This window comes from Ancylobacter dichloromethanicus, from assembly GCF_018390645.1.
In the GTDB taxonomy this organism is placed as follows: domain Bacteria; phylum Pseudomonadota; class Alphaproteobacteria; order Rhizobiales; family Xanthobacteraceae; genus Ancylobacter; species Ancylobacter dichloromethanicus.
Genome location: NZ_JAHBGC010000052.1, coordinates 194,543 through 243,860, shown reverse-complemented (window position 1 = coordinate 243,860; position 49,318 = coordinate 194,543). Strand labels below are relative to the sequence as shown.

Sequence of the window (49,318 nt, the reverse complement as noted above, 5' to 3'; positions counted from 1 at the left end):
AGGAAATATAATGGTCAGGACAGCGAAATCAGCGCCTTACTTGGGAAATGTGGGATTATCTCGACGAGGACCGCTACCTGCCGTTCTGGGAGCGTGTCGAGGTGCTGGATGTCCCGGTCTATCTGCATCCCGGCGCCATGGCCGACCATCCCGCCATGTTCGCCCATCGCCCCGAACTGGGCGGCCCGATCTGGGCCTGGACCGCGGAAACGGCGGCCCATGCGCTGCGTCTCGTCTTCGGCGGCACGCTCACGCGCTTTCCCGGGGTGAAGATCATTCTCGGCCATATGGGCGAGACGCTGCCCTTCCTGCTCTGGCGCCTCGACAGCCGGAGGCAGTTCGACCTCGGCGAGACGCTCGCGCCGGACGCGCTTCCGTCGGCGATCATCAAGCGCAACATCGCCGTCACCACCTCGGGCGTCTGCGACCCGGGCGCGCTCGTCGCGACCCTCCAGGCGCTGGGCGAGGACAATGTGATGTTCTCGGTCGACTATCCCTATGAGGACCCGCAGGTCGCCGCCGACTTCATCGAGGCCGCGCCGATCGGCGAGGACGTGCGCGCGAAGGTCTGCCACGGCAACGCCGAAAGGCTGCTGCGCCTGTAGCCTCGCCGGCCGTCACGGACGGCGCCGGAAACGGAAAAGGCGCGGGCCCTGCGGCCCGCGCCTTCCGCTGCCGGGAATGCGGCATGCTCACCGGGTAGAGCGGGCGTTCTGCTCGATGGAGCGCTGGATGTAGGGCTCGACATTCTGGGTCGAGGGCTGCTGGACATAGGCGTTGCGGCCCTCGATCAGCGGGGCGCCGGTCCGGCCATTGGCATTCGCCTCGCTGGCGCTGCGGATGGTGGCCTCATAACCGGCCTTCTCCACCGGGTCGCGCCCTTCCGCCAGCGCGGTGTTGGCGAAGCCGGCGGCGGACAGGGAAAGGACGGTGGCGGCGAAGATCATCTTCCAGTTGATGGCACGCATGGGGGGCTCCTGTTGTTGATGTCTCATATGCCAAGGCGTGTCCGTGTAGACTTACACGTAGTTCCTATGGCAATAATTGCGTCTACTTACTTGCCTAAAGGCTGAATGCCTTCTCCGTCATCGGATGAAAACAACATAGGGTGGAGTTGTCGCAAGTTTTCTTCAGAAATGGGTACCAATTGTCTCGACCTGTCGCAGCCCATGCGCGCTCTACGGTTTGTTACAATTTTTCCCAGCGGGTAAAAGGCGATGGCGATATGTAAAGGACGTGGAGCTCTGAAATGGACGCCGTACCGCACATCGCCATCGTCGACGACCATCGCGACATTCGCGATCTGGTGGGCAAATATCTGCACCGGCACGGCTACCGCACCTCGCTGGCGGAGAACGCCGCGGCGTTCCGCCGGCTGATGGAGCGCAACGCCTTCGACCTCGTCGTGCTCGACGTGATGATGCCGGGCGAGGACGGGCTGTCGCTCTGCCGCTACCTGCGCGAATCCACAAGTCTTCCGGTCATCATGCTCACCGCGATGGCGGAGGAGACCGACCGTATCGTCGGGCTGGAACTCGGCGCCGACGATTACCTGTCCAAGCCGTTCAACCCGCGCGAATTGCTGGCGCGGATCAAGGCGGTGCTGCGGCGGGTGCAGAGCCTGCCGCCGCAGCGTGGGCAGCTGAAGGCCAAGGAACTGCGCTTCGACCGCTGGGCGCTCAATGTCGGCCGGCGCGAACTGATCGACCCGGATGGGCTCACCGTGCCGCTGAGCACCGCCGAGTTCCGGCTGCTGAGCGTGTTTCTCGACCATGCCGGGCTGGTGCTCAGCCGCGACCAGTTGCTCGACCTGACGGTCGGGCGCAGCGCCGAGCCGTTCGACCGGGCGATCGACAACCAGGTCAGCCGGCTGCGCAAGAAGATCGAGATCGACCCCAAATCGCCGGCGCTGATCAAGACCCACTGGGGCGGCGGCTACAGCTTCTCGGCCGAGGTGGAAGGCCAATGACCGGGGTGTGGAACCGCAGCCTGACCGCCCGCTTCGTCGCCGTGATGCTGCTGGCGCTGGCGCTCTCGCAGGGCATCAGCTTCCTTCTGTTCACCGACGAGATGGGCGGCGCGCTGGTGCGGGCGGCCAAGACCGAATTCCTCAGCCGCAGCGCCTCGGTGGCGCAGGTGCTGGAAACCACGCCGCCGACGGTCCAGCAGGACATATTGCAGTCCAGCGGCACCAGCTATACCCGCTTCTGGGTAACGCCGACCTTCCCCGGCGATGTCGAGAGCTGGCGGCAGGAGGCCAAGAGGCGCCTCGCCGAGCCGCTGCCGACGCTGGCCAACCTCGCCGGCACCGAACAGGCGGTGCGCCAGGCGGCATCGGCGGCGGCGATGCCCGCGCCGCAGCCCGCCAGCGCGACCATGGCCTCGCCCGCCGCCTCGAACGGGCCGCCCTATTCGAGCTGGCTCGACCTGCCGGCCCATGCCTGGCCGCTGTCGCGTGCCGCCAAGTTCCTCTATTGGGGCGATGCCGGCGGGATGGGTCTCGCGGTGCAGCTTAAGGACGGGTCCTGGCTCAACAGCGCGTTCTCCAAGAAGATGGCGAACAGCATGCTGACCGCCCGTTCGCTGATCTCGCTGGCGGTGACGGCGATTGTCCTTTCCCTGTGCGCGGCCTTCATCGCCCGCACCATGACCAAGCCGATGCGGCGCCTGGCGGCGGCGGCGGAAGCGCTGGGCCGGGGCGAGAGCGTGGCGCCGTTGCAGGAAAAGGGGCCGGACGACCTGCGCCATACCGCCGTGGCGTTCAACCTCATGCAGTCGCGGCTCCAGCGCTTCGTGGAGGACCGCACCCGCATGCTGGCGGCGATCGGGCACGATCTGCGCACGCCGATCACCTCGCTGCGGCTGCGGGCCGAATTCGTCGCCGACGACGAGACCCGCGAGAAGATGCTCGACACGCTGGACGAGCTGCGCGCCATGACCGAGGCGACGCTGGCCTTCTCGCGCGAGCAGGCGACCGAGGAGGTCACGCGCAATGTTGACCTCACCGCGCTGGTGGGGAGCCTGTGCGACGACCTGGTCGAGCTGGGCCATGAAATCACCTGCACCGAAGGGCCGAAGATCAGCTATCGCTGCCGGCCCGACGCGCTGAAGCGGGCGGTGCGCAATCTGGTGGAGAACGCGGTGCGCTATGGCGAGCGTGCCCGCGTCTCGCTGCGCACCACGCCGCAGGCGATCGAGATCGTGATCGAGGATGACGGGCCGGGCATTCCCCCCGAGATCGTCGAGAGGGCGTTCGAGCCGTTCTTCCGCATCGAGCATTCGCGCAATCGCACGACCGGCGGGATCGGCCTCGGCCTGTCGATCTCGCGCAACATGGTGCGCCACCATGGTGGCGACATCATCCTCGCCAATACCGGGCACGGGCTGCGCGCCACCATCAGCCTGCCCTATGCCGAAACGCCGGCGACGGAGGCAAAGGGCGCGGCGCGCTCGATGCGGAGGGCCAGCCCGCCCGTCGGCGCACCGCGACGCACGCCGGCGGAATGAGCCGTTCAGGCCGACCGCCGGTTCAGGGGCGGACGCCGGGCGTCTCGATCGCCATGCCGGCGGCGCGCTGCATGAGATACAGCTCCAGCGCGATGAACGCGTCGGACCCGGCGGCGAAGGGTTCGGCGCGCACGCCGATCATGCAGTTGCGCATGCGCCGTTGCAGCGAACCGACGCCCTGCCATTCCAGGCGATACAGCGGATAACCGGTCGGATGCGCCTGGGTGACGGCGCTGCCGGCGAGGCGCCCGCGCCAGTTGTCGTCGTGGCAGTTGGCGCAGGAAAGGTCGAGCTGGCCCATGCGCGTGGTGAACAGTTCCCGCCCGGCGGCGCGATACGCGTCGAGGCCCGGGTCGCTCGGCGGCGAAATCGGCATGCCGCGCGACTGGTGCGCCACGAAGGTGGTAAGCGCCAGCAATTCGTTGCTCTCGCGCACCAGCGCCGACGCGCCCTGCCGTACGGTCCGGCATTGATTGATGCGCCCGGTCAGGTCGACGGGTTTTCCGCTGGCAGCGTCAAGGGCGGGATAGCGCGCCGCGACGCCGCGCATGCTGTCCGCCGCCGCGCCATGGCAGCCGGCGCAGGACAGGCCCGATGCGCCTGCCCCCTGCTCCCACAGGCCGGCACCCTGCACCACCCAGAGCATGCCGGGATTGCTGGTGTCGTCCGCCTGCATCGCCTGCGTTTCCGGCGCCATGAAGTCGCTGCCGGAACGCCGCTCGCCGGCGGCGATGCCGTCCGCCGCCGCCGGGGCGCCCGCCAGCAGCGCCAGCACGATCAGGCCATGGGCCGGCCGGCGCATCAGCTCACCACGATCTCGGCGCTGGCGGTCTCGGTCTGTCCCTCGTCGTCGGTCCAGGCAAAACCGACCGTCCCGCTCTCGGTGGCAACGAGGCTGAACGAGACGAAGGGATTGGCGGAGACGGCGGGGAAGAACGCGGCGGCGAACACCTCCTCGCCGCCATAGGTGCAGACGAAGCGGGTGATGATGCGGCGGGGAATCGCGACCCCGTTCGGCCCCATCCGGTAGCCGGTTTCCATCGGGTGGGCGATCATCGCCCTGACGTCGACGATGTCGCCGCGTCGGGCGGTCCCGGGAACGCTGACGAGAGACCTGGTCATGACAAATCCTCGATGCAGGCGGCGAGCGTGACGATCACATTGGCCTCGCTCGACCAGTAGGTGCCGTCGCTCAGCTCGGCGACCGCGAGGAGGGTCTGCGAGGTCGCCAGCCGGATGCGGGTGGCGATGCGCGCCCGGCCGTTGCGCGGGCCGAGCCGGAAGACCGCGACGTCCGCCTGCGGGTTCTTCTCGTTGAACAGGCCGATGCGGCGCACATGAGAGGCCTCGCTCATCGGGCTTTCGACCTCGACGGTGACGCCGACGGCGTTGCCGTTCTCCACCAGCGGGGGAACGGTCAGCTTCACCCGCCCCGCATTGACCGGGGCGCCGCCGGTGAAGCCGGCGACCGCCTCCTGCAGCGAGGGTCGCGCCAGCGCCCGCAGCGGCAGCGCCATCACGATGATGCCGACGCCGCCGGCGAGCACGGCGCGCCGGCCGAGCGAGGGGCCGCCGGCCGGCTCGAGTCCGGCGGGATGGCGGGTGGTGGGCGCCTTCATGGGCTCACTCCTTCAACGTCACGAGATAGGCCACCAGATGCTCGATCTCGGCGGCACCGAGCACCGGCCGGCCCTGCCAGGCCGGCGCGGTCCGCGCGCCCGCCCGCCGCGAATGGTAAGCCGGCATGATGCTCGCCGGATTGAGCCGCTTCATGTCGACGATGCGCAGTCTTATCTGGCCCTCGCCGAGCCGGCCCCCGACGCCCTTGAGGCTCGGCGCCAGCGTGCCCTGAAGCGGCGTCGCGCCGGCAGGCAGCGCGTGGCACAGGATGCACAGGCTCCGGTGCCGCTCCCCGATCAGCGCCTCCCCGAGCGCCGCATCGCCGCGCCGTCCGGCCAGAGGCTCCGGAATCGCGTCTCCGATGACGACATAGGGCACAAGCTGCTGCCCGGCCATCTCGTCGGCCCGCGCCGTGGCCGTCGCCGCGCCGGCGAGCGCGAAGGCGGTCCACGCGCCCGCCGCGGCGCGCCTCACCCGAAGGCTTCCGTGGTGATGGTGTCGAACCACGCCGCGCCGAAGGTCGCCTCCTCGGCACGCTCGGCCCCTGTCGCGTCGAGCGGCGAGGTGCCGCCGGCGCCCTCCACCTCGGCCAGCAGGCCGTCGCGAGGACTGTACACGCCGGCGATGGAGATGCCGTAATCGGGCGCCAGCAGGCTGTAGCAGGTGTTGATCAGCTTCGGCTCGCCCGGGTTCCGCCCGTGCAGCAGCGCGACCACGGCGCTGGCGCAGGCCTTGGCCTGGGCGTTGGCGGTGAAGGCGGATTTCGGCATGGCCCCGCCAATCGCCGCGTCGCCGATGACGTGGACATTCGGCACCAGACGGGATTCGAAGCTCACCGGGTCGATCGGGCACCAGCCGGTGCGGTCGGCGACGCCGGCGATATCCGCGATGGCGCCGGCGCGCTGCGGCGGGATGACGTTGGCCACCGCCGCCCGGTGCTCGCCGAATTCGGTGCGCACCGTCCGGGTCGCCGGGTCCACCCCGGTCACGCCGCCGCCGAAGGACAGCCCGACCCATTCGATCATGCCGGGATAGAGCGCCGCCCAGCCGGCCTCGAACAGGCGCTGCTTGGAGAAGGCGTCCTTGGCGTCGAGGATGAGGATCTTGGAGCGCGGCTTGTGCGCCTGGAGATAGTGCGCGATCAGGCTCGCCCGCTCATAGGGGCCGGGCGGGCAGCGGAACGGGTTGGCCGGCGCCGAGATGACGACGAGCCCGCCATCCGCCATCGCCTCCAATTGGCGGCGCAGCAGCAGGGTCTGCTCGCCCGCCTTCCAGGCGTGGGGCATCTGCTCGACCGCCGCCGCGTCATAGCCGGGGATGGCGTCGAAGCGCAGGTCGATGCCCGGCGCGACGATCAGCCGGTCATAGCTCAGCCGCACCTCGTCGGCGAGCACCACGCGCCGCTGGTCGGCCTCCACCCGCACCGCCTTCTGCGGCACATGGACGATGCCGTCCGCCTCGATCCCGGCATAGCCGAAATGCTGGGCGCTCATGTCGCGCATCCCGGCAATGACCGCGTTGCTGAGCGGGCAGGCGGTGTAATGCGTGCGGGGCTCGACCAGCGCGACGGCGATGCCGGGGTCTTCCCGCTTGACCGCGCGGGCGAAGCTGGCGCCGGCGAAGCCGCCGCCGATCACCACCACCCTCGATGCCACCTGGGCGCGCACGGCCGGGCTCGCCAGAACCGCGCAGGCACCGGCGGCGAAGCCCAGGACGCGCCTACGGCTGAGCCGGAGCGTTGCCCCCGGCGGCGAAATAATCGGCGATCGCGCGCGTTTCCTCATCGGTGAAACCCTTGGCAATGCGCGTCATGACGGTCGAGCGGCGCTCGCCCGAACGGAAGGCGGCCATCTGCGCCACGATCTGCTCCGCCGGCTGCCCGTTCAGGCTCGGCACCGGACCGTTGGTCGCGGCGCGCGGATGACAACCCGAGCAGGACGTCGCCCCGCGCGGCGGCGCGGCATCCGCCGGAGCCATGGACATCAACATCCACAGCGCCGGCAGCATGAAATGAAACAGGCGCATCAGGCAAGCTCGTGGTTCTTCAGCGGCATGATGCGGTAACGCGTGCCGGTGGCGGCGAACAGCGCGTTGAGCACCGCCGGCGCCGCGACCGCGATGGTCGGCTCGCCCACCCCGCCCCAGAAGCCGCCGGAAGGCAGCATGATGGTCTCCACCGCCGGCATCTGCGCCATGCGCAGCACCTCGTAGGTGTCGAAGTTCTCCTGCTCCATCCGCCCGCCGGCCACCGTGCATTCGCCATAGAGGCAGGCGGAGAGGCCATAGACGAAGGAGCCCTCGACCTGCCGCTCGACCTGCGCCGGGTTGACCACATGGCCGGGATCGGTGGCGGCGACGATGCGGTGGATCTTCAACTCGCCATCCTCCACCGACACTTCGGCGGCGGCGGCGACATAGGAGCCGAAGCCCATGATCTGGCCGAGACCACGAAAGCGCCCTTCCGCCGGCGGCGTCTCCCAGCCGATGCCCTCGGCCGCCGCCTCCAGCACCGCGAGGTGCTTGGGATGGTCCGCCATCAGCTTGCGGCGGAACGCCAGCGGCTCGGCGCCGGCGGCGTGCGCCAGCTCGTCGATGAAGCACTCCATGTAGATGGCGTTCTGGTTGAGGTTCACCCCGCGCCAGAAGCCCGGCGGCACCGGCGGGTTGCGCATGGCGTGGTCGATCAAAAGGTTCGGCACGGTATAGGCGAGATGGCCCTCCGGCAGGCTCGCGGTCAGCCCCTGGAACACCACCGGGTCCATGCCGCCCTGCATGCCCTGCGGGCGCACGGCGGCGAGAATCGACTGGCCGGAAATGCGCATGTGCAGAGCGGTGAGATTGCCGTCCGCGTCCAGCGCCCCAGTGAGCTTGGCCTGCGTGGTCGGGTGATAGGCGCCGTGGAGCATGTCCTCCTCGCGCGTCCACAGCAGCTTCACCGGGGTGCCCGGCATCTGCTTCGCGATGCTCACCGACTGGCGGACATAGTCCTGGAAATTGCCGCGCCGGCCGAAGCCGCCGCCGAGATGGATCTTGTAGACCTCGCACTGGCCGACCGGCAGCCCGGCCGCCTCGGCGACCACGGCGAGGCTCGCCTCGCCATTCTGCGTCGGCACCCACACCTCGCATTTGTCCGGCGTGTAGAGCGCGGTGGCATTCATCGGCTCCATGGTGGCGTGGTTCTGGTAGGGGAAGGCATAGGTGGCGGTGATCACCTTGCCGCCGGCCGCCTCGACCCGGGCAAGCTCGGCCTTGGCATCGCCCTGGCTGTTGCCGATGAAGGCGTCCTCCGCCTCCAGCCCTTCCGCCAGCATCGCGCGGATGTCGGCGCTGGTCAGGTCCTTGTTGGGGCCTTCGTCCCAGGTGACCGGCAGCGCATCCAGCGCGGTCTTGGCCCGCCACCAGGTGTCGGCGACCACGGCGACCGTGCGCTCGTCCACCCGCACCACCTTCCTGACGCCGGGCATGGTCTCGACGGCGGCCGCATCGAAGCTCGCCAGCGTGCCGCCGAAGACCGGGCAGGCCTTGACGGCGGCGTTGAGCATGCCGGGCAGCTTCAGGTCGGCGCCATAGACCTGCTTGCCGGTGAGCTTTTCCACCGTGTCGAGGCGCGGCAGCGGCTTGCCGGCGATCTTCCAGTCCTTGGGGTCCTTCAGCGTTACCTCGGCCGGCGGGGTCTGGCGGCCGGCGGCCTCCGCCACCTCGCCGAAGCGCAGCGTGCGCCCGCTGGGGCCGTGGGTGATGACGCTGTTCGCCGCCATGCATTCGCTGGCCGGCACGTTCCACTGCTCGGCGGCGGCGGCGATGAGCATGTGGCGGGCAGCGGCGCCGCCCTTGCGGACATAATCATGGGAATCGCGGATACCGCGGCTGCCGCCGGTGGAGTAGCTGCCCCAGACGCGGTCGCGCTTCAGGTTCTCGCCCGGCGGAGGATATTCGGTCGTGACCTTCGACCAGTCGCCTTCCAGTTCCTCGACCACGAGCTGGGCGAGGCCGGTGAGCGTGCCCTGACCCATTTCCGAGCGGGCGATGCGGACGACGATGGTGTCGTCCGGCTTCACCACCACCCAGGCATTGACCTCGGGCGGCAGCGTCGCCGCCGCGTCCTGCGCCAGCGCGGCGAACGGCACGTGGAAGCCGAGCGACAGGCCGCCGACGGCGGCGGCGGAGCCGACGATGAAGTTTCGGCGCGAGACCGACTGGACGATGCTCATTCCGCTCTCCCTCAGCCGGCCTTGGCGTCGGCCGCCATATGGATGGCGGCGCGGACGCGGTTATAGGTGCCACAGCGGCAGATATTGGTGATCTCGGCGTTGATATCTTCGTCGCTCGGCGTCGGGTTGGCCTCCAGCAGGCTGGCCACCGCCATGATCATGCCGGTCTGGCAGTAGCCGCACTGGGGCACCTCGAGCGCCAGCCAGGCCTTCTGCACCGGGTGCGAGCCGTCCGGCGACAGGCCCTCGATGGTGACGATCTTCTGGTCGGCCTCGATGGCGGCGAGCGGCATCACGCAGGAGCGCGTCGCCACCCCGTCAATATGGACCGTGCAGGCGCCGCACATGGCGATGCCGCAGCCGAACTTGGTGCCGGTCAGGCCTATCTGCTCGCGCAGCACCCAGAGAAGCGGCGTATCGGGTTCGGCCTCGATGTCGTGCGTCTGTCCGTTGACGGTGAGCTGGACCATGTTGGACTCCCGGCTGGAGAAACGGAGCCTGCCCCGCAGGCCGGAAGGCATCCCGGCGACAGCGCGGCAGGCGTTGGTCGGCCCCCGAACGCTAGGCGCGCGGTGTCGCAGAAGCGTGCCGCCCACCTGCCGGATTGTCGCGAGGTGTCGCTGCGGCGGCGCTTGATAAGAATTGATACAAACAGAGGCCACGGCGCGGCCCCGGCCCGCGCAGCCATCTTCCCGTCTCGCCGCATTTGCTGTCAGGCCGGGCGCACCGTTTCCGGCAGCAGCCGGTCGTAGAGCGCGGCCAGCCGGTCGCGGTAGCGCGTTTCCGAGAACAGCGCCGCCTGTGCCCGGCCCCGGCCGGCGAGGGTGGCGCGCAGTTCGGCGTCGGTGGACAGCGTCTTGATGGCGTCGGCGATGGCGCGCGGGTCATAGGGGTCGACCAGCAGCGCCGCATCGCCCGCCACTTCCGGGATCGAGGCGGTGTTGGCGCTGATCACCGGCGTGCCGAGCGACATCGCCTCCAGCACCGGCAGGCCGAAACCCTCGTAGAGCGAGGGGAACACCAGCGCCTTGGCGCCGCGGATCAGGCTCACCAGCAGCGGGAACGGCGCGTAGTCGAAGCGGCGCACGCGGTCGCGCACGAAGGTGAGGTTGTCGAGCTGTTCGAGGTAGCGGTTGCTGCCCTCGTTGAGGAAGCGCAGTTCCTCGCCCGCCTTCCACGCCGTCTTGCCGAGCAGCACCAGCGGCTCGTCCACCTGCGAGGCGAGATAGGCCTCGATCAGCCGGGCGATGTTCTTCTTCGGCTCGACCGCGCCGAAGAACAGGAAATAGCCCTTGTAGGTGAGCCCGAACGCCCCCTCCACTTCCTCGCGCACCAGGTCGTCCGGCTTGTCGGCATATTTCGCCGGGATCGAGACCGCCTGATAGGTGTTGGTCACCTTCTCCTCGGGATAGTCGAACAGCTCGACAATATCCCGCTTCGACGCCTCGGAGACGGTGACGATGTGGTCGGCGCGGCTCAGCACGCCCTGGATCATCCGCTTGTAGAACTTCTTGTTGTCGAGCGTGGTGAAGGGCAGGCGCAGCGGCACCAGGTCGTGCAGCGTGTAGATGTTGGGCACCCCCGGCAGCCGGATCGGCAGCGGGTAGGTCCAGTGCATCAGGTCCGGCCGGGCGACGCCGCCGACCGACATGAAGTGCCGGTAGGCATGGAAGTGCCAATAGCTGCGCGAGAACAGCTCGGGCGCGTTCCAGATCCGGTCGTAATGCGGCAGCCGCGACTGGAAGCTGCGGGTGATCACCCGCCCGGTCAGCGGCACTTCCTTCGCCCGTACCCCCAGCGGCGAGGTGCAGAGCTGCTTCAGCCGCCGGGCGATCTCCAGCATCAGCGAGGGCGAGCCGGCATTGGGGTCGAAGAACGAGATTTCCCGCAGCAGCGGGTCGGCGCTGGGCGAGGCCCGCGTGCCGTAGAGAATCTCGGTGCGGTAGCCGAGATCGCCGCAGGCGAAGCTCAAATTGCGGGCATAGGTGGCGACCCCGGTGCCCGCCTCCAGCGCGAGGTTGTAGCCGTCGATCATCACCGTGCGGCGCGGCGGCCGCGAGGGCGTCGACACCGCCGGCGCCCCCTGGAGTGCGGCGCCCGCGCCGCCCTCGTCACCCCGCAACAGCATGGACCTCCGCGACCTGCGCCTGTGCCGGCACCGGCGCCCCGCCGCCATGCGCGTAGGGAATGTCGCGGATCAGCTTATGGTCGAAGATGGTCCCGCCCTTCGGCGCGGTGATCGGCGCGAGGTCGACCGGGAACGCCTCGATCAGCGGATCGGTATCGAACTCGACCGGCCTCCACGCCGTGTCGATCGACCACATCAGGTGCGCCCAGTCGGTGCGCTTGTTGCGGCGCTGCACATAGACCGGAATCTTCGGAATGCCGAGGCCGAGATAGAGGTCGGTGATGCGCAGGTCGTAGCCGTCATCGGGGTCCATGACCCGGCCGATCAGCCCTTCCGGCGTGCCGCGCGGCGAGAAATACAGGCAGGGAATGCCGTAGCTCTCGGCGAACACCATGCCGTGCAGGCTGGTGGAGACCAGCCGCTTGCAGGCGAGAATTTCGTCGAGCTTCTCGCGCATCGATTCCGCGCTGATCGCCGTCAGCGTGTTGATGATGCGCACGCTGCCCTCGAACTCGGCCGGAATGTGGTAGCGCTCATAGGCCTCGCGCGGCAGCGCACCGAGCGCGCGGCCGTCGAGATCGGAGAGATGGACGATGACGCCGATCTCCCATTTCTTCTCCAGCTTCGGGTTGTAGAAGCGCGGCAGCGCCCAGACCGGATCGCCGAACACCGGCGCGCCGATCGCGTTCTCCTCGCCGAGCAGGGCGCGGCTCACCGGGCCGCGCGTGGCATACACCCGGTAGCGCGTCGCCGGGTCGGGCAGGAACGGAATGCGCTCGCCCTCCTGCCCGGTATTGATGTAGCGCGACGAGCCGGTGCCCCAGACCGAGACGTCGCCGCCCTTGAGGTTCTGGGCGATGGTACCGACCGCCGCCATGCGCACGCTGTTGCCGTCATGCGCCTGGTGGACGATCGGCTTGCCCGACAAAAGGGCGACCATGACCGGGCTGAGGGCGTCGCCCAGGTTGAGATAGTGCTGGACCCGCGTGGCAGCCGCCCAGGTAAGCGGAACGGCGCCGTTGTCGCGGACGATGTTGCGCAAAGTGGCTTCGGTCACATCGCTTTTCCTTCTGCTGGTTCAGGAGACGGCGACGGGCGCCACGGGCTCGACGCGGTTGTAGACGTCGTCGAGCCGGACGATGTCGTCCTCGCCGAGATAGGAGCCGACCTGAACCTCGATGAGTTCAAGCGGGATGCGGCCGGGATTGGTGAGGCGGTGGACGGCGCCGAGCGGGATGTAGGTCGACTCGTTCTCCTGCACCATGAACACCTTCTCATCCACCGTGACCTCGGCGGTGCCGTGCACCACGACCCAGTGCTCGGAGCGGTGGTGATGGCGCTGCAGCGACAGGCGCTCGCCGGGACCGACGATGATCTTCTTCACGCGAAAGCGGCCGCCGAGATTGATGGTCTCGTAGCTGCCCCAGGGGCGGTGCATCCGGGGATGCTCGGTGGCCTCGTTGCGCCGCTCCGCCTTGAGCGAGGCGACGAGGTGCTTGACCTCCTCGGAGCGCTCCGACGGCATGATCAGCACCGCGTCGCCGGTCGCCACCACCGACAATCCCTCGATGCCGACGGCCGCGACCAGCGGCCCCTCGGAATGGATGTAGGAATTGGTGGCGTCGACCGCCCGCACCGGGCCGCGCGTCACATTGCCGGCCTCGTCCGGTTCGCCGATCTCGCGCAGGGCGTTCCAGCTGCCGACATCGGACCAGGGGAAGCTGCCCTCGACCACCGCCGCCCGGCTGGTGCGCTCCAGCACGGCGTAGTCGATGGAAAGGCTCGGGGCGGCATGGAAGGCCGCGCCCAGCCGGCAGAAGCCGAGGTCGCTGGTGGAGCCCGCGACGGCGCGGCGCACCGCCTCGACGATCTCGGGCTCGAAAGCCTCCGCCTCTTCCATCATGACATGGGCGGGGAACAGAAAGTTGCCGGAGTTCCAGAGATAGCCGGCCTCGATGTAGTCGCGGGCGGTCTGCGCGTTCGGCTTCTCGGCGAACGCCTCCACCAGCGCCGCCGTGCCGCCATTCAGCGCCGCGCCGCGGCGGATATAGCCATAGGAGGTGCGCGGCTCGGTCGGGGTGATGCCGAAGGTCACAATATGGCCGAGCGTCGCGGTGGCGAGCGCCTTGCGGCACGCCTCGTGGAACCGGGCGATGTCGCCGATGACATGGTCGGCGGCGAGGACCAGCAGCGTCGCCTCCTCGCCATGCAGCTTCTGCGCGAGCAGCGTGGCGGCGAGCAGCGCCGGCGCGGAATCGCGGCGCACCGGTTCGAGCATGACGGTCGGCTCCACCCCGATGTCGCGCGCCTGGCGCTGGGCGAAGAAGCGGAACTCCTCATGCGTGACGATGATCGGCGCGGCGAACAGGTCGCTCTGGGCCACGCGCTGCAGGGTGTCCTGGTAGAGCGTGGCGCCGGAGGTCGAAAGCGGCAGGAACTGCTTCGGCAGCGAGTCGCGCGAGATCGGCCAGAGCCGGGTACCCGAGCCGCCGGCGAGAATGACGGGGACGATCTTGGAGTCGGCCATTGGTTGTTCTCCTCACGTTCAGCGTTTGCTCAAGCTATTAAAGCACGGGAAATGTCAGATATATTTCGCATCTGCGAAAGATATACATAATGCCAAATGCGTCAATATTAAATATTGAGAACGATATTGCTCTAATATTGTAATATATGCGCCGATAATACTTTCAGTTGGCATTCCGACAGAAGAACAAGGCCACCCACCCGCGCCGCTAGACGGAGCTGTCGCACCGCGCGGCCGCATCGACGGCCGCAGCGGGGGCGTCGCGTCCGGCGCCGCCGATCTGCGCGGCGAAGAAGCGCCGCAGCACCGCCTCCCGCACCGGCGCCGGCACGCAGCGCCCCAGCCGGACCAGCGCCACCAGCGGCAGCGGGAAGGCGACGCTGCGCGCGCCGCGCTCCGCCGCCGCGGCAATGGCGGTGGCGGCACGCTCCGCGCTGCACTGCAGCGGACGCCAGCCGCGATACCCCTCGCTCATGCCGGTGGCGATGAAGCCCGGGCAGGCGACCGTCAGGCTCACCCCGCGCGCCGCCAGCACCGGGCGAAGCGCCTCGCCGAAGGCGATCAGCCCGGCCTTGGTGGCGCTGTAGGTCGGCTGGTCGGGCACCGGCATGCGCCCGGCCAGCGACGCCACCAGCACCACCCGCCCTGCCCCCCGCGCGCGCATCGAATCCAGCAGCGGCAGCACGGTGGCGATCGCCCCCTCCAGATTGGTCCGGGTCTGCGCCAGCACGTCCCGCAGCGGCTCCGCCTCTCCACCCTGGCCGAGGCTGGCCTCGACGCCGGCATTGGCGATCACGGTGTCGATCGGCGTGCGGGCGTCGGCGTCGGCGACGAAGCGGGCGAGCGTCTCGCTGTCGCGCACGTCGAGGATCGCGCTCGTCACCTGCGCGCCCCGCGCGCCGCAGGCCTGCGCCACCGCATCGAGCCGCCCGGCGTGGCGGGCGGTCAGCAGCAGCCGCACGCCCGGCTGCGCGTAATGGCGGGCCAGCGCCGCGCCGAGCCCGCTGGAGGCGCCGGTGATGAGGACATGCCGCCCGCTGGGGAGAGTGCGCCCGCTCATGCCGCCAGCACCTCCCGTGTCGCCATCCGGGCGAGCAGGCCCTCCACGGCGCGGTCGATGCTGGCGGGCGCGAAGAACCCGCCGGCGACCTGGGTGCGCGCCAGCACGAGCCGCCGATAGGCCCGCACCAGCGCCGGGTCGGGTGGGGCAGCCTCGCGCCAGAAGGCGTCGAGCGTCCCCTGATGGGCCAGGCCGGGCATGTCGTAGGTGGCGCGGCCCAGCACCTTCAGCGGCCGCCCCTGCCGGAGCGCCGACAGCGCCGTGGTGGAGTTCACCAGCACCACGCCCGCGCTCCTCGCCACCAGCGCCTCGATGTCGCCGCCCTCGATGAACACGAGGCGCGCACGGATGCCGAGTTCGTCGGCCACACGTGCCACCATCCGGCGGGTGGCCGGCAGGCTCGTGTCGTAGGGATGCCGCTTGACGACGAGGCGCGCCTCCTCCGGCGCCGCCCGCGCGAAGGAGGCGAGCACCAGCCGCACCACCTCCTCCACCGAGCGGAAGCGCGAATGCACCCGCATCTGGTAGTCGCCTTCGAGTTGCAGCGGCAGCAGGAAGCAGGGCGCGCCGCCGCCGAGCGAGGCCCTGGCCGCGCGGTCGCGCCGCGCCGCGCCGGCGCCTGTCAGCCAGCGCACCACCCAGCCGGCATAGTCCACCACCGGGTGCACGAGGGTATGGCGCCGGTAGCGCGGAAACAGCGGCACCAGCGCGGCCTGCCCGACCTGCCAGGCGATATCCCACAGCGCCCGGCGGGCGAAGGGCTCGGCAAATGGCGCGCCCTCCTGCGGCGCGGCCACCCCGGCGGCGGCCGCGAGGACGGCGCCGGGGCTGCGCGGCAGGTCGGAATGGTCGTTGACGCCATGGGGCTCGCAGGTGATCCAGCCCGGCCGCACATAGCCCTCTTCAAGCAGGTGCAGGCGCAGCCCGCGCGCCCGCGCAGCCCCCACCGCCGGCACGTGGTAGGGCCGGCAGTCGCCGAACAGCACCAGGTCGGTCACCGCTTCCTCGGCCATGAGCCGCTCCACATGGGCCGGCCACTGTTCCGGCCGGCCGCGATAGAGGCGCGCGCGGCCGGGCCAGAACACCACATCGCCGCCGCACAGATGCACTTTCACGATCCGCGCCCCCCGCCGGCTCAGCGCCCGCGCGAGGCGTATGCCGAAAGGCGAAGCCGGCCCCTGCAGGAACAGGAAGCAGCGGCCGGCGAATCCGCCCGCCGCGACCGCCGCGCCATCGGCCTCCCGCCCCCCCATCCGCGGCACCGGCAACGCCGCGCGCCAGGTCGGGAAGCCGAAATCCAGCCGTGCGGCGCGGTGCATCGCCGCCTCGCTCAATAGTCGATCCGATCGACGATGTCGGCCGGCAACGGCCAGTTCATCTCCTCCGGCGAAACCGCCAGCGGCAGCGGAAAGGCGCGGATCAGCGGCCGGTCGTCATAGCTCACCGGCCGCCATTTGCCGTGCACCCAGGACAGCACCGCGTCCCAGTCCGTCGGCTTGGAACGGTCGAGGCAGTAGGAGGACAGCGTCGTCCGCCCGACGCCCGAATAGAAGTCGCGCATGCGGTGGTCGATCTGGTGCTGCGGGTTGCCGAGGTCGAGCATCCTTCCCTCGCCGTCGCCATAGGTGGCGAACCAGGCGCAGGGGATGCCATAGGTCTCGGCGATGACCAGGCCATGCAGGCTGGTGGAGACGATGGCGCGGCAGGAGACGATCTCCGCCACCTTGGCGCGCATCGCCTCGGCGGTGGGGGCGCAATGGGTGTTGATCAGCCGGATGCGGTCCCTGAACGCCGCCGGCACCGCGTAGCGCAGCAGCGCCGGTTTGACGCCCGCCTCCGGCGTGCGGTCCTCCAGCTCGGTGATGTGGAGGATGACGCCGAGATCGTGCGTCTTCTCCACCTCCCTCATCGGCCAGAAGCGCGGCAGCATCCACACCGGATCGCCGAAGATGTCGGGCACCTCCATGCCGGCGGCGCGCAGCGTGCGGGCGCTGTTGGGGCCCCGCAGCGCGTGGATGTTGAATTCGGTGTCGGCCGGGCGCACATAGCCGCGCACCAGCGGATCGACCGGGTTGCGCTCGGCATCGACGCCGGTGCCCCAGAAATGCAGGTTGCCGTTGCGCTGGTTGTGGCCGATCGTGCCCACTGCGACCATGCGCTCGATCGGCTGGTCGAAGCCGGCGCGGCGGACGGTGACGCCCGCCATTCCCGCCACGATCAGCGCGCTCAGCGTATCGCCGAGATTGGCGTGCGGGCTCTCGCGCGTCGTCGCCGCCCAGGAGAGCGGGATCGAGATTCGCTCGGCATTCATCCGCAGCAGGGTGGCAAAGCCCGGCGTCATCGCCGATGGCGGCACGCTCTCGGGGCCGACCACGCTGGCCGCGATCACCCGGCCCGCCCCGCGCGACGCCTTCGGCTCCGCCGCCCGCTCCAGCGCCTGCGGCTCAGCCTGCCCGGCGGCAAGCGGTTCGGCGGCGGGTGGTTCGGCGGCCTCGGTGTCGCGGTCCTGCTGGCGCAGCAACGCCACGTCATGCTGCAAGGTGAGCCCCTTTATGACCGGATGATCCCAGATGCTCTTGCCCGGCGGGGCCTTGAGCGGGGACGGGGTGAACGGGAACGCCTCGATCAGCCGCTCGGCCTCGAACTTGGCCGGCTCCCAGGCCCGGTCCACCGCGTCCATCACCGCCCCCCAGTCGGTGGGCAGGCCACGATCCTGGAAATAGGCCGGTATGTGACGCCGGCCGAGGCCGAGATAGAGGTCGACGACCCGCAGATCGGCCGGGCCGTCGGGGTCGAGCGCCAGCCGGCCGAGACCGCGCGGCTCGGGCAGCGGCGGGAAATAAAGGCAGGGAATCCCATAGGCCTCGGCCACGATCAGGCCGTGCATGCTCATCGAGACGATGCGCTCGCAGGCGAGGATCTCGTCGAGCTTGGCCTTCAGCGCCGGCACGCCGAGCGGGGTCACCGTGGTGATGAGATGGACCTCGTCCGCATATGCCTCGGGAATGGCGTAGCGCGCGAAGGCCGGCAAGGGCCGCGCCTCGTGCGAGCGGTCGGCGAGTTCGGACAGGTGAAGAATCACCCCGAGCTTCCACTTCTTGCGGATGCGCGGCCGATAGAAGCGCGGCAGCAGCCAGGCCGGATCGCCATAGAGCCCCGGCCGCGGGCCGCCATTGGCCATCAGGCGCTCGGCCACCGGACCGCTGGTGGCGTGCAGCACGATGGCGCCATGGCTGGTCGGGGCAAAGGCGACGCGCCGGTCGGCCGGGGCTGACGGGTTCTTCCAGGGCGAGCAGCCGGTGCCCCACACATGCACCTGGCCGCCCTCGAGCGTATGGCCGATGGCGCCGATCGCCGCCATGCGCACCGAGTGCGACTTCGCCGGCACCCGCCGCACCGGCAGCCCGCCGACCATGGCCGTCATGACCGGGCTGAGGGCGTCCTCGAAGTTCAGATAGTCCATCAGGGTGGTCGAGCCTGCCCAACCGAGGCGCACTTCGCCCTCGGTCCGAACGATTGCTTCGAGCGGTGTCGTCATACGCCCTCACGCGCTTCAAGCAAATTCGAAATATCCATGAGGACGCACTCGCCCCGTGGACCGTTCACGGCAATAGCATTGTTCGTTTTACTCCTCATGTCTACTACGATCTAAATATTACCGGCTATGGAACCTAATAGCACCATCCGCGTTGGCTTTGCCCGCCGACGCCCGGAATCGCCCCCTCAGGGGCCCGGCACAGACGTCCCGGGACCGGCGAGCCGGTGGCATACCACGGCAGATTGCAATGCATTTTGATTTCCACTGCGGCGCAGCATTACCCCTGCTGTCGCGCCACTGCTTTGCTAGGGAACATAGCGATTTTGACTTGGTAAACGAGCACCACAAGAACCCTGTTCACTCTATTGCCGCAATCTGGTGAGTCTAATTTATACAATCGGCAGAACTCATCTACGATAGACTCATTTCAAATTCATTCGAAAATGGTTCTATTCGTATAGAAGAATTTCTTCTTAAATTATGAGGTTTTTTAATACCATCTATGATGAAAATTGGTGCGCCAATACATGAATAAGCATCTAGACAGACCGGCAATTTTAATGCTGCAATGCACATGACACACATCGCCATCGACCCTTTCTTGGTGTTCGAAGGTCGATTCCTGTCGAAACCGTCGACCAGCGAAACGGGTGGCTCATGAATTTTGAGACCTTCGGGCATCAGGCTGGACGCGATTTCGGACCGGAGAGCATGGTCTCGCCGGTTCAAAATTTGCGCGAAACGCGGATGGGCAGCGAAGGCATGAAACCTGAAGATCAACTTCAGAGCGCATGCGAAATTGCTATTTCTGCTGAAAATTACTTACAGATAGAGGACGGCGGGAGCGCGCTCGGCGGCGTGTTCGTCGAGGGCGGACAGTGCGTCGTCTGGGGCTTCAATCGCGACGACCTGCTCAGGCCGGTCGCGCTGCGCCTCGAGGTCGACGGCAACACGGTGTTCGAGCGCACCACCTCGCCCGAGGCCCAGATGCCGGTTCACGTCACCGGCCACCGTCTCTCGGCGCATCGGCAGATGGTGCTGCGCGTCGACGGATCGAGCGCCGCCGCCGGCCCGTTCGCCGCGCCGGCTTTCTGGACCGAACCGGCGGTCCGCGAGGAACTCGGCCATTTCATCGCCGGCATCGGGGACAGCGCCCGGGAGGCGCGCCTGCGCCATCTCGTGTGGCATGACATTCCCAATGTCACCCGTCGCCTGGAGACTTCCGACGAGCCGCCGGCCCGCTGGCGCGCCTCGGTCTACACCCGCTACATGGCCAATCGTCTCGAACTGAAGAGCAAGCTTTCAGGCGGGCAGTCAGTGGCGAACTGGATTGTCTCCGAGGTATTCGAGGACTGGTACAAGCGTCACGTCTTCTGCCTCACCGACGAGATCCACACCCTTCTCAGCGAACCGGTGATGAACCGGCGGGTGATGAAGCATGAGATCAGTCTCACCCTCTTCGCCTTCTGGCGCCGGCACTACCCACACATCGACATCTTCACCGAGGAGGGCCTGCGCCTTCTCCAGTACAAGTTCGCCACCGCGCCCTTCATCGCCGACAAGAACAACGTCAAGCTGGTTTCGGACGGGCTGCGGCGCTCGCTGTCGGCGCCGGCCGACATGTTCCGCAACCGCGATCTGCCGTGGAGCTGGTACTGGCTGTTCCTGCTGGAGGACCAGGGGCTCGGCAGCCAGTTGCGGGACGAGAACTTCAGCCGCCTGACCAGCTTCAGGGAAGTCGCGCTCGACGTCACCCAGCCCGACCGGCTCTCCTTCACCCCGCATGTCTGGCGCGCCCATTGGGGCGCCGGGGGCACCCCGGACTTCACCCGCTTCGACCTCGCGCTGATCTCGATCCTCGCCGACACGCCCTACCCTTCCGTGGCGGTCGCCGAGCACGGCACCGATTTCTGGCGCGGGCGGCTTCATCGCGAGGTCTATGCCCGGGTTCCCGAACTGTCCGTGCTGTCGGCGGCGGGCCGGGTCGAGACCGCCCCGGTCGCCCTGCGCGACGAGGTGCCCCGGCGCGACCTGGTCATCATCGGCCATGCCAACGACACCGGGGTCGGGCGCAATCTCAGCATGTTCGTCGAGGCGCTGTCGTCGTTCGCGCCGCTGGTGTTCAACGCCGATGACGGGTCCTGCGTCAATCCCGACCCGGGCTACAACCCGAATGTCGGGGTGCGTGCCCGCGTCGTCCTGCTATGCGTGAACGCCGACCGGGCGCCGGAGATGATCGCCCGCTTCGCCGGCATCTGCGAGGACGCCCACATCATCGGCTTCTACCTCTGGGAGAGCGACCGTCCCCCGGCCAACCACACGCTGGGCGCGCTCGCCGTCGACGAGATCTGGACCCCCAGCAACTACGTCGCCGAGGCCTATCGCAAGATCACCCCGGTGCCGGTGACGGTGGTCGACAAGGGGCTGCACGCCCCGCTCGGCCACGTCTCCTTCCTCGACCGGTTCCGGCGCGAGCCGTCCGAGTTCATCTTTCTCACAGCGGCGGAGTTCGGCTCCTCCATCGTGCGCAAGAACCCGCTCGACGTGGTCAAGGCGTTCCAGCGCGCCTTCGAGGAAAGCGACCTCGACGTGCGGCTGCTGATCAAGATCCGCGAGGTCAATCCCGGCCACTGGAGCAACATCGATTCCTACTGGGAGGAAATCGAGGAGCGGATCGCCGGCGACGACCGCATCGCGCTGGTCGAGGGCAACCTGACCGCCGAGGAATACTGGACGCTGATGTGGAGCGTCGACGCCATGGTCTCGCTGCACCGCTCGGAGGGCTTCGGCTACTTCATCGCCGACGCCATGTTCGCGGGCAAGGCGGTGGTCGTCTCCGACTATTCCGGCTCGCAGGATTTCTGCGACGCCGAGAATGCCTTCCTGGTCCCGGTGCAGCAGACCCCGGCGCCGCCGGAATATCTGGCGAGCCGCGGTTATATCGGCCAGTGGGGCGTCCCCGACATCGAGGCCGCCGCCCGCGCCATGCACCAGGCGGCCGCCGACGCCGATCTGCGCGCCACCCGCGCCGCGGCGGGCCTGACCCGGGTCTCCGGCAAGTATGACTTCGCCCGGTGGAGCGAGGCGGTCTCCGGCCGCATCCAGCAGCGGATCGACCAGTCCAGTCGCGAGACGGACGCGACATCGGACGACGGGGCGGTGCCGGCCGGGATGGCACGTTCCGCCGCGTCCGGGAGATAGGCGCCGCCGGCGCCATCGCCCTCGGAAATGGCTGCGCCCCCGGAGCCTGCTGCGCCCTGGAGGCCCGGCCTGTCACGGCCGGGCGCAGATATCCGGCAGATTTCAGATGAGGTGCCGATTGGATAGCATCGTTCAAGGCGCGGATGGCGCCCCGCCTCCCGTATCTCCGCCGCTGCACGCGGCGGCGATCATGGGCTGCGCCTGCCGGCTGCCGGGGGCCCCGGACGAGGCCGCCTTCTGGTCGCTGCTGACCGCGGGCGTCTGCTCGGTCAGCGAGATTCCGGCCACCCGCTGGTCGCATGAACGGTTCCTGCATCCGGTTCGCGGCACGCCGGGGCGGGCCTACAGTTTCGCCGCCGGCGTGCTGGACGACATCTTCGGCTTCGACGCCGGTGCGTTCGGTCTGTCGCCGCGCGAGGCGGAACAGATCGACCCGCAGCAGCGGCTGCTGCTGGAACTGGTGCGCGAGGCGTTCGAGGACGCCAACATCCCGCTGGCCTCGCTCGCCGGCGCCAATGTCGGCGTCTTCGTCGGCGCCTCCTCGCTCGACCATTCGCTGCATTTCATTTCCGACATCACGGCGGCCGACGCGCATTTCGTCACCGGCAACGCGCTGTCGATCATCGCCAACCGCATCTCGCATGTCTTCGGCTTCACCGGTCCGAGCCTGACCATCGACACCGCCTGCTCCTCCTCGCTGGTGGCGTTCGACCGGGCGGTGAAGGCGATCGAGAGCGGGGAAATCGACACTGCAGTCGTCGCCGGGGTCAACATCCTGGCGAGCCCGTTCAACTTCATCGGCTTCTCGCGCGCCGGCATGCTTTCGCCGACCGGGCGCTGCCGCCCCTTCTCCGGCGCGGCGGACGGCTATGTCCGCGCCGAGGGCGGCGTCGTCACCGTGCTCAGCCGCCTTGGCGGCGACGGACGGACGCCGCGCGCCGTGGTGATGGCGAGCGGCACCAATTCCGACGGGCGCACGCTGGGCATCGCCATGCCGGAGAGCCGGGCGCAGCAGAGGCTGCTGGAACAGCTTTACGAGCAGCGCGGCATCGACCCGCAGCGGCTCGCCTTCATCGAAGCGCACGGCACCGGCACACTGGTCGGCGATCCCGCCGAGGCCCGCGCCATCGGCGCCGCGCTCGGCGGCCGGCGCTCCTCGCCGCTGCCCATCGGCTCGGTGAAGTCGAATATCGGCCATCTCGAACCCGCCTCCGGCCTTGCCGGGCTACTGAAGGCGCTGAACGCGCTGGAGCGGCGGCAACTGCCCGCCTCGCTGCACCTCGACACGCTGAACCGGAACATCGACTTCGAAGCGCTGAACCTCGCCCCCGCCGCCGGCCCGCTCGCGCTTCATGCCGATGCGCGGCTCGCCGGCATTTCCTCCTTCGGCTTCGGCGGCACCAACGCCCATGCCGTCATCCGCCTGCCGGACCCGCATGAGGTGCCGGCGGCCGATGCCCGCGCCGCCGCCCCCGTGCTGATGATCTCGGCGCCGGACCCGCAGAGCCTGTCGGCCCTCGCCGAGGCCTATGCCGACCGGCTGGAGGACGAGCCGGCGCCCGAACGCCTCGCCCATGCCGCCGCCTATGGCCGCGCGAAGCTGCCGCATCGTCTGGCGGTCACGCTGGACGGGCCTGACATCGCCGGCCGTTTGCGCCGCCTCGCCGCCGGGCAGGGCGAGGGGATGCTGCTGCGCGGTGCGCCGCGCGGCGCCAGCGGGGGGGTCGCTTTCGTCTTCACCGGCAATGGCGGGCAATATGCCGGCATGGGTCACGCGGCCTGGCAGGCGAGCGCGGTCTTCCGCGAGGGCGTCGAGCAGATCGACGCCGTGTTCAGGCCGCTCGCCGGCTGGTCGCTGGCCGAGGCATTCCAGCAGCCACCCGACGAGGCCGCCCTCGCCGCCACCGAGATGGCCCAGCCGCTCATCTTCGCGCTTGAGGTCGCGCTCGCCCGTGCCCTGATGGCGGAAGGCTGCACGCCGGCGGCGGTGATGGGCCACAGCGTCGGCGAAATCGCCGCCGCGCACATTGCCGACGCCCTGAGCCTGCTCGACGCGGTACGCCTCATCTACTGGCGCAGCCAGTTGCAGGGCCGCACCCGGGGTTCCGGCGCGATGGCGTTCCTGATGGCGAGCCCGCAACAGGCGGAAGAACTGATCGCCGCCGCCGCCCAGCCCGAAGTCGTCATCGGCGCCGTCAACGCGCCCAAGGGCGTGACCCTGTCCGGCCCCGGTCCCGCCATCGACGCGGTGCTGCGCCGCGCGCGCGGGCAGAGCGTGGTCGCCAAGCGCCTCGGCATCGACTACGCCTTCCACTCGCCGGCCATGGGCCCGCTGTGCGAGCCCATTCTCGAAACGCTGTCGATGCTGTCGCCGCGTGCGCCGTCCATCCCGTTCATCTCGACCGTGACCGGACGCCCCATCGGCGAAGCGCTGCTCGGTGCCGCCTACTGGTGGGACAATATCCGCCAGCCGGTGCAGTTCGACGCGGCCGTGCGCCGGGTGGCGCGCGACAGCTCGATCGGGATCTTTCTGGAGATCGGGCCGAAGGCGGTCCTGACCGGCTTCCTCCGGGAAATTCTCGCCGATGAGGGACGCACGGCGACCGTGCTCGCCTCGCTGCAGGAGAAGGACACGGCGGAAGACGATCCCGTCGCGCGCAGCCTGCTCGCCGCGCTGGTCAACGGTGCGGCGGTGGACGAGGAAAAGCTGTTCGGCGCACCGGTCGCGCCCGGCCGCCTCGATCTGCCGAAGACCCCGTGGACACGCCAGCCGATCCATCCGCCGCGCTCCTCGCAGGCGATCGACCTGATCGGCGGCGCCGGTCCCGATCACCCTCTGCTCGGCGCGCGCCTGCTTGGCGACGGCAGCGAATGGCGGGGCACGCTCGACATCGACACCCACCCCTTCCTCGCCGACCACAGGGTCGGCGGCCATGTCGTGCTGCCGGCCACGGCTCTGGTCGAGATGGTACTGGCGGCCGGGCGCGACGTGCTCCGCACCGATCGCCTGCGGGTCGAGGATTTCGTCATTCCGGCCGCCCTCCGCCTGTCGCCGGGCGAGAGTGTCGAAACACGGGTGGTGCTCGATTCCACGGGCGTCGCCACGGTCTCCTCGCGCATGCGCGGCTCGCACGACTGGAGCCTCAACGCGCAGGGCCGCGTGCTGGCCGACGGCGCCCTGGCTTCGTCTCCCGCCGCACGTGCGCCCGCCGAAGAGGACGGGATCGAGGACAGCGACGGCGCCGTTCTCGATGCCGACGCCCTCTACGCGGCGGCTTCCCGGCTCGGCCTCGACTATGGCCCCGCCTTCCGGCTGGTGCGTTCCGCCCGGCGCGCGGGCACGCATATCCATCTCGCTCTGGCGACGCCCGACGCGCCCCAGCATGGCTATGTGCTGGCGCCGACGCTGGCCGATGCCGCCCTGCATGGCCTGGTACTCGCCGCCGAGGGGCTGCCGGCACGTGCCGGCGTCGCCTATCTGCCGGTGCGCTTCGCCGCGCTCACGGTGCGGCGCGCGGGGCTGCCGGTGCGCGCGGCATTGACGGTCCGGCGGGCCAGCGCGCGCGCCCTTGAACTCGACGTCGCCATGCTCGACGAGGCGGATGCCGAGATCGCGGTGTTCGAAGGCGTCGAACTGCGGGCGGTGGCGCTCGCCGTCGAAGAGACGCTCGACCATGACTTCCGCCAGAGCTACGTCCGGCTCGGCCCGGCGGTGACGCAGGCGGCCCGGCGCGTCGAGGCCTTCCTCGACGCCGCCGGCGATGTTCCCGCCGCCGACGACGCGCTGATCCTCGACGCCCTTGCCTATGCCATCGCCCATCGGGCGGTGACCGAGATCGCCGGCGAGGCGCGGCTGGCCGAGGCCCCGCTCGACATCGACGCGCTGGTCGAACAGGGGCACCTCGCGGCCGAACAGCGCCCGCTGTTGCTGTCGCTGCTCGCGCTGCTGGCCGAAGGCGGGCTCGCCGAGCATGTCGAGGGAGAGGGATGGCGTGTCCTGCCGCAGAGCGACCTGCCGTCGCCCGAGCCGCTGCTGCACGAGATCGCCCGTCTCGCCCCCGACCGCGCCGCCGAACTCGCCATCGGCGCCCGCCTCGCCAGCGAGCTTGCGGTCCATATGCGCCACACCGTCCCCATCGTCCACGCTGCCGGTCTCATCGACCAGTGGGAAAGCGCCTCGCCGGCCGCCCGCGGGCTCGCCGACGAGGCGGCCGCGCTGGTGGCGGAAGCCGCGCGCGACCTCGATGCGCCGCTGGCGGTGACCGTGGTTGAACGCCACGGCGTGCTGCTCGACGCGCTGCGCCCGCTGGTCGATGCCGGCCGTATCGTCCTGACGATCATCCCCACCGCCCCCATCGCCCACCCCACCCTCGCCGATCGCCTCCGGCCATCGGCGGCGATGGTCCTCGGGGCCGACAATGATTTACCTGCAACGGATTTGGCGGTGTATTGCGACCCCCGCCTGCCGCTCGATCCGGCCGGCGAGACGGCCCGCCGGCTCGGCGCCGCCTTGCGGCCCGGCGGCGCGCTGGTGTCGCTCCGCTTCGCGACGACCGGCTTCGCCCGGCTGATGACGGTCGATGCGCCGGACAGCGGCCGGGGTACCCGGCGGCAGGGCGCCCGTGCGACGACGGATATCGCGCTACTTGCCGTGCGCAACGCGGAGGAGACAGACGACCAGGTTGCCGTGGCGGGACTGATGGCCCTGCTGAAGGATGACGCGCGATCGTGCCTGATCTCGGATGCGGGTTACATTTTCGACCCCGACCCGTTGTCGCCGGTCGTCGGGACGACGGGCGGCCTGCTCGTATGGCGCCTCGCCGTTGGCCAGGACGCTGCCTCTCTCGCCGACACGCTGGACCAGGCGCGCAAGCTGCTGGAGGCGCTGCGTGCCGGCCCTAGGCAGCCGCCACTGCGCCTGCTGGTCGACGGCGACCCGTTGGGCGCCGCACCCGGTGCGGCGGCGCTGTGGGCCTTCGGCCGCACCGCGATGAACGAATATCCCGATCTCGACATAAGGCTGATCGCTGTCGACCAGCCAATCATCGACGCCGCGGCCATGCGCGAGCTTGCCCGCGCCGTGACCGGGCTGCGGGGTGAGCGGGAGCTGGTGCTCGATCGCGACGGTCTGAAGGCCGTGCGCCTCGCGCCAGCGGCACCGGCCCGCGCGAACAATTTGGAAACCGCCGCTCGGCTCGCCATGACGCTGCCGGGATCGCTCGACCGCCTGGCCTGGCAGTCAGAGTCCCGTCGCGCACCCGGGCCCGGCGAGGTCGAGATCTCCATTGGCGCGACGGCGCTGAATTTCCGCGACGTGATGTTCGCGCAGGGGCTCATCGGCGACGATATGCTGGCTCAGGGCTTTGCCGGCCCGACGCTGGGCTTCGAATGCGCCGGAACTGTCGCGAGGGTCGGCGCCGACGTCACTGGTCTCCGGCCCGGCGACGCCGTCGTCGCCTTCGCGCCGGGCGCCTTCGCCACCCATGTCACCGTGCCCGCGGCCGCGGTCTTGCCCACGCCCGCCGGCATCCCCGCCGACGCCGCGGCAACGCTCCCGGTGGCCTTTCTGACCGCATGGTACGGGCTGGTGCATTGCGCGCGTCTGGAGGCCGGCGAAACGGTGCTGATCCACGGCGCCGCTGGAGGGGTCGGGCTGGCCGCGATCCAGATCGCCCGGATGCGCGGCGCGCGCGTGATCGCCACCGCCGGCTCGCCGGAAAAGCGCGCCCTCGTCCGCCTGTTCGGCGCCGAGGATGTGCATGATTCACGCAGCACTGCCTTCGCCGAGACGCTGCGCACCCAGGGCGGCTGCGACGTCGTGCTGAACTCGCTCGCCGGGCGGCCGATGGAATTGTCGCTGCGGGCGCTCAAGCCGTTCGGCCGCTTCGTCGAACTCGGCAAGCGCGATTTCGTCGCCAACACCGCTCTCGGGCTGCGGCCCTTCGCCCGCAACCTGACCTATTTCGGCGTCGATGCCGACCAGTTCATCGCCGCCCGGCCGGCGCTGGCCGCGGACATGCTCGCCGAACTCGGACGTCTATTCGCGGCCGGCACGCTGCGGCCCCTGCCCTATCGCGTATTCGCCGCCGAGGAGGCCCGCGCGGCGTTCCGGCTAATGCAGGGTTCCGGCCATGTCGGCAAGATTCTCATCCGCCCGCCAGCGCACCCGCCGGCCGCCCCCGCATCCTCCGGCACCTTTGCAGCCGCCTCGGAGGGCGTGCACCTCGTCGTCGGCGGCAGTGGCGGCTTTGGCCGCGAAACCGCCCGCTGGCTGGCCGAGCGGGGCGCGCGGCACATCGTGGTGGCCTCGCGGCGCGGCGTCATCGATCCACCGCTGGCGGTCGAGGGCGCGGACATCGTCGCCGAGCGGCTTGACGTGCGCGATGCCGAGGCCTGTGCCGCGCTGATCGCGCAGCTTCGCGCCCGCCATGGCCGCATCGCCGGGGTCATCCATACCGCCATGGTGCTGGACGACGCATTGATCCGCGACCTCGACCGCGAGCGCTTCGAGAAGGTTCTGGCGCCGAAAGTGGATGGCGCCCGCCATCTCGACGCGGCGACCGCCGGGCTGGAGCTGGACTATTTCGTGCTGTTCTCATCCGCCACCACCCTGGTCGGCAATCCCGGCCAGGGCGCCTATGTCGCGGCCAATGCCTATCTGGAAGCTGTGGCCCGCCGCCGGCATCGCGAGGGTCGTCCGGCGCTCGCCATCGCCTGGGGCGCGATCTCCGATACGGGGGTACTGGCACGCGATGCGGCGACATCGGAAAGGCTGAGCCGCCGCCTCGGCCTCGGCATGCTCACCGCCGCCGCCGCGCTGGACCGGCTGGGCGGATATCTGGCGGATGCCGGCACGCCGCCGGTCATGGTCCACGCACCGGTCGACTGGCGGGCGGGGCGCGAACTGGCGGTGATGGGCGGCGCCAGCTTTGCCGCGCTGCGCCCGACAGTGGACGACGCCACCGAGGTCGGTGGCGAGGCGGACCTTGTCGCGCTGATCCGCGACCAGAGCGACAGCGAGGCGCGGGCGACGGTGCTGCGCCTGCTGACCGGTGAACTGGGGCGCATCCTGCGCCTGCCGTCGGATACGATCGACCCGTCGCGACCGCTCGGCGACATCGGCATGGATTCGCTGATGGGGCTGGAGCTCGACATGGAAATGCAGCGCCGCCACAATGTCGCGCTGCCGATGCTGGGGCTGGGCGCCGGCGCCACGCTGCAGGACGTCGCCGACAAGCTGACCCGCAAGCTGCGCCCCACCGCCGAACTCGGCGGCGAGGCCCTTCCCGCCTCCCCCATCCACATCCCCGAGGAAGGCGCCCGGCTGATCGACCGGCACCTGCGCACCGAACCGACGGTGGCGGCGATGGAGGCCCTAAAGGCCAAGGCGACGTCGGATCGCCGCGACGGGAGCCTGCTGCGATGACCGTGCACGGCAACGACATGCAACTCGATGAGGCCACCAGAGCCGCGCTGCTGGCCCGCATGCGCGAACGGCCGGCCGATGCCGCCCCCCCGCCCCGGCCCGCCTTTGACACCTCGTTCGAGACCCTGCCCGGCTATGACGAACTGCTGCTGGTCCGCGCCACCGGCGAGGCGCTCGGCATCGCCAATCCGTTCTTTCGCCCGCATGAAGGACGCGCCGGCGCGTTGACCCGGATCGAGGGGCGGGAGGTGTCGAATTTCGCCTCTTACAACTATCTCGGCCTGAACGGCCACCCACGGGTGCAGCGCGCGGCGCAGGAGGCGATCGAACGCTACGGCACCAGCGTCTCGGCAAGCCGGCTGGTCGCCGGCGAGCGACCCATCCATCGCGCCCTGGAAGCCCGCCTCGCCCAGTTGCACCAGGCCGAGGACGCCATCACCTTCGTCTCCGGGCACGCCGCCAACGTCACCACCATTGGCACCATTGTCGGCGCCGAGGACGCGGTGTTCCACGACGCATTGATCCATAACAGCGTCATCGTCGGGGCCGCGCTTGCCGGCGCCGCGCGCCGCAGCTTCCCGCACAACGATCTCGATGCGCTCGAACGCATGCTGGTCGCCGAGCGGCCGCGCTACCGGCGGGCGCTCGTCGTCGTCGAGGGGCTCTACTCGATGGATGGCGACGTCCCCGACCTCGCCCGGCTGGTCACGCTCAAGCAGCGCTTCGGCGCCTGGCTGATGGTGGATGAGGCGCATGGCATCGGCGTGCTCGGCGCGAATGGCCGGGGTATCGCCGAGCATGCGGGCCTCGATCCCAGGCAGGTCGACATCTGGATGGGCACGCTGTCCAAGTCGCTTGCCTCCTGCGGCGGCTACATTGCCGGGCCGCAGCCACTGATCGACTACCTCAAGGTCTCGGCGCCGGGCTTCGTCTACAGCGTCGGGTTGCCGCCGGCAGCGGCCGGCGCCGCGCTCGCCGCCCTCGATGCGATGGAGCAGGAAGGCGGGCGCGTGGCGACGCTGCGGACCAATAGCCGTTATTTCCTGCAGGCGGCGCAGCAGGCGGGCCTTTCGACCGGTACCGCCGAAGGGCACGCCATCGTGCCCGTCATGGTCGGCGACTCCCTCAAGGCCGTGCTGCTGTCGGAAAGGCTGCTGGCGCGCGGCATCAACGTGCTGCCGATCATCCACCCGGCGGTGCCGCAGCGCTCGGCGCGGCTGCGCTTCTTCATCACCGCCGAACACAGCACGGCACAACTCGACGAGGCCGTGCGCGTGCTCGCCGAGGAGATCATCGAGAGTACCCGTTCGCTCGCTGCGCTGGGATTTGGCGACGTCGAGGAGGACGGCGACGTGCCGGCGGCGGGACCTCTCCCGCAAGGGAGGACGTAAATGAAGGTCGTGCTCGACATCACCCGCCTGCTGCGGCGCTCCTCGCAGGCCACGCCCACCGGCATCGACCGGGTCGAACTCGCCTATGCCCGCCACCTGCTCGCGAGCCATCACTATCAGGACCGCACCGCCTTTGTCGCCCGGGTGCGTGCCTCGACCTGGTATCTGGACGCCGAAACCATCGCCACCTTCATCGACGCGCTGGCCCAGCGCTGGAAGCAGTCCGAAGGGCGGATCACGCGCCGCGAACTGGGTGAGGTGGAGCGCTTTCTCCATCTGGCGCCGGGCACGTTGAGCGAGCTGGAACCGCCCGCCCCGCCGCGCTCGGCGCTGCCGGACGCCCTGCCGCCGCTCCAGCGGCTGTTCTCGCCGGTCAACCTGCTGCCGCGCCTGCTGCGCCGGCGCAGCGCGCATGGCGCGGTCTATCTCAACGTCTCGCATGAGGGGCTCAACTCCGTCGCCGGCGTGCGCTCGATGGTGCGGGGCCACGGCCTCAAGCCGATGTATCTGGTGCACGACCTCATTCCACTCACGCACCCGGAATATGTCCGGCCGGGCGACGCGGAAAAGCACGAGACGCGGATGCGCACCGTGCTGGCCTCGGCGGAGGCGATCATCTGCAACTCTCTGCACACGAGGAACCAACTGGTTGCCTTCGCCACCCGCAGCGACCTCGCCGTGCCACCCAGCGTGGTCAGCCCGCTCGGCATCGAGAACGAATTCGACAAGGAGGAGCCCGCCATGCCGGCGGGGCCCCCCTTCTTCCTGACGGTCGGCACCATCGAGCCGCGCAAGAATCATCTCGTGCTGCTGCATGCCTGGCGCGTGCTGGTGGAGAAGCTGGGTCCGAAGGCGCCCAAGCTCATCATCGTCGGGCGCCGCGGCTGGGAAAATGAGAACGTCATCGACATCATCGAACGCTGCCGCAAGCTCGGCGACCATGTGCTGGAGTGCAACCGGCTGCCGGACGGCCAGTTGCGGCGGCTGATGAAACAGTCGCGCGGCGTGCTGTTTCCCTCCTTCGCCGAGGGCTATGGCCTGCCCCTGTTCGAGGCGATGGCGCTGCGCGTGCCGGTGATCTGCTCCGACCTCCAGGCCTTCCGCGACATCGCCGGTCAGGCTCCGTGCTATCTCGACCCGATCGACGGGCTCGGCTGGGCGCGGGCGATCGAGGATTACGCACGCCCGGGCTCCGAGGCCCGCGCGGCGCAGTTGCGCCAGCTGGCCGAGATCCGCATGCCGCGCTGGAATGATCACTTCTCCATCGTCGACCGGATCATCGATGTCGTAGCGGATTCACCTTCCATCCCGGCGCCCCCGTCAGCGTGGCGTCCCGCCGCGAGCCTGGAGCGTAGCAAGGCGTTGATCGCCGCCGGCGAGCGCGCCGAGGCGGGACGCTCGCTCGCCTTCGCTGCCGCCCAACCGCATTCGAGCACGAGGTAGTCCGTGGCCCTGTCATCCGCCAACCCCTCATGCCCGGGAAGGATCGGCGCATGATCGCCATAGAAGACCAGCAGCGAGCGCTCGGTGAGCGCGTCGAGCGCCGCCGCCACCGCGCCCAGCATGGCGTCGGCATTGGCGGTGTGACGGGCATATTGCGCGACCGGGTCGTCGATGCCGGCCAGCCGGCCGGCACCGTAGGGGTCGTGCGCCTCCATGGTCACCGCCATCAGGAACAGCGCCTCGCCGGCGGCGCCGGCGCTCTCGATCTCCTCCACGATGCGCCGACCGACGGCAATGTCGCCGACATAGGGGCCGAAGCGATCGTCCGGCGCGAAGGCCTTCTCGTCGAGGAATCGCGCGAAGCCGAGGCAGGGAATGGCTCGGTCGCGGCGGAAGAAACGCGCATCGTGCGGATGCAGGAAAAGCGTGCGCCAGCCGCTGGCCCCCAGCGTGTGGGCCAGCGAGGCCTGCGCCAGCCGCTGCGGGCGCAGATAGGGATCGAACCGGTCCATACGCTGACGCGCGAAGGCGACGCCGGTCAGCATCTCCACTTCGGAGCGGTGCGTATAGGCGCCATAGCAGGACACCTCCAGCCGGCCATGCGCCAACGCCCGGCGGCGCAGGCGGTCGACATGCGGCAGGGCCAGCGCCACGCCGCTGCGCCGCAGATCAGCGAAGGATTCCGACTGCAGGACAATGACGGCGCGATGATCGCCCCCTTGCCGCGGCAGGGTAGCCGATGCGCCGACCGCTTGCCGCCCGCCGTCTTGTCGCAGGCCGTCTCGCCGCCAGAGCGCGAAGCCCGCGACCAGCGAGACGGCAAGTCCCTGCGTGGCGACGAACCGGTCGGCCGGCATGTCGAGCAATTGTCGCGACAGGGCGGGCAACAGGCCGGCGATCCAGCCCGCCAGCATAGGTACAGCGGCGGCGACCAGCAGGGCCGCAGCGAGTACGCCGGCCTGCGCCGCCTCCCCCAGTATCCGCGGCTCCATCCGGCTCCAGGCAACGATCACGCCGGCGAGCAGCACAACCGCGACGCCGAGGCCGGCGGCTGTGCCGAGGCCGATGTAGAACAGCGCCGGGTGGCGGATCAGCGTCGACAGGAAGCCAAGGTCGCTGAACACCAGAGGCTCGCGCAGATAGGCATATTTGACCCGCGAGATCAGCACGAACACGCCAAGCGTGACCAGCGCCGCCACCGTGGCGAAGAGCGGACGCGCCGACAGGCCGAGCCACAGCATCCAGAGCCAGCCGGCGATCGCGGCACCCAGCACGTGGGCCTCGCCGGGCGTCGGCTCCCGGCGTGCCGGCTCCGCGCCATCGCAGGACGGCACCGCCAGACGGTCCAGCCGGCCGGCCGCGGCCAAGGTCACCGCCAGAGTCGCGAGCAGTTCGGCCGCTGCAAGGCTCGTCCCATCCATTATTTTACCGCCGGAAACACGTCATCATATGTCGAGTTAAACGAATGCTTCGCCAACTTTCAATATAAATTAAATAAACGAAGTTCTGAATTGCATTTTCGTTCGGTGAATATAATATTATATGATAATATATACACTATAAATGCAAATATAAGGGCAGTTTAATATGGATAAGCTGCACAATATTCTTGGCGCATCGACGCCGAAGGTGGAGCCCATCGAAGGATCGCCCGAGAAGCTAAAAGCCGTCCCGCCGGCGAAGGCACGGCCGTTGCGCCCGGTTCCGCGAGAGGCGCCGCTTGTGGACGACGCACGAACTCCAGCCGCGCGCGCCAAGCCGGCGCGGCCGACCACCAAGCGCGATGGCTTTCCGGTGCCGGATCGCGAGACGTCCGATCTTGCCGCCACCCTGCCCCGCAAGGCGCGCAAACCCCGTTCGGTCGGGCTGTGGACCTCGTTCCTGCTGATGGTGGCCCTGCCAACCCTTCTCGCCGCGCTCTATTACGGCTTCGTTGTCTCCAATCAGTATGTATCGGAGTTCCGCTTCGCCGTGCGCAGCCAGGATTTCGCGCCGGCCGGCAGCAGCGCGGCGAGCACCGCGCTCGGCGCCGCGGCACGGGCGGGCGGCTTCACCGACAATTTCCTTGTCGTTGATTACCTCTCCAGCCGCCAGGCGGTGGAAGACCTGCTCAAGACCGTGGACCTGCGCGCCATGTACGCGCGCGCCGGCGTCGATCGCCTTTCCCGGCTGGGCAGCGAAGAGACGATGGAAGGCCTCGTCTCCTACTGGCAGTCGATGATCGACGCCTCCTTCGATCTGGCGACCGGCCTCGCTCTGGTGCGCGTGCGCGCCTTCACGCCCGAGGACGCTCACACCATCGCCGCCCGGCTGGTCACCCAGAGCGAAACGCTGATCAACGACATCTCGGCGCGCGCCCGCCGCGACGCGGTCAAATTCGCCGAGGCCGATGTCTCCCGCGCCGAGGACCGGCTGCGCGGCGCGCGGCTGGCGCTGCGCCAGTTCCGTGACCTGGAGCAGACGCCGGACGCCGCGCGCACCGCCGGCGGCACGCTGGAGCTTGCCATGAAACTGCGCGGGGAACTCGCCGGCCTGCAGTCCCAGCTCGCCTCGCTGCGCAGCTACATGGATGCCAATGCGCCCACCGTGAAGGTGCTGGAAAGCCGTATCGCCGCCACCGGCAAGCAGATCGCCACCATCGAGCGCGAGATCGGCAAGGGCGGCGGCACCGCCAGCGCGCCCGCGCCGGCCGGCACGACGACGGCGGGCGGGCCGCCGGTCCTGTCGGACGTGCTGTCGAACTACGAGGACGTCGATCTCAGCCGCCAGTTCGCCGAGAAATACTACGAGACGACGCTCTCGGCGCTGGAACTGGCGCGCTCGGAGGCCGCCGCGCAGCAGACCTATGTCGCGACCTATGTGCAGCCGGCGCTGGCGCAGGCGAGCCAGTACCCGCGCCGCGGCGTGTCGATCCTGATCGTCCTGCTTGCCGCCGGCGCGCTCTGGTTCATCAGCGTCATGGTGTTCTTCTCGATCCGCGACCACGTGGCCTGAGCGGGGGCGGCGATGACCTTCACCCCGCCGATCGACACGCCCGAAGACGGGTTCGGCCCGCGAAGGGTCGCGCAAGGACTGCGCACGCAGGGCCGCGTCGTCATCGCGCTGATGCTGCGCGAGATGCGGCTGCGCTCGGTGCATTCGCGCCTCAGCTATCTGCTCGCGCTGGTGGAGCCGATCCTGCAGCTGGCGATGATCATGGGCATCTTCAGCATCATTGGCCGCCGGCCGGATTTCGGCACCAGCCTGCTGCTGTTCCTCGGAACCGGCATCCTGCCCTTCTTCCTGTTCACCCACGTGTCCGGGCGAACCACCGGCGCAATCCGTGCGAGCGGTCTGGTACGTGCGCTCGCGCCGATCCAGCCACTCGACATCATGCTGGCGCGCGCCCTGCTGGAGACCGCGACGCTGCTGATCGTCGCGGTGCTGCTGTTCACGGCCATCTATGCGATGGGCATCCCCGAGGCGATCCCGATCCGCCCCCTGCTGGCGATCGAAGGCTTTGCCGCCACTGCTCTGCTGGCGATCAGCGTCGGCCTCATCAATGGTGTGATCGGTGCCTTCTTCCGCCTGTGGGCGGTGGTCTATGGCGTGCTGTCGCGCTCGCTCATCTTCCTGTCCGGCGTGTTCTTCGTGCCGGATTTCATGCCGCCGCAGATCCGCTACTGGCTGAGTTGGAACCCGCTGCTGCACGGGCTGGAATGGTTCCGCTCCGGCTTCTACCTGACCTACCCCACCCTCACCCTCGACAAGGGGTATCTCCTCGGCTTCGGCCTCGCCGCGCTGCTGATCGGGCTGGCTCTCGAACGCGTGTTCCGCGCGAGGCTGATATGATGGCGGTGGAGATGTCGGACATCGCCAAGACGTTCCGCGCGGCGCACGGCGCGCGGCGGGTGTTCGAGCATCTCGACGCCGCCTTCCCCTGCCGGGCCTCGGTCGGCATCCTCGGCCCACGCGGCGCCGGCAAGTCGACGCTGATCCGGCTGATCGGCGGCTCGACCCTGCCCGACCGCGGCCGAATTCGCCGCCGCGGCACCGTCTCGCCGCCCGTCGCCAACACGCAGGCCTACCACGCGGCCCTGACCGGCCGCGAAAATCTGCACTTCGTCGCCCGCGTCAACGGCTTCGACGGCGATGCCGCCACACGTTTCGTCGCCGACTTCGCGCAGATGGGCGAGGAGATCGACCGGCCGCTGTCGAGCTATACGAGGGAGCGCCGCTCGCGCTTCCTGTTCGCGGCCTCCTACGCGCTGCCGTTCGACATCTTCCTGGCCGACGAGGCGCTGTTCGGTGGCAGCGGGGCATTCCGCACGCGCTGCGCCGAACTGGTACAGGCGCGCCGGGAGCACGCCACGCTGATCTTCACCACGCGATCCCCCCAGATGCTGCGACGTTTCGCCGATATCGGCGCCGTCCTGCACGAGGGCCGGCTGCATATGTTCGAGCGGATCGGCGACGCCATACGCCTGTTCCGCGCCATCGACGACGGAGCGCCGCCCGACACGGGCGACGAGGACGAGGACGAGGAGGAGCGCCTCGCCGAAGAACCCTTCGGGCCGTTGGCCTGAAGTCACCTTCCATCACTTTCGATCGGGGCAGGTCCCGATCCAACCTGAAGGAGCCGACATGAACGATCTTCCGGAAATCAGCCGTCAACTCGAGCGTTTCGTGGCCCGCCGGCTGGTCGAATTCGACCAGGCCGCATGGAAGGAACTGAGCGTGCAGAAGCGCAAGGAGTGCATCCAGGCCGCGCGGCGCGCACTGAAGGCCGAGCGCAACTATTTCGCCCGGCAGGCGAACGCGACCGCCGCCCCTGCCGCCGCCGAGTAACGCGACGTCCCCGGCACCGGTCCCTCTTGCGGCCGGTGCCGCATTCGCTCCTCCGTTACCTCAACTGGAAGTCGAGCTCCTGCTCTTGTTTAAAGGTATCATATTATACTTCAATATTGATAATATAAGTGTGCTTCAATGAACACACAAATTGCCTTTTAGATTTATTTTATGACCAGCGTATAGAATTGATCATCTTCATACGGCTTAGATAAGCGTAATTGAGTAAAGGGGATCGGGCGGTTTGATTATCCGGGGTCCGAAGGCCCGTTTGGCGGGGCTTGCCATGCTGAGCTTCTCGCTCGGCGGATGCGTGTTTTTTCCCGGTTCCGGGCCAGTGACCCAGGAGGTCATGCAGCCGCGCGAGCCGGTAGACTACGAGATAGTCGACGTCGATGCCGATGTGGTCGGAGCCATGCGTCTGTGGCGTTCACCCAGTCTCGCGGACAGCTTCGGCGCCCGCAAACCCGCCCCTGAAACCCGGGTGAATGTCGGCGACGTGGTCCAGGTCTCGATCTGGGAGGCCAGTACCGGCGGCCTGTTCGGGCGCGGCTCGATCGATGCGGGCTCGGGCAGCGAGATGCTGCCGCCGCAGACGGTCGATCGCGAGGGCCGCATCAAGGTGCCCTATGTTGGCGATGTGCCGGTGGTCGGCAAGCGCCCGAGCGAGATTGCCAAGACCATCGAGAAGGGGCTGACCGGCAAGTCGATCGACCCCCAGGTGCTGATTACGCTGCCGCAGCAGACCTCGGCTTCGGTCGTGGTGGTGGGCGATCTCACCGGCGCCGGCCGGGTCAACCTCAACGTCAAGGGCGACCGGCTGCTGGAGGTCATCGCCCAGGCCGGCGGCATCAAGGCGCCGCCGCACGAAACCTTCCTGCGCGTGACACGCGGCAGGCGCAGCGCGACGATGCAACTGACCGCACTGCTCGCCCGCCCGGACGAGAACATCTTCATGCAACCGGGCGACACGGTCTATGTGTTCCGTCGCCCGCAAAGCTTCACCGCGCTTGGCGCGGTGAAGGGAGCGGGCGAGGTGGCGATCGATCGCGAGGACTTCACCGTCGCCGAGGCGGTGGGCTCCTCTGGCGGCCTGGTCGACACCCAGGCCGATCCCAGCGGCGTGTTCATCTTCCGCTTCGAACAGGCAGCGGTGGTGAGGGCGATCAATCCGGACTCGCCGTTCCTTTCCGGCAACAGCGTTGTTCCGGTCATCTACCGCCTCAACCTGAAAGATCCCTCCGGCTACTTCATTGCCCGCGCCTTCCCGATCCGCGCGGGCGACATCGTCTACGTTGCCAACGCCCCGGGGGTGGAGTTCACCAAGTTCCTGCGCACGGCTCTGTTGATCAGCTCGATCGCCCGCACCGGCAGCACCAGCCTGTCGGTGGACTGACCGGGCAAGGGTTCTGGTCCGGCCGGAACCGGACGCGATTCGCGGCAGGCCTCGCCTGCCAAAAGGAGGCCACGGTGAGGAAACGCTTCAGCCTGGCATCGGCGGCTCTGCTGCTCGCCGGCCTTGCCGCGCCGGCGCGGGCGGACCCGCCGGCGACCATTGCCGACTACATGATCATGGACGTCTGCGTCGACGCCGCCGACCGCCTCGCCCCGGGGCTGCTGCCGGGCGATGCCGGCTGCGGGCGCCGGCGCGACATCCGGCCTGGCGAGCCGCCGCCCTATGAGTTGCGCAATTTCCTCAATCCCGGGGGCGACTGCACCGAGGATGGCGGCACGGTGGCCAAGCTCAACCGACCGGTGGAGCGTGGCGGGCAGACCCGCATCGTCTCCTCCACCCTGAGCCTGCCGGCGAGCCCGTGCGCCGGCGCGCGCGGCCGGCCGGGAAAGCCCGGCGAGGGAGGCGCCTCGATCCAGTGGCATGACGAGAGCTACGGCTTCATCATGGGCAGCTACAGCCCGGTGGCGCTGTCGGTCTACCAGACCCCGCTGTGCCGGAACGGCAGCCGCTCGTCGCGGCGCTTCTTCCGCGGCTGGATCATCGCGCCGGCCGTGGTGCCGGAGATGGGCCAGGGTGGCTATGGCGTGTTCGAGAGTCGCCTCGCCACCGGCGCCGCCTCGGCACTGCCGCAAGCCTGCCCCACCCGCTATCGCCGCGCGCTGACCACCTGGCTGGTCACGCCGATGCGGTTCACCGCGGGCCGGGAAATGGTGTCGATCGTCTCCGGCCATTTCGCGCAGGTCAGCCGCGACGGGCTTTCACCGGGCGCGACCCTGCAGATGGAGCAAACCTACTGGACCCGTGAATTCGGCCTCTCGCGCTGGGAGAAATGGGCACGGCAGGACTGGGTTCACCCCCGCAGCCACCGCTCCGCGCCCGACCTCGCCCGCGAATTGCGCCAGCGCGGGCGCTGCGGCCCACCAGCGGGCGGGACATTCGACATCTCCTCGCGTACCCGCTTCACAGATGCGCCGGGCCATGACGATGTCTATGCGCGCCTGATCGTCGATCCCAAGACCGGCAAGCATCAGCTTTGGTTCATGACCCTGTGCGAGGACTACACCAACGTCCGCGCACGGCCGGCCGCAAAGGCTCTACCCGACGTCTCCGCCATTGCCGACCCCGCCTATTGGAGGCCCTGACGGTCGGCTTTCGTCAAACGCGTCTTGCGCAACGAAGAGGTCAAGGTTTCATGTTCCCCATCCCTCAGGCGTCACTTGAGCCCAACACCTACGCCTACGAGACCGTGCCGCTGGTGAAGCCGACCGGGTTTCGCGAGTATGACGCACGCTGGCTGTTCGGCAGCGAGATTAATCTCATGGGCGTGCAGGCGCTCGGCCTCGGGCTCGGCACCCTGATCCACGAACGCGGCGTGCGGCCGGAAATCGTCGTCGGCCACGATTTCCGCGCCTATTCCGCCTCCATCAAGCAGGCCCTCGCCAACGGGCTGATGGCGGCCGGCGTCACGGTGCACGATATCGGCCTCGCTCTGTCGCCCATGGCCTATTTCGCCCAGTTCGCCCTCGACATCCCCTGCGTCGCCATGGTCACCGCCTCGCACAACGACAATGGCTGGACCGGGGTGAAGATGGGTGTCGAGCGCCCCATGACCTTCGGTCCCGGCGAGATGAGCCGGTTGAAGGAAATCGTGCTCACCGGCGCCGGCAAGGCGCGCGACGGCGGGGCGTATCGCTATGTCGAGGACTTCCCGGAGGTCTACATCAAGGACCTGACCGACCGGGAGCGACTGAAACACCCCGTCAAGGCGGTGGTCGCCTGCGGCAACGGCACGGCCGGCGCCTTCGCCCCGCGCATCCTGGAGGCGCTCGGCGTCGAGGTTGTGCCACTCGATACCGGGCTCGACCACTCCTTCCCGAGGTACAACCCCAACCCGGAAGACCTGGAGATGCTGCACGCCATGCGCGACGCGGTACTTGCCTCCGGCGCGGATGTCGGCCTCGGCTTCGACGGCGATGGCGACCGCTGCGGCGTGGTGGACGACCTTGGCGAGGAGATCTTCGCCGACAAGGTCGGCGTGATGCTGGCGCGCGATCTGTCGGCGCTCCACGCCAACGCCACCTTCGTGGTCGACGTGAAATCGACCGGGCTTTTCGCCACCGATCCGGTGCTGCAGGCCAATGGTGTAAAGACGGACTACTGGAAGACCGGCCACTCCTACATGAAGCGCCGGGTCAACGAGACCGGCGCGCTGGTCGGCTTCGAGAAGTCCGGCCACTATTTCTTCAACAGGCCGATCGGGCGCGGCTATGATGACGGGCTGGTCTCGGCCATCGCCATCCTCGACATGCTGGACCGCAATCCCGGCAGGAAACTCTCCGCCCTGAAGGACGCGCTGCCGAAAACCTGGGCGTCGCCGACCATGTCGCCGCACTGCGCCGACGAGAAGAAATACGGCGTGGTCGATGCCGTCGTGACCCATTTCGAGCAATTGGCGGCCGGCGGCGGGACCATCGACGGGCAGGCGATCCGCGACATCGTCACCGTCAACGGCGTGCGGGTGACGGTCGAGGATGGTTCCTGGGGTCTGGTGCGGGCCTCCTCCAACAAGCCGGAACTCGTTGTGGTGGTTGAGAGTCCGGTGTCCGAGACCCGCATGCGCGACATGTTCCGCGTGGTGGATGGCGTGCTGCGCACGCACCCCGAAGTGGGCGCGTACAATCAGAGTCTCTAGAGCCCGCGCCGATCAGCCTGCACCGCAGGCTGATCGGGCAACGCGTTCTGCGCCTCGCGACGACATTTACCGCGCATTTTCGACATGGTTACGTGCGATGATACATTTCAGGCAAAGCGCGAGCCGCGATGCCTCACCCCACGAGCATCGACGAGCCCCGAGCTACGCGCTATCGAGGTGCGTAGAGACGGAGATTGAGATGTCGACGGCCGGTGAACCCATTCTCGCGACGACAGATGCCCGGAGCTGGGCCCGGCGGCTGGTGAATTACCGGCAGTCCGATCCAGCCCGCAGCGTCCGGGAGCTTCTGATTACGGCCGTGCCCTTCGCCCTCGCCTGGGGCGCGATGCTTGCCGCGCTCAAGCTCGACCAGGTCTGGCTCTACGCGCTGCTCGTCTTGCCGGCGGCCGGGCTGCTGGTACGACTGTTCATGATTCAGCACGATTGCGGCCACGGCTCGTTCTTCAGGAACCGGAGCGGCAATGACTGGACCGGGCGGGTGATCGGCGTGCTGACGCTCACGCCCTATGACCACTGGCGTCGCGCCCACGCCATCCACCACGCCAGTGCCGGCAATCTCGACCGGCGCGGCATCGGCGACATCGACACGCTGACGGTGCGCGAATATCTGGCGCGCTCGCGCTGGGGACGGATGCGCTATCGCCTTTACCGGCACCCGCTGGTGATGTTCGGCATCGGCCCGATTTATGTCTTCCTGCTGGAAAGCCGCCTGCCGATCGGCTCCATCCGCAAGGGCTGGACGCCTTGGGTCAGCACGATGGCGACCAATCTGGGCATTGCTCTCGCGGCGGGCCTGCTGATGTGGGGCTTCGGCATCGGGCCATTCCTGCTGGTGCACCTGCCGATCGTCATGCTGGGTGCCGCAGCGGGCGTCTGGCTGTTCTATGTCCAGCACCAGTTCGAGGGCACGCATTGGGCCGGCGACGAGAGCTGGGAGTTCCATGAAGCCGCGCTGCACGGCTCCTCTCACTACGACCTGCCCGCCATTCTCCGCTGGTTCAGCGCCAATATCGGCATGCACCATGTGCATCACCTGTGCAGTCGCATCCCCTATTACCGCCTGCCCGAGGTGCTGCGCGACCATCCGGAACTGCACGATGTGGGGCGCCTGACCCTTTGGCAGAGTTTCGGCTGCGTGCGGCTGACCTTGTGGGACGACCGGCAGCGGCGGCTGATCTCGTTCCGCGAAATGCGGGCGCTCTACGCCTAGGAGCCGTTGTCCGATCAGATTCGTTCAATCCGATCGGACCGCGCACTCGATAGAGGGGTTGCGGCGCCATATCGAACAGCGCCGCGACACACCGGTTGCCCGGCCGAGTATTGGGCTCGATGACCATGACTTCAGGGCGCCAGCCCAGCCGGCATTGGCGGCTATCGGCTCCGCGCCGGGTGCCATGGGCGCGCCACAGGGGCGACGAGCGCTGCCTTCACTGGCAGCAGCAATGGCCGCCCCGTCAGCCAGCCTTTCACCAGCGCGTTCCCGCCCCTGTCGGCACGGCATAGGGCGACAGTTCGCGTTTGAGGAAGCCGCCATCGCCCGGCGCGCCGACGACGCGCCCATCCTGCGCCATCACCTTGCCGCGCAGCAGCGTCATCGCTGGCCAGCCGGTGACGGCCAAGCCCTCATAGGGCGTGTAGTCGGCGCCGTGGTGCATCAGTTCCTGGCGGATGGTCTCCTTGCGGTTGGGATCCCAGAGCACAATGTCGGCGTCGAAGCCGGGCGCGATCGAGCCCTTCCGGGGATAGAGGCCGTATATCCTGGCGTGATTGGTGGAGGTCAGCGCGACGAACTCGTTCAGCGTGATGCGCCCTTCCACCACACCCTTGGAGAACAATATCTGCAGCCGCGTCTCGATGCCGGGAATGCCGTTCGGCACCCAGCGGAAGGAGGTCCGCGCCTTCGGGTTCAGCTTGCCCATCTCGCCCTCATAGAAGAAGGCGCAATGGTCGGAGGAGAAGGTCTGGAACACCCCGGTGCGGATGCCCTCCCAGATGGCGTCCCAGCTCGCATGGTCGCGCGGGGGCGGCGAGCAGACATATTTGCCGCCGCTCTCATCCATGTTGAGACCCTTCATGTCCTCGGCGGTGAGCGCGACATATTGCGGGCAGGTCTCGCCATAGACCTTGAGACCCTTCTGCTGCGCCCAGCGGATCTGCTCCATCGGTTCGCGCCCCGAGACATGCACCACCATGATCGGCACGTCGGTCAGTTCGGCATGGCTGATGGCGCGGTGGGTCGCTTCGCGCTCCACCGATTGCGGGCGTGAGACGCCATGATAATAGGGCGCCGTCCTGCCGGCCGCCTCCAGCTTCTGGGTCATGAAGCGGATGGCGTCATAGCCCTCGCAATGCACCATGACCAGCGCGCCGCAGCCGCGCGCGCAGTCGAACACCTCCAGCAACTCACGGTCGTTCAGCACCAGGTCGTCATAGGTCATGAACACCTTGAACGAGGTGTAGCCGTCCCCGACCAGCGCCGGCAATTCCTGCCCCAGCACGCTGGGCGACGGGTCGGAGATGATGAGGTGGAAGCCATAGTCGCAATAGCACTTGCCGTCGGCCTCCTTGTGATAATCCATCACGCTCTGGCGCAGGCTGGCGCCACGCGGCTGCAGCGCGAAGGGCAGCACCGTGGTGTTGCCGCCCGCAATGGCCGAGCGCGTCCCGCTCTCGAAGTCATCGGCCATGGCCGGCCCGCCAAAGGCGGGCTGGGCGAGGTGGACATGGCTGTCGATGCCGCCGGGCATGACCAGCAGCCCCGAGGCGTCGATCACCTCGGCGCCATCGGTCAAGCACTCGGCCACTGCCACTATGCGCCCGTTGCGAATGCCGACATCGGCACGCACCGTGTCCGAGGCGGTGACCACCGTGCCACCGCGGATGACCGTGTCGAATTCGCTCATGGGCGCCTCGCTGATGCTTCGCGGCCAGCATAGAAGGCGCCGGCAGCAGAGGCGAGCCCGAGCCGGGCGGAAGCGGTCGCGCGGGACTTCGGCGAGCTGCGCGCCGCCTCCGTCCGCCGAGGCAAGGGGCCGAATTCGCTCAGCCGGGCAGGACGTAGAAACCCTGCTGGCTCCCGGGAACGAACTCGGTGGTGAGCCCCAGCACCGATTCGGCACCGCCGAGGATCAGAAAGCCATCCCGCGACATCACCCGGGCGAGGCGGGACAGCACGTCGCTCTTGGTCGCCGCGTCGAAATAGATCAGCACGTTACGGCAGAACACGATGTCGAACGAGCCGAGATGTCCGAAGGGTTGCAGCAGGTTCAGGGTCGAGAAGCGGACCATGGAACGGATCGCGTCGTTGACGCGCCAGTTCTGCCCTTCCTGGGTGAAATAGCGCAGCAGGTAGTGGACCGGCAGGCCGCGCTGCACCTCGAACTGGTTGTAGACCCCCTCCCGCGACCGCGCGATCACCTCCGACGACAGATCGGTGCCGACGATATCGACCCGCCGTCCGGCAAGCAGGCGCTCATTCTCCTTCAGCAGCATGGCCAGCGAATAGGGCTCCTGCCCCGTCGACGCCGCCGCGCACCAGATACGCAGCGGCTGCGACGCTGTCCGGCGTGCCAGGAGCTGCGGCAGCATCAGCGAGGTGAACAGGTCGAACGGACGCTTGTCGCGGAAGAACAGCGACTCGTTGGTCGTCATCGCCTCCACCACCGCGTCGGTAAGGTGCGCCTCCCGCCCCTCGCGCAAGGCGTTGACCAGTTGAGCCATGCCGGACATGCCGGCACTCTGGATGATCGGATCGAGCCGGCTCTCCAGCAGATACTGCTTGTCCTCGGTCAAGGCGAGGCCGGAACGCTGCTTCAGGAACTGACGCAGGAAACCATAGTCGGAGACGGAGATCATTCACGCGCCCCGAGCATCCGGTTGATACGCAAGCCGATCTCGCCGATGGGCAGAATCCCCGCGCAGGCGCCGAGCGCCACCGTCGCACCGGGCATACCCCACACGACGCTGCTCTCCTCGTCCTGGGCGATGACACTGCCGCCGGTCTCGGCGATGCGCAGCGCGCCCTCGGCCCCGTCGCTGCCCATGCCGGTGAGCACCGCAGCAAGCGTCGACCCGCCATAGAGACCCGCCACCGACTTGAACATTGGGTCCACCGCCGGCTTGCAGAAGTTCACCACCGGCCCGTCGCTCAGGCGCAACTGCATCGACGATGCACCCCGCACCACGTCCATGTGCAGCCCACCCGGTGCGACATAGATGCGACCCGGCAGCAGCGGCTCGCCGTCGCGCCCTTCGGCGCAGGGGCGACCTGCGGCCCGCGCAATATGCTCGGCGAGGATGGCGGTAAAGGTTGCGGGCATGTGCTGCACCACGACCACGGGTATATTTCGGATGTTGGGGCCGATGTCGGCGAAGAGCCGCGTCAGCGCCTGCGGCCCGCCGGTCGAGCTGCCGATCGCCAGAATGTTGACCGGCATCATCGAATAGGGGCGGAGCTTGCCGCCCTGGCGCGAAACGCTGGACGTGGCGCCGGCTACCCCGCCTCCGGCCGCAGCCCCGCCGGTCGCGGCGCGTGTGGAAGACCGCCGGCGGGCCCTCTGGCCGAGGCTGCGGGCCCTGGCCAGCAACTCACGCCGGAACACGTCGACGCCGCTGGCACCATGCGCCGCTTCGGGCTTGGGGATGTAATCCGCCGCGCCGAGCGAGAGCGCGCGCAAGCTGATTTCCGCGCCGCGCCGCGAAAGGGCGGAAGCAACCAGCACCGAGGCTCCCGCCCGACGCTCAAGGATGAGTGGCAGCGCAGTGAGGCCGTCCATGTCGGGCATTTCAAGGTCGAGAATGACAAGATCGGGCTGCGAGCGGGCCACGTCGTCGGCCGCACGCCGGCCATTGGCGTGAACCGCGACGATTTCGAACTCCCCGCTCTCGCCAAGCCAGCTCTTGAGGATACCGCGCATGAACACGGAATCGTCGACGATCATCACCTTGATCGGCGTGGCGTCGGGTCGGGCACCGCCTGGAGCGGCGGATGCGGGCGTCATATCGGCTCTCCATCCAACAGGCCGACCTGAACGAGCTTCTCCCGCAGGATGTCCTCGTCAAATGGCTTCATGATGTACTCGTCGGCGCCCGTGGAGAGCGCCTGGGCGATGTGGGCGACGTCGGTCAGCGAGGTGCAGAACACCACGCGGGGCGCGGCGCCTCCCTCCTGCCGGCGCAGCCGTTCGAGAAATTCGAGGCCGTTCAGCAGCGGCATGTTCCAGTCGAGGAGAATTCCATCCGGCATGGCCGACGCACAGGCGTCGAGCGCTGCCTCGCCGTCGCCGGCCTCGGCGACCGAGAAGGCCCATCCCTCGAGCATGCGCCGCGCGATCTTGCGCACGACGGCGGAATCGTCGACCACCAGAAAGGTCTTCATCGTCATGTCCTGTTGGCGCCTGTCGGTCAGGCGGCGCGCCCCTGGCCCACACCGGCGAGCACGCGTTCGACATCGAGCAGCAGCAGCAGTTCCTCCTGCAGCCGGTACACGCCGTTGACGAAACGGGCCCAGTCCTCATCGAGATTGGAGGGGTTGGTGTCGCGCTCCGCGTCGCCGAGCATCAGCACGTCGCCGACATCGTCGATCATCAGGCCGAAGGCGTCGCCCTGGCTCTCGATGCCCACCGCCATGGACGCCGCCGTCTCGCTGCCGAGGTGCAGCAGCCGGCGCAGGTCGATCATGGTGACGATGCGCCCGCGCAGGTTCAGCACGCCCTCGATCTCGGGCGCCGACAGCGGCACGGGGGTTATGCCCTCGGGCACGAAAACCTCGTTGACGGCGTCGATCGAGAGGCCGAACAACTGACCGCCGATGCGGGCGGTGACGAACTGGCGTGCCTTCGCATCGCCATCGCCAGGTGTCGCTTGCGTGGTCATGCTGCCTCCCGATGGTCGTTACGGATGAATTCGTTGAGGGCTGCGATCAGGCCCGAGCGGTCCGATTTCGCGACGTAATCGGTGAACCCGACCCGGCGGCCTCGTTCGATCAGGTCCGGTCCGCTCTGAGTGGCGAGGCCGATAATCGGGAGGTCCGCACGTCCGGGGGCGTTGCGTATCGCCTCGGCGAGGCTGAACCCGTCGAGTTCGCCCGCTGCGGGCTCGCCCATGCCAATGCTGCTTACGACCGCCACGAAGTCATGCCGGCTGTTGAGCAACTCCAGTGCCTCGCCGCCGGTGCGGCACGCCGTGACGGCGTAGCCATTGCCCTTAAGCAGGGGTTCGAGCATCGAGCGGTAGAAGAGGTTGTCGTCCACCAGCAGCAGGCGGTGATGCCGCGTCCCGACGGGACGGCTCACTTCGGACCAGTCGCCAAATGCCGCCGCCATGAAGTGGCCGACATCCAGCACCTCGGTGGCAATGCCGTTGATGATTGCCGCGCCGACCACGTCCGGCGCGCCGGAGGCGAGCTGGAAGTCGAGATCGGTTTCCACGATGTCCACGATCTCGTCGACCACGAGGCCGATGGTGCGCGGCCCATCGCTGAAGATGAGCAGCGGCTGGCGCCCGCTCTCGCGCCGCTCGACCTGCGCATGGGCGTAGACAAGCGGGATGAGGGCGCCGCGATACTGCACCACCGGCCGCCCGTCCAGTTCCTCGATGTCCTGGGCCTGAAGTTCCTCAAGCCGGGTGACGAGCGAGAGCGGCACCGCCTTGATACCCTGCGGACCCGCGCGCAACAGCAGCAGCGAGGTTTTCGGGTCGCCATGCGCCGCCTGCGCACCGTGCGCGGCGTCGGTATGGCCGAGCTTGTCCGACCCGGCTGCGGCATGCTGGGCGAGGCCGTTGGGATCGACGATCATGATCACCCGCCCGTCGCCGAGAATGGTGCTGCCGGAAATCATCGCGACGTGGCGCAGCATCGCCGCCAGCGGCTTCACGACGATTTCCTCGGTGTGGGAGACGGCATCGACCACGACGCCGAACTGCAATGTGCCGACATTCATCACCGCGATCAGTTCGCTGGCCGGCGCGGCGAGCGCGTCCTTGGCGCCGGCTTCGCGCAGACCGAGCGCGCCGCCGAGTTCGACGATCGGCAGCAACTGCTCGCGCAGGCACAGGACCGGCCGCCCGTTGATGCGGCGGATCGAGTGTTCCGAGCCGGGCCGGATGTGGACCAGTTCCAGAACGACCGACTGCGGCAGCGCGAAACGCTCGCCCGATGCCTCGACGATAAGAGCGGGAACGATCGCCAGAGTGAGCGGAATCTTGATGATGAAGGTTGTGCCCTGCCCCGCCTTCGAGCGCAGGTCGACGGTGCCGCCGATCGCCTCGATATTGCAGCGGACCACATCCATGCCGACCCCGCGCCCGGAAACGCTGGTCACCGCCTCGGCGGTCGAGAAGCCGGCGTGGAAGATGTAGCGGAACAGCTGCGCCTCGCTCATGCGCGCGGCTTCCGCCTCCGTGCACAGCCCGTTGGCGATGGCCTTCGATTTGATGCGGGCGATGTCCAGGCCGCGCCCGTCGTCGGATATCTCGATGATGACATGCCCGCCCTCATGATAGGCGGACAGCCGGATGGTGCCCTTTTCCGGCTTGCCGGCGCGACGCCGCGTTTCCGGCGTTTCCAAGCCATGATCGGCGGAATTGCGCACCATGTGGGTGAGCGGATCCTTGATCTGGTCGAGAAGCTGGCGGTCAAGCTCGGTATCGGCCCCGTACTGTTCCAGCTCGATCTGCTTGCCCAGTTCCTGCGCCAGATCGCGCACGATGCGCGGCAGCTTCTGCCAGGCATTGCCCACCGGCTGCATGCGGGTGCGCATGACCACGTCCTGCAATTCGCCCGTCACGTTGGAGAGGCGCTGCAGCGAGACCTTGTAGTCGCCGTCCTCGGTGCGACGGGCGATCTCCAACAGCTGGTTGCGTGTCAGCACCAACTCCGAGACCATCGTCATGAGCTGTTCGAGGGTGGAGACGTTGACGCGGATGGTCTGCGTCGCCACCGAGCCTGCATCGGCGGTCGGGGTATCGCTGCGTTTCTGCGCAGGCGCGGCCTCCTTGTCGGGCGCAACCTGCCTGGCGGGTAGCGTGATCTCGATTTCCGTCTGGCGGAAAATGCGCTCAAGCTCGTCGAGCGAGACTTCCCCGGGTGCCAGCGACCGCTCCTCCGCGGGCGGCGCCGGTACGGGCGCCGGTGCCTCGACCGCCAGTGGCGCGGCACCGAAGGCGATATCGGGCAGTTCCCGGGCGACCTCGGCCTCCAGCAGCGCGACGAGATCCTCGTCCGAGCCTTCCGGTTCCACGCCGTCATTGCGCTCGATAGCGGCCAGGAT

General features: G+C 68.6%; 36 protein-coding genes and 1 pseudogene (1 of these 37 only partly in view). 15 read left to right on the top strand and 22 right to left on the bottom strand.

The window, feature by feature from the left end; genetic code table 11:
* Nucleotides 1-47 precede the first annotated feature (47 nt).
* Entirely contained in the window at nucleotides 48-605 is a 558-nt protein-coding gene (locus tag KHC23_RS22285; RefSeq protein ID WP_246544860.1) for an amidohydrolase family protein, read from the top strand.
* A gap of 87 nt (nucleotides 606-692) precedes the next feature.
* Here KHC23_RS22285 and KHC23_RS22280 read toward each other — a convergent pair whose 3' ends face one another.
* Nucleotides 693-968 (bottom strand): hypothetical protein, encoded by a 276-nt coding sequence (locus KHC23_RS22280; RefSeq protein WP_213375880.1) that lies wholly within the window; start codon nucleotides 966-968, stop codon nucleotides 693-695.
* Nucleotides 969-1,249: 281 nt separating this feature from the next.
* Between KHC23_RS22280 and KHC23_RS22275 the strand changes: the two genes are divergently transcribed.
* Together KHC23_RS22275 and KHC23_RS22270 are read left to right on the top strand one after the other, a co-directional pair.
* Nucleotides 1,250-1,969, top strand: coding sequence for a response regulator (locus KHC23_RS22275; protein WP_213375878.1), 720 nt, complete (start codon nucleotides 1,250-1,252; stop codon nucleotides 1,967-1,969).
* Nucleotides 1,966-3,507: a sensor histidine kinase gene (locus KHC23_RS22270; RefSeq protein ID WP_213375876.1), complete on the top strand. Its 1,542-nt coding sequence runs from the start codon at nucleotides 1,966-1,968 to the stop codon at nucleotides 3,505-3,507. The genes KHC23_RS22275 and KHC23_RS22270 overlap by 4 nt, the downstream gene beginning before the upstream one ends.
* 22 nt (nucleotides 3,508-3,529) lie before the next feature.
* On the opposite strand, the gene soxA is transcribed toward KHC23_RS22270, so the two are convergent.
* The 14 genes from soxA to KHC23_RS24585 form a co-directional block, all read right to left on the bottom strand.
* Nucleotides 3,530-4,309: a sulfur oxidation c-type cytochrome SoxA gene (soxA, locus tag KHC23_RS22265; protein WP_213375874.1), complete on the bottom strand. Its 780-nt coding sequence runs from the start codon at nucleotides 4,307-4,309 to the stop codon at nucleotides 3,530-3,532.
* Complete coding sequence (gene soxZ / locus KHC23_RS22260) at nucleotides 4,309-4,629, bottom strand: thiosulfate oxidation carrier complex protein SoxZ (protein ID WP_213375872.1); 321 nt, start codon at nucleotides 4,627-4,629, stop codon at nucleotides 4,309-4,311. Before soxZ ends, soxA begins: the two co-directional genes overlap by 1 nt.
* The gene (locus KHC23_RS22255; RefSeq protein WP_213375870.1) at nucleotides 4,626-5,126 is read right to left on the bottom strand and encodes a SoxY-related AACIE arm protein; all 501 of its coding nucleotides are present in this window, start codon (nucleotides 5,124-5,126) and stop codon (nucleotides 4,626-4,628) included. Before KHC23_RS22255 ends, soxZ begins: the two co-directional genes overlap by 4 nt.
* Nucleotides 5,127-5,130: 4 nt before the next feature.
* Entirely contained in the window at nucleotides 5,131-5,601 is a 471-nt protein-coding gene (gene soxX / locus KHC23_RS22250; protein WP_373878485.1) for a sulfur oxidation c-type cytochrome SoxX, read from the bottom strand.
* Nucleotides 5,598-6,911 (bottom strand): NAD(P)/FAD-dependent oxidoreductase, encoded by a 1,314-nt coding sequence (locus KHC23_RS22245; protein ID WP_213375868.1) that lies wholly within the window; start codon nucleotides 6,909-6,911, stop codon nucleotides 5,598-5,600. The genes soxX and KHC23_RS22245 overlap by 4 nt, the downstream gene beginning before the upstream one ends.
* The gene (locus KHC23_RS22240; RefSeq protein ID WP_373878484.1) at nucleotides 6,847-7,134 is read right to left on the bottom strand and encodes a c-type cytochrome; all 288 of its coding nucleotides are present in this window, start codon (nucleotides 7,132-7,134) and stop codon (nucleotides 6,847-6,849) included. The genes KHC23_RS22245 and KHC23_RS22240 overlap by 65 nt, the downstream gene beginning before the upstream one ends.
* 17 nt (nucleotides 7,135-7,151) lie before the next feature.
* The gene (locus KHC23_RS22235) at nucleotides 7,152-9,338 is read right to left on the bottom strand and encodes a xanthine dehydrogenase family protein molybdopterin-binding subunit (protein ID WP_213375864.1); all 2,187 of its coding nucleotides are present in this window, start codon (nucleotides 9,336-9,338) and stop codon (nucleotides 7,152-7,154) included.
* An 11-nt stretch (nucleotides 9,339-9,349) separates the two neighbouring features.
* On the bottom strand, nucleotides 9,350-9,808 hold the full coding sequence (locus KHC23_RS22230; protein WP_213375862.1) for a (2Fe-2S)-binding protein: 459 nt from the start codon (nucleotides 9,806-9,808) through the stop codon (nucleotides 9,350-9,352).
* A gap of 242 nt (nucleotides 9,809-10,050) precedes the next feature.
* Entirely contained in the window at nucleotides 10,051-11,466 is a 1,416-nt protein-coding gene (locus KHC23_RS22225) for a glycosyltransferase family 4 protein (RefSeq protein ID WP_213375860.1), read from the bottom strand.
* Entirely contained in the window at nucleotides 11,450-12,523 is a 1,074-nt protein-coding gene (locus KHC23_RS22220; protein ID WP_213375858.1) for a polysaccharide pyruvyl transferase family protein, read from the bottom strand. Before KHC23_RS22220 ends, KHC23_RS22225 begins: the two co-directional genes overlap by 17 nt.
* Nucleotides 12,524-12,544: 21 nt before the next feature.
* Nucleotides 12,545-13,993, bottom strand: a complete 1,449-nt coding sequence (locus KHC23_RS22215) for a mannose-1-phosphate guanylyltransferase/mannose-6-phosphate isomerase (RefSeq protein WP_213375856.1) — start codon at nucleotides 13,991-13,993, stop codon at nucleotides 12,545-12,547.
* A gap of 208 nt (nucleotides 13,994-14,201) precedes the next feature.
* The gene (locus KHC23_RS22210; RefSeq protein ID WP_213375854.1) at nucleotides 14,202-15,053 is read right to left on the bottom strand and encodes an SDR family NAD(P)-dependent oxidoreductase; all 852 of its coding nucleotides are present in this window, start codon (nucleotides 15,051-15,053) and stop codon (nucleotides 14,202-14,204) included.
* Nucleotides 15,050-16,372: a capsule biosynthesis protein gene (locus tag KHC23_RS22205; protein ID WP_213375852.1), complete on the bottom strand. Its 1,323-nt coding sequence runs from the start codon at nucleotides 16,370-16,372 to the stop codon at nucleotides 15,050-15,052. Before KHC23_RS22205 ends, KHC23_RS22210 begins: the two co-directional genes overlap by 4 nt.
* Nucleotides 16,373-16,383: 11 nt before the next feature.
* Entirely contained in the window at nucleotides 16,384-18,591 is a 2,208-nt protein-coding gene (locus KHC23_RS24585) for a polysaccharide pyruvyl transferase family protein (protein ID WP_246544859.1), read from the bottom strand.
* Between the two features lie 858 nt (nucleotides 18,592-19,449).
* On the opposite strand from KHC23_RS24585, the gene KHC23_RS22195 reads away from it, so the two are divergent.
* The 4 genes from KHC23_RS22195 to KHC23_RS22180 all read left to right on the top strand — a co-directional run bounded on the left by KHC23_RS22195 (nucleotide 19,450) and on the right by KHC23_RS22180 (nucleotide 32,052).
* The gene (locus tag KHC23_RS22195) at nucleotides 19,450-21,792 is read left to right on the top strand and encodes a glycosyltransferase (protein WP_213375850.1); all 2,343 of its coding nucleotides are present in this window, start codon (nucleotides 19,450-19,452) and stop codon (nucleotides 21,790-21,792) included.
* A gap of 118 nt (nucleotides 21,793-21,910) precedes the next feature.
* Entirely contained in the window at nucleotides 21,911-29,218 is a 7,308-nt protein-coding gene (locus KHC23_RS22190) for a type I polyketide synthase (RefSeq protein WP_213375849.1), read from the top strand.
* Entirely contained in the window at nucleotides 29,215-30,609 is a 1,395-nt protein-coding gene (locus KHC23_RS22185) for an aminotransferase class I/II-fold pyridoxal phosphate-dependent enzyme (protein WP_213375847.1), read from the top strand. The genes KHC23_RS22190 and KHC23_RS22185 overlap by 4 nt, the downstream gene beginning before the upstream one ends.
* On the top strand, nucleotides 30,610-32,052 hold the full coding sequence (locus KHC23_RS22180; RefSeq protein WP_213375845.1) for a glycosyltransferase family 4 protein: 1,443 nt from the start codon (nucleotides 30,610-30,612) through the stop codon (nucleotides 32,050-32,052). It begins immediately after the preceding gene.
* A gap of 41 nt (nucleotides 32,053-32,093) precedes the next feature.
* Here the strand turns inward: KHC23_RS22180 and KHC23_RS24580 are convergent.
* Nucleotides 32,094-32,909: pseudogene (locus tag KHC23_RS24580) on the bottom strand (LTA synthase family protein); the annotation flags it as partial.
* An 865-nt stretch (nucleotides 32,910-33,774) separates the two neighbouring features.
* Between KHC23_RS24580 and KHC23_RS22175 the strand changes: the two are divergent.
* From KHC23_RS22175 to KHC23_RS22140, 8 genes are all read left to right on the top strand, one after another.
* Nucleotides 33,775-35,046, top strand: coding sequence for a KpsE/RkpR family capsule polysaccharide export protein (locus KHC23_RS22175; protein ID WP_213375843.1), 1,272 nt, complete (start codon nucleotides 33,775-33,777; stop codon nucleotides 35,044-35,046).
* Between the two features lie 12 nt (nucleotides 35,047-35,058).
* Nucleotides 35,059-35,883, top strand: coding sequence for an ABC transporter permease (locus KHC23_RS22170; protein ID WP_213375841.1), 825 nt, complete (start codon nucleotides 35,059-35,061; stop codon nucleotides 35,881-35,883).
* Nucleotides 35,880-36,617 carry an ABC transporter ATP-binding protein gene (locus KHC23_RS22165; protein WP_213375839.1) on the top strand — a complete coding sequence of 246 codons (738 nt, stop codon included), beginning with the start codon at nucleotides 35,880-35,882 and terminating at the stop codon, nucleotides 36,615-36,617. Before KHC23_RS22170 ends, KHC23_RS22165 begins: the two co-directional genes overlap by 4 nt.
* A gap of 58 nt (nucleotides 36,618-36,675) precedes the next feature.
* A complete protein-coding gene (locus KHC23_RS22160; protein ID WP_213375837.1) occupies nucleotides 36,676-36,879 on the top strand; it encodes a hypothetical protein in 204 nt (67 codons plus the stop codon).
* Between the two features lie 286 nt (nucleotides 36,880-37,165).
* Complete coding sequence (locus KHC23_RS22155; RefSeq protein ID WP_213375835.1) at nucleotides 37,166-38,275, top strand: polysaccharide biosynthesis/export family protein; 1,110 nt, start codon at nucleotides 37,166-37,168, stop codon at nucleotides 38,273-38,275.
* A 74-nt stretch (nucleotides 38,276-38,349) separates the two neighbouring features.
* Nucleotides 38,350-39,477: a hypothetical protein gene (locus KHC23_RS22150; protein ID WP_213375834.1), complete on the top strand. Its 1,128-nt coding sequence runs from the start codon at nucleotides 38,350-38,352 to the stop codon at nucleotides 39,475-39,477.
* 50 nt (nucleotides 39,478-39,527) lie between these two features.
* Nucleotides 39,528-41,027 carry a phosphomannomutase/phosphoglucomutase gene (locus tag KHC23_RS22145; protein WP_213375832.1) on the top strand — a complete coding sequence of 500 codons (1,500 nt, stop codon included), beginning with the start codon at nucleotides 39,528-39,530 and terminating at the stop codon, nucleotides 41,025-41,027.
* 199 nt (nucleotides 41,028-41,226) lie between these two features.
* Entirely contained in the window at nucleotides 41,227-42,258 is a 1,032-nt protein-coding gene (locus KHC23_RS22140) for a fatty acid desaturase (RefSeq protein WP_213375830.1), read from the top strand.
* 256 nt (nucleotides 42,259-42,514) lie between these two features.
* On the opposite strand, the gene hydA is transcribed toward KHC23_RS22140, so the two are convergent.
* The 6 genes from hydA to KHC23_RS22110 all read right to left on the bottom strand — a co-directional run.
* The gene (hydA, locus tag KHC23_RS22135; RefSeq protein ID WP_213375828.1) at nucleotides 42,515-43,951 is read right to left on the bottom strand and encodes a dihydropyrimidinase; all 1,437 of its coding nucleotides are present in this window, start codon (nucleotides 43,949-43,951) and stop codon (nucleotides 42,515-42,517) included.
* Between the two features lie 139 nt (nucleotides 43,952-44,090).
* Nucleotides 44,091-44,903 carry a CheR family methyltransferase gene (locus KHC23_RS22130; protein ID WP_213375826.1) on the bottom strand — a complete coding sequence of 271 codons (813 nt, stop codon included), beginning with the start codon at nucleotides 44,901-44,903 and terminating at the stop codon, nucleotides 44,091-44,093.
* Entirely contained in the window at nucleotides 44,900-46,048 is a 1,149-nt protein-coding gene (locus KHC23_RS22125; protein ID WP_213375824.1) for a protein-glutamate methylesterase/protein-glutamine glutaminase, read from the bottom strand. The genes KHC23_RS22130 and KHC23_RS22125 overlap by 4 nt, the downstream gene beginning before the upstream one ends.
* Nucleotides 46,045-46,425, bottom strand: coding sequence for a response regulator (locus KHC23_RS22120; RefSeq protein ID WP_213375822.1), 381 nt, complete (start codon nucleotides 46,423-46,425; stop codon nucleotides 46,045-46,047). The genes KHC23_RS22125 and KHC23_RS22120 overlap by 4 nt, the downstream gene beginning before the upstream one ends.
* Before the next feature lie 26 nt (nucleotides 46,426-46,451).
* Nucleotides 46,452-46,922 (bottom strand): chemotaxis protein CheW, encoded by a 471-nt coding sequence (locus tag KHC23_RS22115; protein ID WP_213375820.1) that lies wholly within the window; start codon nucleotides 46,920-46,922, stop codon nucleotides 46,452-46,454.
* On the bottom strand, nucleotides 46,919-49,318 hold the 3' portion of the coding sequence (locus KHC23_RS22110; protein ID WP_213375818.1) for a hybrid sensor histidine kinase/response regulator. Its footprint extends 285 nt past the window's final position; 2,400 of the gene's 2,685 nt are visible here — the last part of the coding sequence; its start codon lies off the right edge, out of view; the stop codon is at nucleotides 46,919-46,921. Before KHC23_RS22110 ends, KHC23_RS22115 begins: the two co-directional genes overlap by 4 nt.

What these genes read in the sequence shown, in the direction of transcription:
- KHC23_RS22255 (WP_213375870.1), bottom strand. Translation starts at nt 5,126, where the DNA reads ATGAAGGCGCCCACCACCCGCCATCCCGCCGGACTCGAGCCGGCCGGC.
- KHC23_RS22215 (WP_213375856.1), bottom strand. Translation starts at nt 13,993, where the DNA reads ATGGCCGACTCCAAGATCGTCCCCGTCATTCTCGCCGGCGGCTCGGGT.
- KHC23_RS22205 (WP_213375852.1), bottom strand. Translation starts at nt 16,372, where the DNA reads ATGCACCGCGCCGCACGGCTGGATTTCGGCTTCCCGACCTGGCGCGCG.
- KHC23_RS22155 (WP_213375835.1), top strand. Translation starts at nt 37,166, where the DNA reads ATGCTGAGCTTCTCGCTCGGCGGATGCGTGTTTTTTCCCGGTTCCGGG.
- KHC23_RS22120 (WP_213375822.1), bottom strand. Translation starts at nt 46,425, where the DNA reads ATGAAGACCTTTCTGGTGGTCGACGATTCCGCCGTCGTGCGCAAGATC.
- KHC23_RS22170 (WP_213375841.1), top strand. Translation starts at nt 35,059, where the DNA reads ATGACCTTCACCCCGCCGATCGACACGCCCGAAGACGGGTTCGGCCCG.
- KHC23_RS22185 (WP_213375847.1), top strand. Translation starts at nt 29,215, where the DNA reads ATGACCGTGCACGGCAACGACATGCAACTCGATGAGGCCACCAGAGCC.
- KHC23_RS24585 (WP_246544859.1), bottom strand. Translation starts at nt 18,591, where the DNA reads ATGACGACACCGCTCGAAGCAATCGTTCGGACCGAGGGCGAAGTGCGC.
- KHC23_RS22160 (WP_213375837.1), top strand. Translation starts at nt 36,676, where the DNA reads ATGAACGATCTTCCGGAAATCAGCCGTCAACTCGAGCGTTTCGTGGCC.
- KHC23_RS22125 (WP_213375824.1), bottom strand. Translation starts at nt 46,048, where the DNA reads ATGACGCCCGCATCCGCCGCTCCAGGCGGTGCCCGACCCGACGCCACG.
- KHC23_RS22270 (WP_213375876.1), top strand. Translation starts at nt 1,966, where the DNA reads ATGACCGGGGTGTGGAACCGCAGCCTGACCGCCCGCTTCGTCGCCGTG.
- KHC23_RS22235 (WP_213375864.1), bottom strand. Translation starts at nt 9,338, where the DNA reads ATGAGCATCGTCCAGTCGGTCTCGCGCCGAAACTTCATCGTCGGCTCC.
- hydA (WP_213375828.1), bottom strand. Translation starts at nt 43,951, where the DNA reads ATGAGCGAATTCGACACGGTCATCCGCGGTGGCACGGTGGTCACCGCC.
- KHC23_RS22145 (WP_213375832.1), top strand. Translation starts at nt 39,528, where the DNA reads ATGTTCCCCATCCCTCAGGCGTCACTTGAGCCCAACACCTACGCCTAC.
- KHC23_RS22165 (WP_213375839.1), top strand. Translation starts at nt 35,880, where the DNA reads ATGATGGCGGTGGAGATGTCGGACATCGCCAAGACGTTCCGCGCGGCG.
- soxZ (WP_213375872.1), bottom strand. Translation starts at nt 4,629, where the DNA reads ATGACCAGGTCTCTCGTCAGCGTTCCCGGGACCGCCCGACGCGGCGAC.
- KHC23_RS22115 (WP_213375820.1), bottom strand. Translation starts at nt 46,922, where the DNA reads ATGACCACGCAAGCGACACCTGGCGATGGCGATGCGAAGGCACGCCAG.
- KHC23_RS22275 (WP_213375878.1), top strand. Translation starts at nt 1,250, where the DNA reads ATGGACGCCGTACCGCACATCGCCATCGTCGACGACCATCGCGACATT.
- KHC23_RS22225 (WP_213375860.1), bottom strand. Translation starts at nt 11,466, where the DNA reads ATGCTGTTGCGGGGTGACGAGGGCGGCGCGGGCGCCGCACTCCAGGGG.
- KHC23_RS22280 (WP_213375880.1), bottom strand. Translation starts at nt 968, where the DNA reads ATGCGTGCCATCAACTGGAAGATGATCTTCGCCGCCACCGTCCTTTCC.
- KHC23_RS22140 (WP_213375830.1), top strand. Translation starts at nt 41,227, where the DNA reads ATGTCGACGGCCGGTGAACCCATTCTCGCGACGACAGATGCCCGGAGC.
- soxA (WP_213375874.1), bottom strand. Translation starts at nt 4,309, where the DNA reads ATGCGCCGGCCGGCCCATGGCCTGATCGTGCTGGCGCTGCTGGCGGGC.
- KHC23_RS22210 (WP_213375854.1), bottom strand. Translation starts at nt 15,053, where the DNA reads ATGAGCGGGCGCACTCTCCCCAGCGGGCGGCATGTCCTCATCACCGGC.
- KHC23_RS22130 (WP_213375826.1), bottom strand. Translation starts at nt 44,903, where the DNA reads ATGATCTCCGTCTCCGACTATGGTTTCCTGCGTCAGTTCCTGAAGCAG.
- KHC23_RS22230 (WP_213375862.1), bottom strand. Translation starts at nt 9,808, where the DNA reads ATGGTCCAGCTCACCGTCAACGGACAGACGCACGACATCGAGGCCGAA.
- KHC23_RS22285 (WP_246544860.1), top strand. Translation starts at nt 48, where the DNA reads ATGTGGGATTATCTCGACGAGGACCGCTACCTGCCGTTCTGGGAGCGT.
- KHC23_RS22245 (WP_213375868.1), bottom strand. Translation starts at nt 6,911, where the DNA reads ATGAGGAAACGCGCGCGATCGCCGATTATTTCGCCGCCGGGGGCAACG.
- KHC23_RS22180 (WP_213375845.1), top strand. Translation starts at nt 30,610, where the DNA reads ATGAAGGTCGTGCTCGACATCACCCGCCTGCTGCGGCGCTCCTCGCAG.
- KHC23_RS22240 (WP_373878484.1), bottom strand. Translation starts at nt 7,134, where the DNA reads ATGCTGCCGGCGCTGTGGATGTTGATGTCCATGGCTCCGGCGGATGCC.